The sequence below is a fragment of the Corallococcus sp. CA047B genome (assembly GCF_003612065.1).
Taxonomy (GTDB): Bacteria; Myxococcota; Myxococcia; order Myxococcales; family Myxococcaceae; genus Corallococcus; species Corallococcus praedator.
In genome coordinates, this window is the sequence record NZ_RAWD01000033.1 from 1 (window position 1) to 45,719 (window position 45,719).

General features: G+C 70.6%; 44 protein-coding genes. 13 read left to right on the forward strand and 31 right to left on the reverse strand.

The genetic code is table 11. The features are described from left to right. Window positions 1–56 precede the first annotated feature (56 nt). The 7 genes from D7X74_RS08405 to D7X74_RS08435 are packed head-to-tail and all read right to left on the reverse strand — an operon-like array spanning window position 57 to window position 6,244. Entirely contained in the window at window positions 57–1,190 is a 1,134-nt protein-coding gene (locus D7X74_RS08405) for a sensor histidine kinase (protein WP_120532403.1), read from the reverse strand. Then, on the reverse strand, window positions 1,187–1,888 hold the full coding sequence (locus D7X74_RS08410; protein ID WP_120532404.1) for a response regulator: 702 nt from the start codon (window positions 1,886–1,888) through the stop codon (window positions 1,187–1,189). Before D7X74_RS08410 ends, D7X74_RS08405 begins: the two co-directional genes overlap by 4 nt. Beyond that, complete coding sequence (locus D7X74_RS08415; protein ID WP_370450727.1) at window positions 1,888–3,075, reverse strand: sensor histidine kinase; 1,188 nt, start codon at window positions 3,073–3,075, stop codon at window positions 1,888–1,890. Before D7X74_RS08415 ends, D7X74_RS08410 begins: the two co-directional genes overlap by 1 nt. Before the next feature lie 34 nt (window positions 3,076–3,109). Beyond that, window positions 3,110–4,495, reverse strand: a complete 1,386-nt coding sequence (locus tag D7X74_RS08420) for a sigma-54 dependent transcriptional regulator (protein WP_120532405.1) — start codon at window positions 4,493–4,495, stop codon at window positions 3,110–3,112. 38 nt (window positions 4,496–4,533) lie between these two features. Further along, a complete protein-coding gene (locus D7X74_RS08425) occupies window positions 4,534–4,821 on the reverse strand; it encodes a TraR/DksA C4-type zinc finger protein (protein ID WP_120532406.1) in 288 nt (95 codons plus the stop codon). A 41-nt stretch (window positions 4,822–4,862) separates the two neighbouring features. Then, window positions 4,863–5,909 carry a hypothetical protein gene (locus D7X74_RS08430; protein WP_147446506.1) on the reverse strand — a complete coding sequence of 349 codons (1,047 nt, stop codon included), beginning with the start codon at window positions 5,907–5,909 and terminating at the stop codon, window positions 4,863–4,865. After that, window positions 5,906–6,244, reverse strand: a complete 339-nt coding sequence (locus D7X74_RS08435) for a hypothetical protein (protein ID WP_120532408.1) — start codon at window positions 6,242–6,244, stop codon at window positions 5,906–5,908. The genes D7X74_RS08430 and D7X74_RS08435 overlap by 4 nt, the downstream gene beginning before the upstream one ends. A 247-nt stretch (window positions 6,245–6,491) precedes the next feature. Here D7X74_RS08435 and D7X74_RS08440 point away from each other — a divergent pair, with 247 nt between their 5' ends. Next, entirely contained in the window at window positions 6,492–7,508 is a 1,017-nt protein-coding gene (locus D7X74_RS08440) for a 2-hydroxyacid dehydrogenase (RefSeq protein ID WP_120532409.1), read from the forward strand. 296 nt (window positions 7,509–7,804) lie between these two features. After that, window positions 7,805–9,094: a universal stress protein gene (locus tag D7X74_RS08445; RefSeq protein WP_120532410.1), complete on the forward strand. Its 1,290-nt coding sequence runs from the start codon at window positions 7,805–7,807 to the stop codon at window positions 9,092–9,094. Window positions 9,095–9,111: 17 nt separating this feature from the next. On the opposite strand, the gene D7X74_RS08450 is transcribed toward D7X74_RS08445, so the two are convergent. From D7X74_RS08450 to D7X74_RS08480, 7 genes are all read right to left on the reverse strand, one after another. Continuing rightward, a complete protein-coding gene (locus tag D7X74_RS08450) occupies window positions 9,112–10,023 on the reverse strand; it encodes a DMT family transporter (protein WP_158620322.1) in 912 nt (303 codons plus the stop codon). 17 nt (window positions 10,024–10,040) lie between these two features. Beyond that, window positions 10,041–10,874, reverse strand: coding sequence for a hypothetical protein (locus D7X74_RS08455; protein WP_120532412.1), 834 nt, complete (start codon window positions 10,872–10,874; stop codon window positions 10,041–10,043). 34 nt (window positions 10,875–10,908) lie between these two features. Then, the gene (locus D7X74_RS08460) at window positions 10,909–11,832 is read right to left on the reverse strand and encodes a hypothetical protein (RefSeq protein ID WP_120582990.1); all 924 of its coding nucleotides are present in this window, start codon (window positions 11,830–11,832) and stop codon (window positions 10,909–10,911) included. Between the two features lie 49 nt (window positions 11,833–11,881). Further along, window positions 11,882–12,508, reverse strand: a complete 627-nt coding sequence (locus D7X74_RS08465; RefSeq protein ID WP_120532414.1) for a YceI family protein — start codon at window positions 12,506–12,508, stop codon at window positions 11,882–11,884. Window positions 12,509–12,572: 64 nt separating this feature from the next. Beyond that, entirely contained in the window at window positions 12,573–13,799 is a 1,227-nt protein-coding gene (locus D7X74_RS08470; RefSeq protein WP_233595399.1) for a hydroxymethylglutaryl-CoA synthase, read from the reverse strand. Window positions 13,800–14,005: 206 nt separating this feature from the next. Then, window positions 14,006–14,881, reverse strand: a complete 876-nt coding sequence (locus tag D7X74_RS08475; protein WP_120532416.1) for an NAD-dependent epimerase/dehydratase family protein — start codon at window positions 14,879–14,881, stop codon at window positions 14,006–14,008. A gap of 29 nt (window positions 14,882–14,910) precedes the next feature. Then, the gene (locus D7X74_RS08480) at window positions 14,911–15,531 is read right to left on the reverse strand and encodes a luciferase family protein (protein ID WP_120532417.1); all 621 of its coding nucleotides are present in this window, start codon (window positions 15,529–15,531) and stop codon (window positions 14,911–14,913) included. Window positions 15,532–15,606: 75 nt separating this feature from the next. Here D7X74_RS08480 and D7X74_RS08485 point away from each other — a divergent pair, with 75 nt between their 5' ends. After that, on the forward strand, window positions 15,607–16,533 hold the full coding sequence (locus D7X74_RS08485; protein WP_120532418.1) for a LysR family transcriptional regulator: 927 nt from the start codon (window positions 15,607–15,609) through the stop codon (window positions 16,531–16,533). Window positions 16,534–16,535: 2 nt separating this feature from the next. Here D7X74_RS08485 and D7X74_RS08490 read toward each other — a convergent pair whose 3' ends face one another. The 4 genes from D7X74_RS08490 to asnB are packed head-to-tail and all read right to left on the reverse strand — an operon-like array spanning window position 16,536 to window position 21,174. Then, entirely contained in the window at window positions 16,536–16,997 is a 462-nt protein-coding gene (locus tag D7X74_RS08490) for a PaaI family thioesterase (RefSeq protein ID WP_120532419.1), read from the reverse strand. A gap of 11 nt (window positions 16,998–17,008) precedes the next feature. Continuing rightward, entirely contained in the window at window positions 17,009–18,085 is a 1,077-nt protein-coding gene (locus D7X74_RS08495; protein WP_120532446.1) for an acyl-CoA dehydrogenase family protein, read from the reverse strand. A 15-nt stretch (window positions 18,086–18,100) separates the two neighbouring features. Further along, on the reverse strand, window positions 18,101–19,225 hold the full coding sequence (locus D7X74_RS08500; protein ID WP_120532420.1) for an FAD-dependent monooxygenase: 1,125 nt from the start codon (window positions 19,223–19,225) through the stop codon (window positions 18,101–18,103). Continuing rightward, window positions 19,222–21,174: an asparagine synthase (glutamine-hydrolyzing) gene (gene asnB, locus D7X74_RS08505; RefSeq protein ID WP_120532421.1), complete on the reverse strand. Its 1,953-nt coding sequence runs from the start codon at window positions 21,172–21,174 to the stop codon at window positions 19,222–19,224. Before asnB ends, D7X74_RS08500 begins: the two co-directional genes overlap by 4 nt. Window positions 21,175–21,946: 772 nt before the next feature. Between asnB and D7X74_RS08510 the strand changes: the two genes are divergently transcribed. After that, window positions 21,947–22,459 carry a DUF962 domain-containing protein gene (locus D7X74_RS08510; RefSeq protein ID WP_120532422.1) on the forward strand — a complete coding sequence of 171 codons (513 nt, stop codon included), beginning with the start codon at window positions 21,947–21,949 and terminating at the stop codon, window positions 22,457–22,459. A gap of 16 nt (window positions 22,460–22,475) precedes the next feature. Here D7X74_RS08510 and D7X74_RS08515 read toward each other — a convergent pair whose 3' ends face one another. Then, window positions 22,476–24,572: a WD40 repeat domain-containing protein gene (locus D7X74_RS08515; RefSeq protein ID WP_233602027.1), complete on the reverse strand. Its 2,097-nt coding sequence runs from the start codon at window positions 24,570–24,572 to the stop codon at window positions 22,476–22,478. Between the two features lie 373 nt (window positions 24,573–24,945). Between D7X74_RS08515 and D7X74_RS08525 the strand changes: the two genes are divergently transcribed. From D7X74_RS08525 to D7X74_RS08545, 5 genes are all read left to right on the forward strand, one after another. Beyond that, entirely contained in the window at window positions 24,946–25,317 is a 372-nt protein-coding gene (locus D7X74_RS08525) for a DUF3175 domain-containing protein (RefSeq protein WP_120532425.1), read from the forward strand. Between the two features lie 124 nt (window positions 25,318–25,441). Further along, complete coding sequence (locus D7X74_RS08530) at window positions 25,442–26,266, forward strand: hypothetical protein (protein ID WP_120532426.1); 825 nt, start codon at window positions 25,442–25,444, stop codon at window positions 26,264–26,266. A gap of 28 nt (window positions 26,267–26,294) precedes the next feature. After that, on the forward strand, window positions 26,295–27,233 hold the full coding sequence (locus D7X74_RS08535; RefSeq protein WP_120532427.1) for a RimK family alpha-L-glutamate ligase: 939 nt from the start codon (window positions 26,295–26,297) through the stop codon (window positions 27,231–27,233). Further along, a complete protein-coding gene (locus tag D7X74_RS08540; protein WP_120532428.1) occupies window positions 27,172–27,936 on the forward strand; it encodes a 2OG-Fe(II) oxygenase in 765 nt (254 codons plus the stop codon). The genes D7X74_RS08535 and D7X74_RS08540 overlap by 62 nt, the downstream gene beginning before the upstream one ends. 82 nt (window positions 27,937–28,018) lie before the next feature. Next, a complete protein-coding gene (locus tag D7X74_RS08545) occupies window positions 28,019–29,272 on the forward strand; it encodes a serine hydrolase (protein ID WP_120532429.1) in 1,254 nt (417 codons plus the stop codon). On the opposite strand, the gene D7X74_RS08550 is transcribed toward D7X74_RS08545, so the two are convergent. The 3 genes from D7X74_RS08550 to D7X74_RS08560 all read right to left on the reverse strand — a co-directional run bounded on the left by D7X74_RS08550 (window position 29,269) and on the right by D7X74_RS08560 (window position 32,015). After that, window positions 29,269–29,859 (reverse strand): SRPBCC family protein, encoded by a 591-nt coding sequence (locus D7X74_RS08550; protein WP_120532430.1) that lies wholly within the window; start codon window positions 29,857–29,859, stop codon window positions 29,269–29,271. The two genes, D7X74_RS08545 and D7X74_RS08550, sit on opposite strands and share 4 nt — an antisense overlap. A gap of 165 nt (window positions 29,860–30,024) precedes the next feature. Continuing rightward, entirely contained in the window at window positions 30,025–30,546 is a 522-nt protein-coding gene (locus D7X74_RS08555; protein WP_120532431.1) for a hypothetical protein, read from the reverse strand. A gap of 149 nt (window positions 30,547–30,695) precedes the next feature. Further along, window positions 30,696–32,015 (reverse strand): sensor histidine kinase KdpD, encoded by a 1,320-nt coding sequence (locus D7X74_RS08560; RefSeq protein ID WP_120532432.1) that lies wholly within the window; start codon window positions 32,013–32,015, stop codon window positions 30,696–30,698. Between the two features lie 19 nt (window positions 32,016–32,034). On the opposite strand from D7X74_RS08560, the gene D7X74_RS08565 reads away from it, so the two are divergent. Further along, window positions 32,035–32,589 (forward strand): response regulator, encoded by a 555-nt coding sequence (locus tag D7X74_RS08565; RefSeq protein WP_233595396.1) that lies wholly within the window; start codon window positions 32,035–32,037, stop codon window positions 32,587–32,589. Window positions 32,590–32,649: 60 nt separating this feature from the next. Here D7X74_RS08565 and D7X74_RS08570 read toward each other — a convergent pair whose 3' ends face one another. The 9 genes from D7X74_RS08570 to D7X74_RS08610 all read right to left on the reverse strand — a co-directional run bounded on the left by D7X74_RS08570 (window position 32,650) and on the right by D7X74_RS08610 (window position 43,841). Next, a complete protein-coding gene (locus D7X74_RS08570) occupies window positions 32,650–33,948 on the reverse strand; it encodes an acetamidase/formamidase family protein (RefSeq protein WP_120532434.1) in 1,299 nt (432 codons plus the stop codon). Window positions 33,949–33,973: 25 nt separating this feature from the next. Further along, entirely contained in the window at window positions 33,974–37,045 is a 3,072-nt protein-coding gene (locus D7X74_RS08575) for an aminotransferase class I/II-fold pyridoxal phosphate-dependent enzyme (RefSeq protein ID WP_120532435.1), read from the reverse strand. A 175-nt stretch (window positions 37,046–37,220) separates the two neighbouring features. Beyond that, window positions 37,221–37,673: an Rrf2 family transcriptional regulator gene (locus D7X74_RS08580; protein WP_120532436.1), complete on the reverse strand. Its 453-nt coding sequence runs from the start codon at window positions 37,671–37,673 to the stop codon at window positions 37,221–37,223. A gap of 2 nt (window positions 37,674–37,675) precedes the next feature. Beyond that, a complete protein-coding gene (locus D7X74_RS08585; RefSeq protein ID WP_120532437.1) occupies window positions 37,676–38,671 on the reverse strand; it encodes an FAD-binding oxidoreductase in 996 nt (331 codons plus the stop codon). Between the two features lie 19 nt (window positions 38,672–38,690). Continuing rightward, window positions 38,691–39,056 (reverse strand): group 1 truncated hemoglobin, encoded by a 366-nt coding sequence (locus D7X74_RS08590; RefSeq protein WP_120532438.1) that lies wholly within the window; start codon window positions 39,054–39,056, stop codon window positions 38,691–38,693. Between the two features lie 150 nt (window positions 39,057–39,206). Next, window positions 39,207–40,142, reverse strand: coding sequence for a hypothetical protein (locus D7X74_RS08595; RefSeq protein ID WP_120532439.1), 936 nt, complete (start codon window positions 40,140–40,142; stop codon window positions 39,207–39,209). A 3-nt stretch (window positions 40,143–40,145) separates the two neighbouring features. Continuing rightward, entirely contained in the window at window positions 40,146–41,018 is an 873-nt protein-coding gene (locus tag D7X74_RS08600) for a fatty acid desaturase (protein WP_120532440.1), read from the reverse strand. Further along, the gene (locus D7X74_RS08605; protein WP_120532441.1) at window positions 41,011–42,885 is read right to left on the reverse strand and encodes a StlD/DarB family beta-ketosynthase; all 1,875 of its coding nucleotides are present in this window, start codon (window positions 42,883–42,885) and stop codon (window positions 41,011–41,013) included. Before D7X74_RS08605 ends, D7X74_RS08600 begins: the two co-directional genes overlap by 8 nt. Before the next feature lie 83 nt (window positions 42,886–42,968). Further along, window positions 42,969–43,841 (reverse strand): cupin-like domain-containing protein, encoded by an 873-nt coding sequence (locus tag D7X74_RS08610; RefSeq protein WP_120532442.1) that lies wholly within the window; start codon window positions 43,839–43,841, stop codon window positions 42,969–42,971. A gap of 254 nt (window positions 43,842–44,095) precedes the next feature. Between D7X74_RS08610 and D7X74_RS08615 the strand changes: the two genes are divergently transcribed. From D7X74_RS08615 to D7X74_RS08625, 3 genes are all read left to right on the forward strand, one after another. Beyond that, complete coding sequence (locus D7X74_RS08615) at window positions 44,096–44,365, forward strand: GlsB/YeaQ/YmgE family stress response membrane protein (RefSeq protein ID WP_120532443.1); 270 nt, start codon at window positions 44,096–44,098, stop codon at window positions 44,363–44,365. 248 nt (window positions 44,366–44,613) lie between these two features. Beyond that, window positions 44,614–45,405, forward strand: coding sequence for a DUF2092 domain-containing protein (locus D7X74_RS08620; RefSeq protein ID WP_158622198.1), 792 nt, complete (start codon window positions 44,614–44,616; stop codon window positions 45,403–45,405). A gap of 2 nt (window positions 45,406–45,407) precedes the next feature. After that, window positions 45,408–45,719 (forward strand): hypothetical protein (locus tag D7X74_RS08625; RefSeq protein WP_199741791.1); only part of this gene is annotated, 312 nt, incomplete at its 3' end.

Here is a 45,719-nt window from a genome sequence, read left to right on the forward strand (position 1 = left end):
CCCCCCCGCCGCCCGACCTCCGCTCATGCGCGGATGCACCGGCCTCGTGGCAGGCATTAGACGTCGTGGGCTCCCCCCACCATGGTGGGGAGCCGGACGGTGATGCGCGCGCCGCCCAGCGGCCCATCCCCCACCGTGATGGTGCCCCCGTGCTGCGTGACGATGGCGTGCACGATGGAGAGCCCCAGCCCGCTTCCGCGCGCCTTGGTGGTGAAGAAGGGCTCGAAGAGGCGGGCCTGCACGGCGGCGGCGATGCCCGGGCCGCTGTCGTCCACGCACAGCGCCGCCTCGTCGCCGTGCGGGCTCGCGCTGAAGCGCACCCGACCTCCCGGGGGCGTCGCCTCCAGGGCGTTGAGCGCGAGGTTCAGCAGCACCTGCCGCAACCGCTCCTCGTCGCCCCGCACCGCCACCACCCGCGTGGGCTCCACCTCCAGCGCCACGCCCCGCTGCTCCGCCTGTCCCGACAACAGGCTGCGCACCCGCTCCAGCAGCGGCGCCACCTCCACCGGGCTCGCCAGGAAATCCCGGGGGCGGGCGAACTGCAGGAAGTCCTCCAGGATGTGATCCAACCGGCGGATCTCATCGCGCACGAGCAGCAGCGGCTCCAGCAGCGGCCCCTGGACGCCCTCCTCCAGCCGTCGCACCCGCCGCTCCAGCACGGTGAGCTGCAACGCGGCGGCGTTGAGCGGGTTGCGGATTTCATGGCTCAGGCCCGCCGTGAGCGTGCCCACCGCCGCGAGCTTCTCCGTCACCTGCGCGCGACGGGCCAGCTCCCGCTTCTCGCGGTGCAGCCGCACCTGCCGCAGCGCCTGCTCCAGGGTGAGCAGCAGCTCCGGCGTGGCGCAGGGCTTGAGCAGGTACGCGCATGCGCCCGCGTGCACCGCGGCCACCGCCGCCTCCAACATGCCCAGGCCGGTGAGCAGCACCACCTCGCCGTCCGGCACGCGCTCCTTGAGCCGGGGCGCCAGCCCGGTGCCCTCCCCGTCCGGCAGCCGCACGTCCACCAACGCGACATCGAAGCCGTCCCGCGCCCGCTCCAGCGCTCCCGCGCAGCTGGTCGCGCTCGCGACCTCGTAGCCCTCGTCCCCCAGCAGCTCCACCATGTTGTCCAGCAGGGCCGCGTTGTCGTCCACCACCAGCACGCGGGGGCGGTACGGCGCTCGGGTCTCCGGTGTCAGGGACCTCTTCATCCGCGGCCCCCGTGCACTCGTTCGAGCGCGGCGAGCAGCCCTCCGGTGTCGAAGGGCTTGCGGACCAGCCGGCCGTCGAAGTCACCGGGCAGGGCGTCCGGGTGGGCGGTGACCACGAAGAGGGTCAGTCCCGGGAAGCGCTCGCGCACGCAGCGCAGCGCTTCGCCGTCGGGGCCCCCCGGCACGCGCAGGTCCACGAGCGCGGCGAAGGGGCTCACGTCCCCCAGCCGCGCCACCTCCGGCACCGAGCTGGCGGACACGGACGTGAAGCCCCGGGCGCGCAGCACCTCCGCGAGGTTGTCCAGCAGGTGCGGGTCGTCCTCCACCAGCACGACCAGCCCGTCGCGCCGCGCCCGCGCGAGCAGCTCCACCAGCGTGGGCATGGGCACGGGCTTGGGCAGCACCGCGAGCACCCCCTGGCCGCGCGCCCACTCCAGTTCGGCCTCCCCCGGGTGCGCCGTGATGATGATGGCCGCGAGGCCGGGGTCCACCCGCCGAAGTTGATGCACCACCGCGGCGCCGCTCATCCCGGGCATGCGCATGTCGGTGAGCAGCACGTCGTAGCGCCGCGCGCGCACGGCCGCCAGGGCCTCCTCGCCGGAGACCACCACCGTGGCCACATGGCCCGCATCCTCCAGGATCTCCGCGAGGTTCTCCGCGAAGGCCCGGTTGTCATCCACCACCAGGAAGCGGCCCATCAGGAGGCCTCCGGAGGCAGGGGCAGGCGCAGCACGAAGCGGGCCCCTCCGAGTCCGCCCTCGCGCGGAGCATGTTCGATGCCGCCACCGTGGCGCTCGAGGATGCGCCGCACGAGCGCGAGCCCCAACCCCAGTCCCCGCGCCCGGGTGGTCATCAAGGGTTCGAAGACGCGCGCGCGGATGGCGGGCTCCAGGCCCGGACCGCTGTCCTCCAGGACAAGCCACACCTCGCGCGCGCCGGACTCCGCCAGGGCCGCCTCCAGCCGCACCTCGCCCGCGGCGTCGCCCAGGGCCTGCATGGCGTTGTCCAGCAGGTTGACGAAGACCTGGAGCAGTTGCACCGGATCCCCTCGCAGCGGGGGCAGCGCCTCCAGTCCCCGGGCGCTCACGCGCACGCGCTCGGGGGGGACGACCGCTCCCAGCGCGGAGGTCCAGACCTCCTCCAGACGCACCGGTGCGTGGGTGAGCGGCCGGGCGCGGATCATGTCCAACAGGCTCGTGACGATGTGGTTCGCGACGTCCACCTGTTCGCCAATGCGCTCCAGGTGCTTCGCCACGCGCGGGTCCTCCTGCGCGGCGGGGCGGCCCTTGAGGATGAAGAGCGAGGTTTCGATGACGCCCAGCGGATTGCGCAACTCGTGCCCGATGGAGCCCACCAGCTGCCCGAAGGTCGCGAGCCGTTCGGCACGCGCGGCCTGGGCCAGCAGGTCCTCGCGGTAGGTGTGGAGCATGATGGCCAGCTCCAGGTCCAGGATCTTCCCCAGCGCGCGCCGCAGCCGGGCGGCCTCGTCGGGCTGCTCTCGCAGCGACGACTCCAGCACGTCCGTCAGCGCCTGTCGCAGCAGGTTCATGGCGCCGAACATGTAGTGCTGCGGCAGGCTGATGCGCACGTGCACCCGGCCGATGCGGCAGCGGCGCTCGAAGTACGCCGCGTCCCAGGGCCCCAGCAGGAGCGAATCCATCCAGTCCTGGAGCGTCACCTTGAGGTGGCCCACCTGGCGCTCGCCGCCCTCCAGCGCCTTGCGCGCCTCCGGGTGTTCCAGGATGCGCCGGTAGAACACGTCCGCGATGCGCTCGAAGTGCGCCTGGACCCGAGGATGCAGCGCCCGCAGGGCCTCGCCGTCGTCGGCGCGGAAGTCGACGTAGCGTTGCAGCTCCTCGAAGACGTTCTGGGTCACGGACTCCACGGAAGACATCCCTTCCGCCCGCTCTGCGGGCGACCTAGGAGGCATCGGAGGGGTCCTGCCCGGTGCCGCCGCCAGCATATGCCTTGAGCTTGTATTGGATCTTCCGCACGCTGATGCCCAGCACCTCCGCGGCGCGGCTGGTGGACCCTTCCACCATCTCCAGGGTGCGCAGGATGGCCTCGCGCTCGATGGCGGCGAGGCTTGCGCCGGGGATGAGCCGCTCGCTGGACTCGGCGCTGGGGCGGGGGCCCCGCAGCACGGGCGGCAGGTCGTCCGCCGTGAGCTCCTCCCCCCGGGCGAGCACCACCGCGCGCTCCACCGCGTTCTCCAGTTCGCGGATGTTGCCCGGCCAGTCGTGGCTCATCAGCGCCTGCAGGGTGCCGGGGGCCAACCCCGTCACCTGCTTGCCGTAGGCCGTGTTGCAGCGCTCCAGGAAGTGGCTCACCAGCGCGGGGATGTCCCCCTTGCGCCGGCGCAGCGGGGGCAGCGTCACCGCCACCACGTTGAGCCGGTAGTAGAGGTCCTCGCGGAAGCGGCCCGCCTTCACCTCCGCCTGGAGGTCGCGGTGGGTGGCGGCCACGATGCGCACGTCCACCTTCAGCGTCTGCGTGCCGCCCACGCGCTCGAAGTCGCGGCTCTGCAGCACCCGCAGCAGCTTCACCTGGACGGCCGGGGAGATTTCGCCAATCTCATCCAGGAACAGGGTGCCGCCGTCCGCCAGTTCGAAGCGGCCCTCCTTGCGCGCGACCGCGCCCGTGAAGGCGCCCCGCTCATGGCCGAACAGCTCGCTTTCCAGCAGCCCCTCGCTGAGCGCCGCGCAGTGCACCCTCACGAACGGGCGCTCCTTTCGCGGACTGAGGTTGTGCAGCGCCTGGGCGACCAGCTCCTTGCCCGTGCCGCTCTCCCCGAGGATGAGGATGGTGGCCTTCGTGGGTGCCGCCTGTTGGATGAGGGCGTAGACGCCCTGGAGTTCGGGCGCGTCCCCGACGATGTTGTCCACGCGGAAGCGCTCCGCCACGCGCTCGCGCAGCTGGTGGGCTTCACGCCGCAGCCGGCGCGTCTCCAGGGTCTTGCCCAGGACGACGAGCACCGCGTCGATGTCCAGCGGCTTGGTGAGGTAGTTCTCCGCGCCCGCGCGCATCGCCTCCACCGCCGCCTCCACCGAAGCGAACGCCGTCATCACCACGAAGGTCGCGTCGCTGCCGCCCTCCCGCGCACGCCGCATCAACGTCAGCCCGTCCATGCGCGGCATGCGCATGTCGGTCAGCACCACCGCGGGCGCGAAGTCCGCGAGCAGCCCCAGCGCCTCCTCGCCGTCCGGGGCCTCCCGCACGTCGAAGCCCTCTTCCTTGAGGAGCGTGGCGATGGCGCGCCGTGCGTTCGCCTCGTCGTCCACCACCAGGATGCGTTCGTTGACCATGGCTCCTGCTTAGCAAACCTGTCCGGGCAGCGACGTCTTCAACGGCCAGGCGCCAGGGCCCGCCGCCTGTCCGCGCACCCCAGGCAGTAGCGCGCCTCCGGGACGGCGAGCAGGCGCTGTCGTCCGATGGCGCCACCGCAACACTCACACCCCCCGAAGCACCCCTCGTCGATGCGCACGAGCGCCGCCTCCACCTCCACCAACTCCTGGTGCTCCTGGGGCGCGAAGCGGACTCCGCGCGCGTTGGACAGCCGCTGGGTGCGCAGCGCGTCCTGGCGACAGCGCAGCATCTGCCGCGCCTGGAGGATCATCGGGTCGGTGCTCATGGGTCCTTCCGGTACGAGTTCACGAAGCGTGCCCGGGGCGCTCATGGCGCGGGGGGGACGGCGGGCTCCACGGTGCTCCGCCGCCGCGCGGCCAGCACCCCTGGCATCGCGAGCACCGCCACGGCCACCGACATCAGCGCCGCGCCCGCCAGGTCCGTGGCCTCCAGACCGGGAAGCCCCAGGAAGAGCCCCAGGAAGAGCGTCGCCCCCACGCCCGCGAACACGCTGGACGCGCGGTTCACCGGCACCGTGAAGCTGTTCTCCCGGGCATCCAGGAGCACCCGCGCGCCGAAGATGCCGCTGCCCTGGGAGAAGCCTCCCACCGCCAGTTCGAAGGGCAGCGTGGGGCGCGACACCATCCCGACGAAGCCCTCGCGCAACTGCGCCGCCGCGCCCCCCACGCCCAGCCAGGCCCACGCCGCGAGCAGGACGAGCAGCGCGGGCGTGGCCACCATCTGCTCCTCCACGAAGTAGCGCTCGCGCGCACCGGGCGCGTCATTCTTCGCCCGCTGGCTCATGAAGCGCAGCCGCACGAAGTAGCTGGCGATGTACACCGCCACGTCCAGCGCCGCGACGCGTGAGAGGTGGGGGCTTGCGCCCGGGCCCGTCGCGACGAGCAGCGACAGGAGGCTCAGGCCCAGCGCCACGCGGGAGGGCCACGCCACGCGCCGGCCGCTCAGCGCATCCACCAGCGGGGCCAGCACCAGCACCCCGCCGCGCATCAGCAGCATCATGAAGACGATGGAGGTGCCGTCGAACGTGTAGGCGAGCGTGATGGTCGCGATGATGCCCGTGGTGCACAGGCCCGACAGGAACGTCCAGCGCCCGGGCCACGGCAGCCGCCACCGCCCGAAGCGCCGGTGGCCCGCGTGCTGGAAGCCGCCCGTCGCCTTCAGGTACAGGAACATGCCCGCGAACGTGGCCACCGCCGTGGAGGGCAGCAGCACGAAGCCCGGCAGCCCCGCGCCCATGCCCGGCAGCGCGCCCAGGCTCAGCGCCTTGGTGAGCGCGCTGTAGGGCAGGTAGCAAGCGAAGTAGCCGAAGGCGAGCCACCCGATGGAGGCGGGGGGCTTCCCCGGAGGACTCATCGTGCCCGCGCCGGGCAACCCCGGGGACACCGGGACGCACGAGGCGCCTTCGCGGACACGGGTTCCAGGCACCCGCCGCAGACCTCGCAGCGCGACGCGTCGTCGGGGACGAGCCGCTCCAGGGCCTGTTCCAGCGCGAGGAACTCCTGCAGCTCCCGCGCCTCCAGCCGCTCCAGCAGGTGCTTCGCCTCCGCCGCCACCGCCGGGTCCGGCAGGCCGGGCGACAGGGCCGTCTGGACCAGCACCCACACGTGCTGGTGCTGTTGCCGCAACGCGAGCAGGCGCATCCAGCGGGGCAGCAGCTCCCGCGACACCACATGCTGGGGGACGTCCATCCGGGTTCGCCTTCCACGCACCGGGGCTTCGGCCCGGGGCTCCGGCCTGAGGGATTCATCCGGCGTGCCAGCCCTGTGCGCCCGGCCCCGCCGCCGCGCGCCGCAAGCAATGCGCGCAAGGCGGGCCGCCCGCGCAGCGCTTGCGCCAGCACGGTCCGGGGCTTCCCGTCCCGCCGCGCACGCCGGATGCATGGCCGGACGGGAAGTCCCCGGACGGCCACCGCCGTTGTCGGGAGGAGGACCCGAAATGCGCATCGCCTTTTTCGACACCCACCGTTTCGACCGCGCGGCCTTCGAACAGGCCAATGCCGCGGCGGGCCAGAGCCTCACCTACTTCGAGCCGCGCCTCACCTCGCAGACGGCCGGGCTGGCCGCGGGCTTTCCCGCCGTGTGCTCGTTCGTCAACGATAGACTGGACGGGCCGTGCCTGCGGGCGCTCGCGGACGGCGGCACCCGGCTGGTGGCGCTGCGCTCCGCGGGCTTCAACCACGTGGACCTGCGGGAGGCCGCGCGGCTGGGGCTCGCCGTCACGCGCGTGCCCGAGTATTCGCCGCAAGCGGTGGCCGAGCACACCGCCGCGCTGGTGCTGGCGCTCAACCGCAAGGTGCACCGCGCCTACGCGCGCGTGCGCGACTGGAACTTCTCGCTCGACGGGCTGGTGGGCTTCGACCTGTGCGGCAAGACGGTGGCCCTGGTGGGGTTGGGGCGCATCGGGCGCGCCGCCGCGCGCATCTTCCGGGGCTTCGGCTGCCGGCTGCTCGGCGTGGACCCCCTGCTGTCGGACGCTGACGCACGAGCCCTGGGGCTGGAGCGCATGGCGCTGCCCCAGGCGCTGGAGCAGGCGGACATCGTCTCCCTGCACGTGCCGCTCACGCCCGGCACACGCCACCTCATCGACGCGGCCGCGCTCGCGCGGATGAAGCCCGGGGCCATGTTCATCAACACCAGCCGGGGTGCGCTGGTCGACAGCCACGCGCTGCTGGACGCGCTCAAGGCGGGCCACCTGGGCGCCGCCGGCCTGGACGTGTACGAAGAGGAGGAGGGCATCTTCTTCCAGGACCTCTCCGACCAGGTGCTCCAGGACGACGTGCTCGCGCGCCTGCTCACGTTTCCCAACGTGCTCGTCACCGCGCACCAGGGCTTCCTCACCCAGGAGGCCCTGCGGGCCATCGCGCGGACCACGCTGGAGAGCGTGGGACGCTTCGAGCGAGGGGAGCCGCTGGGGCCCACGCAGGTGCAGGCCGAGCAGGTGCTCAAGCAGTAGTCGGGGGACTGCGCCCGCCGTGCCGGCGCGGGCGGGGGGCCGCCGCGCGGCGCGAGCTTGCGCGGTTACGAAAGGCTCCGGGATTGCGAAGCCCACGCCGCCCCGGGCAACCGGGACGCGGCGGCGCGACGCGCAGGATTTGCGCGGGAGGCCGCAGCCGTTGCGCGACCTGCGCCTTCCCCCCCGCGAAGGCGTCCGGCACGCATCGTGAAGAACCCGGGAGCGGCTGGGGCACGCCCCACCGCAGTCAGGCCGGGCGCCGAGGTGCGACGCGCCCCTTCATCCGGAGTCCGCCCATGACCATCCTGTGCGCAATCGACTTTTCCGAGGGAGCCCGCCAGGCGGCGACGGTGGCCGCGCTGCTCGCGGCCCGCCACGAGCAGCCCCTGCTGCTCGTGCACCAGGTCCATCCGGACGAGCTCATCGGCGCGGCCGAACCCGTGCGCGAGGGCCTGCAGGCCCTGCTCCGAGAAGAGGCCGCGCGCCTGGAGGCGCTGGGAGCGCGGGTCCAGGTGGCGCTGGTGGAGAGTGCCTCCCCGCAGGCCCTGAGCGACCTGCGTGCCCGACATGACGCGCGGCTCCTGGTCGTGGGGCCGCCGCGCGGCGAGCTGCCCTACCCCGGCGCGGGTGGCAGCCTGGATCGCATCGCCCAGGCCACCTCGATACCGCTGCTGAGGGTGCGGGATGCGGCGCCCTTCCAGGCCTGGCTCGCGGGCCAGCGGCCCCTGCGCGTGATGCTGGGGGTGGACCGCTCGCGGGGCACCCTGGCCGCCCGCGGCTGGTTGACGGAGCTGGGCCGGTACGGCCCCCTCGAACTGATGGCCGGCAACGTCTACTACGTCTACGAGCAGTGCCAACGGCTGGGGCTGCCCGTGCCGGCCACGATGGACGACGCGAGTCCGCTGCTGCGGGACATGTTGTCGCGCGAGGTGGCCACGCTCGCGGACGCGGGAGCGGGGCAGCCGGTGCGGGTGCACCTGCGCCAGGGCGTGGGCCGCGCGGCCGACCATCTGGTGGACCTGGCCCAGGAGCAGGAGGCGGATGTGCTCGTGTTGGGCACGCACCACCACACCGCCCTGGGCAACCTCGCGTCGGTGGCGCACCACGCGCTGCGCCTCGCGCCCATGGCGGTGGTCGCGGTGCCGGTGCGCGACGCGGCCTCGCAAGGCGAGGCCCCCCTGCCCCAGGTGCGGCGGCTGCTGGTGGCCACGGACCTGTCCCCGCTCGCCGACGAAGCCATTCCCCTGGCCTTCGCCCTGGCACCGCAGGGCGCCGAGGTGCATCTGGTGACGGTGGTGCAGGAGCCCCTCACCCCGGAAGAGCAGCGCGACCTCGAGCGGCAGCTCCTGGAGCGCGTGCCGCGAGGACTGGAGCAGCGGCACGTGCGCGTGCAGGCGGAAGTCTTTGTCGCGGGGGAGGTGGCGGCCATGCTCACCCAGGCCGCCGAGCGGCTGGACGCGGACCTGCTCTGCATGGGCTCGCGCGGACACGGAGGACTGAAGGAGGCCCTGCTCGGCTCGGTGACGCGCCAGGTGCTCGCCCAGAGTCGTCGTCCCGTGCTGGTGCTGCGCCCCCCCGCGCGCTGAATGCCTCCGGGTGAGGCTCAGGCCGCCCGAGGCCGGGCGTTCACCATGGCGATGCCCGCCAGGATGACGCCCATGGACAGCAGCATCGGCAGCGTCAGGTGCTCGTTGAAGAAGACGAGCCCGGACAGCACGCCGGTGGCGGACACGACGTAGCCGAACTGGCTGAAGTACACCGGGTCCGCGACCTTCTGGAAATGGAAGTACACGCGGTAGCCCAGGCTGGTGAAGAAGCACTGGGCCAGGATGACGCCCCACCCCGCCATGCCGGGGCGCGGCAGCCCCCCGTTCATCACCAGGAGCGGCAGGAGCGCCAGCGCCCCCCCCAGGAGCATCCCGCCGGCCAGCAGGCTCGCGGGCACGCCCTTGGGCATGCGCAGCTTCCGGTACACGTTGCCGGCCGCGATGCTGATGGGCGTGCACAGCGCCAGCGCCAGCCACCAGGACGACCCGGTGCCCGGCGCGCTGCTCCGGCCCAGCACCAGGAGGGCCGCGCCCACCAGCCCCACCACGATGCCCGCGAGCCGCAGCGGCCGGTAGCGCTCGATGCCCAGGCCCCAGGCAAAGGCATACGTGAACAGCGGCGGCAGCGTGTACACCAGGGACGTCACGCTGGTGCCCACGAACTGCATGACGATGAACGTGACGCTGTTGGGCACGGCCACGCTCAGCACGCCGGCGATCAGGCTGTAGAGCAGCACGGGCCGCGCCTCCGGGGTGCCGCTCAGGCTCCGGCCGCCGGCGAACGCCAGCACCAGCCCGCTGCCCAGCGCGGGCCAGAAGGCGAAGGCCAGGGGCGACCAGCCCTCCGCGCGCGCCACGCGGGACATGGGCAGCATGCTGCCCAGCAACATCCCGGTGGCGATGAGCAGCAAGAGGGGCGCATCGCCCCACTGCCGCAGCCGCGAGCCGACCAGGGAGGGGGAACTCATCGGGACGGGGTCGCTCATCAGAAGGTGGTGCCCAGCGCCAGCGCCGCCGCCCAGAGCCCGTTGTCGGAGAAGGCGAAGCCCAGCGGGGCATCCAGGTTCATCACCAGCCGGGCCTCCACGAAGCCCGCCGAGCCGTAGAAGCGCGCATGGGGGATGAGCGCGAGGAAGGTGGGGTCCGCCCCCTCCACCGCCGTCGCGAGGTAGATGGCCTGGAAGGTGGACCCCACGAGGACGTGCGAGGTGACGTCCATGGCGGCGGAGCCGGAGAACTGGAAGACCGCGTCCACGCGCTGCCCGCGCTTCTCGGAGAGCTGGGCGGACATGGGGATGCGCCCGTCCACGCCGAAGCGGAAGCGCCCCGTCTTCAGCGTCGCGTCCACCCACGGCGTCAGGCCGACGAGCCCCGGGTTCACCAGGCTGAAGCCGCTGTTGCCCCGCAGCGTGGCCGCGCGCCGCAGCAGCGCCGAACCGAAGTCGTCCGGGTCCGTGATGAGGGTGAAGGGCAGCACCAGGTTGCCACCCGTGCGGACCTTCAACGCGCCGTCGTCGCTCAGCACGCCGCCCAGCCCCACGGAGGGATTGCCCGCCTGGAACGCGGTGGGCCCTCCCGCGCGGGAAGGGGCATAGGCGAAGAGCCAGGCCGCGTTGAGGCTCAGCCTGTCCGACAGCGCGACGGACGCGGAGAGCGCCGGGGCGAACACCGTGGTGGGCTGCCCGTTGAGCGACCCGGAATAGGCATACGTCTCATACAGCAGGGCATTGGGCGGCCGGGGCGCGGGCCCCTGGGCGAGGGCCGTTGGGGCGGCGAGGAGGAACGCGGCGGCGCCAAGGGCGCGAAGGAATGAAGTCATGAAGGGGGACCGCTGGAAAAAGGAAGAAAAGGGTTCAGAGCGCCAGGGGCGCGTACGCGGCGCCGAACTGGAACAGCTCCGGCAGCAGCTCCCGGCCCAGCAGGGCGGCCGCGCACAGCGTGGCGAAGGCCTCGCGCCCCGCCGGAGGGGACGGCACCGCGTGCGGCTCGCACGCGGGCACCGCTAATACCTTCACGGACACGGGCTCCGTCTCCGGAAGGGGCCGCGCCGCGTCGAAGCGTTCGTGCGACTGGCGCAGCTGGTGCGGAACGCCCGGCAGCGCCTCCGTCACGGCGCGCACCACGGGCCCCTGCCCGTCGGAGACGACCCCGACGACCGGCACGTCCAGCGACCGCGACATCTCCTGGAAGCGCGGCACCAGTTCCTCCTCGCGGTGTTCGGGCAGGCTCCAGGCCCCCAGCACCTCGGAGGACAGACACTCCCGCGCCACCCACAGCACCTGGTTGCCCACCTCCGGACGCAGGGCGCTCATGGACAGCACCACCCGGCCCAGCTTCTGCGTCACCGCCTTGAGCCGCAGGCAGTCCGAAAGCCGCAGCGCCAGCAGTTCGTCGTACCGGTCCAACAGGTTGGTGACGCTGCGCTCGGAGATGGGGACATCCCGCGCGCGCAGGGCCGCGTGGATGGAGGGGACGCTGCGCTGCTCCTGGTAGCGCAGCGCCCCGATGAGCGCGATGACGTCCAGGCCGAACTCGTGCTCCGGCAGGACCCACAGCCCCTCTTCCTCCGCGCGGATGGCCTTCAGGCGCAGGGGACACCCCTCGCGGTGACACACGCGCACCTGCACCTTGAGCGCGACGACGCCGTTGAGCGTCACCACGTTGCGGCGCGCCCGATAGTCCGCGGGCGCCGGCCCGCCACAGGCGGCGCACTGCCGCCGCCGATTCTCAAGTCCGACCTGACGGCTGGCCGGGGGATGCGCGCTGGTCCGAGCCATGACACCAACTCCCTTGGGGAAGAGGGGAAGACCGCCGTTGACGGCGGCGCTACGGGGTGGTGCTGGCGGCGGACTTCACCGGCTGCTTCGGCTGCTTCTTCACCAGCTCGATTTCGAGCGTGATGGAGACCTGCTCACCCACCGCCACGCCGCCCGTCTCCAGGGCCGTGTTCCACGTCAGGCCGAAGTCCTTGCGGTTGACCTTCGTGGTGGCGCTGCCGCCCCGCTTGAGGTTGCCGTACGGGTCCTTGGACTCCACGGTGAAGCCCTCGGCCTCCAGCACCACGGGCTTCGTCACGCCGTGGATGGTGAGGTTGCCCGTCAGCTTCAGGCCGTCACCGGACTTCTCCACCTTGGTGGACTTGAAGGTGAGGGTCGGGAACTTCGCGACGTCGAAGAACTCGGGCCCGCGCAGGTGTTCGTCACGACCGGTGTCGTTCGTGGTGACGGTCGTCGCGTCGATGACCGCCTCCACCGTCGACTTCGTGATGTCCTTCTCGTCGATGTTCGCCGTGCCGGTCACCTTCGAGAAGGAGCCCCGCACGTTGGACACCATCATGTGCTTGACGGAGAAGAGCGCGGACGAGTTCGTCGGGTGGATCTCGTACTCGGTGGCGGCGGCGAGCGAGGGAACGGCGAGGGCGACGATGGCGAGGGACTTGAGGAACGACGTCATGGTGTTGCTCTCCAATGGGAAACAATCACGGCAGGCCCCCCGCGCCGCGGAGGGCCGCCAGGAATCAGGTCGCGTAGATGCGCTTGTGGTCGCGCGTGCCCTGGTAGCGGAAGCCGGAGCCGGCGGCGTCCGCGGCGGGCCGCTCGTCCAGGTGCTCGCGAGCGCGCATCACGTCCTCGTATTCAGGGATGGACAGCGCGCGGCGGCGCGCGAGCTTCGCCTCCAGGCCCAGCGCCTTCACGCGCGCCTGGGCGCCGTCCTGCACCACGCCGCTGAAGAACTCCGCGCAGGAACCGCTGCCGTAGGAGAACAGGCCCACGCGCTTGCCCGTCAGGTCCTCCGGGGCGGACGACAGGAGGCTCGCCAGCGCCAGGTACATGGAGCCCGTGTAGATGTTGCCCACCTGCGAGGGCATCACCAGGCTGTGGCCCACCAGCCGATCAAAGCTGGCATCCGGCGCGGCGTCCCCGTCCAGCGTGCGCAGGTGCCGGTGCGCCTTGCGGGACATCTTCCCGTAGGGCACGTGGTAGACGAGCGCGGCGAAGCGGTCGCTATAGGCGCCCTCCCCGCCCGCGTCCCCCGCGGCCTCCTGGTAGGCGCGGTAGGCCCCCTCCAGCGCGTCCAGGTAGCACTGGACGGAGTAGTGCCCGTCCACCAGCGCGTCCTTCGAGTACAGCGGACGCCAGAAATCCATCACGTCCTTGGAGTAGACGCCCGTCTTGCCGGCCTCCAGGACGACGAGGCTGGGGTGGTCCGACACCAGCATCGCCACCGCGCCCGCGCCCTGGGTGGGCTCGCCCGGCGTGCCCACGCCGTAGCGGGCGATGTCCGAGCACACGATGAGCGCCTTGCGGCCCTTCGCGCTGCCGGAGCGCACCCAGTCCAGCGCCATCTGCAGCGCCGCGGTGCCGCCGTAGCAGGCGTGCTTCGTCTCGAAGATGCGGCAGCGCGTGGACAGGCCCAGCAGGCCCTGGACGTAGGAGGCCACCGGCTTCGAGTGGTCCACCGCCGTCTCCGTGCCCACCACCAGCAGGCCGATGTCGTCGGGAGAGCAGCGCGCGGACTCCAGCGCCATCCGCGCCGCGCGCGCCGCCAGCGTCACCGTGTCCTCGTCCACCAGCGGCACGCCCATGCGCGTCACGCCCAGGCCGTCCACGTACTTGCCGGGCGCGACCCCGCGCGCCATCGCCAGGTCCGCCAACTCCACATACGTGTCAGGAACCGCGACACCGATTGCTTCCAGGCCCACCTGCATGACTTCCCCCTCGGGTTCTTCGGTTGATTGCTTCAAGCACACGCCTCCCGTGCACCGCGGACGCGGTGGATGGGATTGCGGGTGTGTCATTGCTTCAAGGCGGGCCGGCACTCGCGGGGGCCCCACCCCCGCCCCTGGACGCCGCCTTCACATCCGGACCGGAAGCCCTCGCTTTCCGGTGGAGGCGCTTTGCGCGCGCGTCGGTGTTGGAGGCACCGGCGCGCGAGCGAAAGCCGCCTGCTTCAGCGTCGCGCGTAGGAACCGGTGCGCAGCTCGTCGATGATGCCGGGGCCCTTGGGCGCCCAGCCCAGCAGCGTCTGCGCCTTCTGCGCGGAGAACTTCTGGTCCAGGGCCAGCGCGTCGGCGAAGGCGCCAAACTGCTTGCGCGCCTCCTCCAGGGGCCACGCGACCGTCTTGCCACCCGCGCCAGCGCCCTCGCTCGCCGCGGCGGCGATCTCCTTCACCTTCAGGGGCGGGCCCTGCACGGCGACCAGCACGGTGCCAGCGGGGGCCTGCTCGACGGCGCGCACATAGAGGTCCGCCAGGTCCTCCACGAACACCACCGGCCAGTGGTTCTCACCCGTGCCCATGAAGCGGGCGGCGCCGCCGTCCTTCACGGACGCGCTGAGCATGGAGGGGATGCCGGCGCCGCGCCCGTAGACGATGCCCGGACGGATGACGATGCCGCGCACGCCCGCCGTGTTCAGCGTGCGCTGCTCCACGGCCGGGCGCCAGGCGACCAGCGCCGCCGCGCTCAGCGGGGTGTCCTCGTTCACGATGTTGCCGCGCGTGTCGCCGTGCACCCAGACGCCGCTGGTGTAGACGAAGGTCTTGTTCGTGCCCTTGAGCGCGTCCAGCACCGCCGCGACGGCGGGCGCGTCCACGGCCTCGCTGTTGGTCGTCGCCGTCCAGACAACCGCGTCCAGGTTCTTCACCAGGGCGGCCAGCCCCGCGGTGTCCGCGAGGTCGCCCGCCACGGCCTGGACGCCCCGGCCGGTGAGCTTGTTGCGCGCATCCTCGGAACGCGCGAGGCCCAGGACCTGGTGGCCCGCCTTCTTGAGCGCATCCACCACCGCCCCGCCGATGTAGCCCGTCGCGCCCGTGACAAGGATCTTCATGTTCCGCCTCTTCTCAAGTTCAGGTTGAGTCATTCGACAGTCACTCCCACCACCTGGCCGTCATGGGCCCAGGCGTAGGAGCGCAACAGCAGTTGCCACACGACCTCAAGCTCGTCCGCGTCGCGAGGTCCGAAAAGCATCGGCGTTCCCGAGCGCGGATGCGGCATGCCCCAGCCCTGCTGGAACACCTGCCGCGCCAGCTCCGGCGGGAACTTCAGGTGCAGGCTGCCGTCCTCCGCCGGGTGGATGTGCGCGAACTCCGTCCCCACCTGGAACGCCGCCCGGGGGCCTCGCACGGACTCCGGCCGCAGCCAGAACGCACGCGCCCCCGGCACGGAGATGCCGCTGGGCGCCACCGTCACGTCCGGCAGCGCCGCCGCGCGGGTGAAGAGGCGCTCCTGGATGTCCGTGGGGGACTGCTGGCTCAACTGCCGGTGCGCCAGCGGCGTGCCCGGAGGCGCGTCGCTCGTCTCCGGACGTGGGCCCTTGCGCGCGGCCAGCCGGAAGGACGGCTCCGGCGCCGTGGACGTCAGCACCCGCGACACGCCCGCCGCCTCGGCGCGAGGCACTTCATTCGCTGGGGGGGTGCAGGCCGTCGCGGCCAGGAACAGCGCCACGTGCACCCGGAGGACCGGACCTCGGGAAACCATGACTTCCCTATAGAGCGGGTTGACGACTGGACACTACGCGCAGGAGGGAAAAGGATTGTTTCCTGGAGGTGACCAATGGAGCACGTCGCGCCCTATTTCACGTTCGCCGAGGTGGTGCGGACCGGCAGCTTCACGGTGGCGGCCAAATCGCTGGGGCTGTCGAAGGCGACCGTGAGCAAGCAGGTGATGCTGCTGGAGAGCACGCTGGGCGTCCGGCTCCTGCACCGCACCACGCGCAAGCTGTCGCCGACGGCGGAGGGGCGGGCCCTGGCGGCGCGGTGCCAGCGGATGACGGACGAGTTGGAGGCGGCGAAGGCGGAGGTGCTGCTCTTGCGGAGCAAGCCGCGCGGACGCCTGCGCGTGAGCCTGCCGATGACCTTCGGGCTCATGCAGGTGGTGCCCGCGATGCCGGAGTTCCTGGAGCGCTACCCGGAGATCGACCTGGACATCCAACTGGATGACCGCGTGGTGGACCTGGTGGAGCACGGCTTCGACGTCTGCATCCGCATCGCGACGCTGCCGGACTCCTCCCTCGTGGCGAGGAAGCTCGCGTCCAGCCGCCGCGTCATCTGCGCGACGCCCGCGTACCTGAACCGCCACGGTACGCCGCACCGCCCGGAGGACCTGAAGCAGCACCGGTGCGTGCAGTACACCTACCTGGCCTCCGGCACGGCCTGGAAGCTGCGCGGGCCCGGGGGCGAGGAGTCCCTGGTGGAGACGACCGGGCCCCTGCAGGCCAACAGCAGCCTGGCCCTCAAGATGGCCGTGCTGGGGCACACCGGCATCGGGCAGTTCCCGCTGTTCGCGGTGGCGGAGGAGCTGCGGGGCGGACAGCTGGTGGAGGTGCTGGACGACTACGCGCTGCCCGACCTGTCCATCTGGGCCGTGCACGCGCCGGGGCGCACCATCACCCCGAAGATCCGCGCGTGGGTGGACTTCCTGGCCCGGCGCTTCGCGAGCGACACGGGCTGGAGTCACGCCGCCGGGGGGAAGCGCGGCTGAAATCAGCCCTTGCGGGCCGCGCCGTCCTGCCAGTCGACGCGCATGCGGAACTTGCTCAGCTGCGCGGAGGCGATCTGCGTGCGCTGGCCGTCGTCCGCGATCTTCCAGGCCTGGCTCTGGGTGAAGATGAGGTTGCGGCCGCTGCGCAGCACGTGGGCCTCGAAGAGCACCTCCGCGCCCAGGGGGGTGGCCGACATCATCATGCTGTTGAAGCTGTTGGTGAGCGCGTACTCGTCGGGCCCCAGCATGGGCAGGGTGGCCAGCATGCTGACCACGTCCAGCATGGAGTAGATGACCCCGCCGTGCAGGGTGTGGCTCAGGTTGTCGATGGCCTCCGTGACGCGCAGCCGGCACTGGCAGAAGCCGGCGCGCTGCTCGATCAGGCGCAGGCCGCAATAGCGCTGGTACGCATGCTCCAGGAGCGCCTGCGAGTGCGCCCGGGCGTGTTCACTCAGGTCCTTCATCGTGTCTCCCGTCACAAGGCCCGTCCGATGACTTCCAGCATGACTTCCCGCGCGCCCCCGCCAATGCCGAGCAGCCGCGCGTCGCGGTAGATGCGCTCCACCCGGGCCGGCTCGACGCAGCCGTGCGCCCCATGCAACTGGACCGCGTCGTGCGCGATGCGCTCCAGCACGTCCACCGCGGAGTTCTTGGCGATGGCGGCCTGCGCCGGGGACAGCTGTCCCTCCGCCTGCCAGCGCACCGCCTGCTCCACGTACACCCGCACCACGCTCAATTCAGAGTGCCGCTCCGCCAGGCGCTGGCGCAGGACGGACTTGTCCAGCAGCGCCTCGCCGCCCACCCGGCGCGCGCGGCAGTGCGCCACCGTGTCCCGCAGCGCCAGCTCCGCGGACGCCACCGCCATCACCGCCAGGTTCAGCCGCTCCTGCTGCAGGCACGTCTGGAGCAGGCGCCCCGCCTCGCGTCCGGCGATGAGGAGCCGCGCGGGCGCCGCCTCGAAGCGCAGCGAGGCGAGCGGCAGGCACCGCCAGCCCAGGCACGCCAGCCGCGTGCTGCTCACCCCGGGCGCCTTTGCCTCGACCAGGAACAGCGCCAGGGCGCCCTCGTGGACCGCGCCCACCAGCAGCAGGTCCGCGCGGCCGCCGTTGCAGATGAAGCTCTTCTCCCCGGTGAGCCGGTATTCGCCCCCGCGCGACTCCGCCCGGCATTCAAAGGCGCGCAGGTCGGAGCCCGCCTGGGGTTCGGTCAGCGCCAGGACGATGCCCTGGTCGCCCTTGAGCACCGCCGGCACCACCCGCGCCGCCACCTGGGCGTCGCTGCCCTGCACCGCCTTGAGGCTGACGAAGTGCGACGCCAGCCCCATGGTGATGCCCTGGGCGCCGCCCAGGGTCAGCTCCTCCACCAGCACCGCCAGCGCCCGGGGGTCGTCGGGGAGCTGCTCCGGGGATTTCCCCAGGGCCAGCAGGCCCGCCCGGCCCGCCTGCCGGTAGAGCTCCAGCGGGTACGCACCCTCGCGCTCCCAGGCGTCCACATGGGGCCGCACATGGTCGTTGACGAAGGCGCGCACCTGCTCCCGGAAGGCTTGTGTCATGGCGTCCGTGCCCACCTAGAAGACCGTGGTCTGCGCCAGGTGCTGGAAGCGCTGGACGATGGGGGACAGCCGCGCCGGGGACACCTCGCCCTCCGGTTCGAAGTAGTAGAGCTGGGTGAAGTCGTTCATCACCTGGAGCATCTCCCGCGAGCGCCGCGCCGCGCGGATTTCATAGCGCTTGAGCGCCGTCTCCAGGTCCGCGTCGCAGTGGCCCACCAGCGCCTGGGCCAGCATGAAGCCGTTCTCCAGCCCCAGCGTCAGCCCGTAGCCCAGGGTGGGCAGCATCGCGTGGATGCTGTCGCCCAGCATCACCACGCGGCCCCGGAACCACTGGCCCTCGCCCGTCAGCGCCTTGAGCTTGTGGGTGAGGATGTCCTCCTCCGGCGTCCGCGCCATCATCCGCAGCAGGTCCTCCGGCAGCGGCGCGAACAGCTCCAACAGGCCCTGCCTGTCCAGCAGGGGCTGGTTCTTGTGCTGGTAGGCGGCGAACCAGTAGCGCAGCGAGCTGGCCTTGCTGAGCGGATAGGTCACCACGCGCGAGTGGTGGGACGTGAAGATCTGACAGCGGTCGGAGTGCAAGAGGGGCGAGTCGAACGTCACCACGCCCCGGCTGGCCACGAGCCCCGTGTCATGCGGCTGGAGCCCCGGGTTGACGAACCCTCGCGTCGTGGAGGAGACGCCGTCCGCGCCCACGACCAGGTCGAAGTCGAAGCGGTGGCCGTTGGTGAAGGTGAGGCGCACCTGGTCGCCCAGGTTCTCCAGCTTCTCGCAACCCATGTCGTAGTGGATGTCGTCCTCCTCCAGGCTGTCCGCCAGCAGGCGGAACAGCTCCGTGCGAAGGAACATCATCGCGGGCGCGGGCAGGCCCAGCCCGTCCGGACGCACCGGCTGACTGTGGATGAGCCGGCCGTGCTTGTCGTGCGTGTCCAGGAACTCGATGGGCTGGCCCCGGGAGAGGAACTTCCGGTCCTTGAGCACGAAGCGCAGCACCTGCATGGCCTGCGGCCACACGTAGATGCCCGTGCCCGAGTCCCGGGGTCCCTTGCCACGCTCGAAGACGACGCAGTCCACGCCCAGGCGCTTGAGCATGACGGCGCAGGCCAGGCCGTTGAGGCCCGCGCCGATGATGGCGACCCTCATGCCGCCTCCTCGCGGGCGCTCCACAGGGGCTGGGTGTTGGAGGAGCGCAGCGAGTAGCGGTTCTGCAACAGGCAGAGGCTGGTCAGCTCCATCAGCATCGGGTCCAACAGGCCCTGCTCATGGGCGCTCAACTGCGGCAGGCGGTTGAGCAGGTCGCGCACGCGGGCCGGGTCGAAGAAGGGCAGCGAGTCCAGCTCCGAGCCGTTCAGCACGTCGCGCACCAGCTGGTACAGCCGGCCCTTCTGCTGGAGCGTGGCCGGGGGCGCGCGGAAGTAATGCTTCTTGCGCTTGTAGAGGGCGTCCGGCAGGTAGGACTTCATCGCCTCGCGGAACACGTACTTCTCCGTGGAGCCGCGCACCTTCATCCAGACGGGCATCTGGCAGGCCAGCTCCACGACGTGGTGGTCCAACAGGGGGACGCGGCCCTCGATGCTGTTGGCCATCTCCATGCGGTCGCCCAGCGTGGTGAGCACGAAGTTGGGCAGGTAGGACTTGGCCCACAGGTACATGGACTTGTGGACCGGGTCGCGGCCTTCCAGGTTGCGGTGGTCCAGGCGGTCGTAGAACTGGCGGTAGGGGTCCGTGCCCTCGAAGCGGTCGCGGAAGTCCTTGCGGTACAGGGCCTCCAGGGCCTTGAACCAGCCGGCCTGGTTGTCCAGCCAGGACACGCCGTGGCTGAGCTGCTCCACCATCCAGTGGATGTCCTGGGGCATGTCCGGCCGCTGGTAGCCGTTCTCGCTCTCCTGGATGCGCTGGCGCAGCTGGGTGACCACCTTCGGGTCCTGGCGCTCCGGGTTGTACAGGAGCATGTCGCGGCGGAAGTGCGGGTAGCCGGCGAACACTTCGTCGGCGCCCTCGCCGGTGAGGACGACCTTCATCCCGGCGTCGCGCACCGTCCGGCTCAGGATGTACTTGGCCACGCCGTGCGCGTTGAAGAACGGCGTCTCGTTGTGCCAGAGCGCCTGCTCGAAGTGATCCGCCAGGTCGTCCTGGGACACGGCCACCGTGTGGAAGCGCGCCCCGTTGTGCTCCGCGGCCAGCCGGGCGAAGCGGTTCTCGTCGTAGTCATCCATGTCCGTGAAGGACAGGTTGAACGCGTCCAGCGGCTGCCCGGACAGCTGCGTCGCCACGCCCAGCATGGCGGAGGAATCAATGCCGCCGCTCAGGTAGACGCCCATGGGCACGTCGGCGCGCAGGCGCAGGCTCACGGACTTCTCCACCGCGGCGCGCACGGCTTCGATCATGCCCTGCTCGTCGGACGGATCCGGCGCGTCCTGGCGGGCGAACTCCATGTCCCAGTAGCGGCCGTGGTGCAGCCCGCCGCTGTCCGCCATCACCCAGCAGCCCGGCTGCACGCTGCGCACGCCCTTGAAGAGGGTGTGGTCGCGCAGATAGAAGGCGCGGCTCGCGTAGGCGTCCTCGTCCCACTCCGCGGGGACCCCGGCGGCCAGCAGGGCCTTGATCTCCGACGCGAAGTACCAGGCGCCCCGGTGCTGGGCGTAGAACATCGGCTTGATGCCCATGCGGTCGCGCACGGCCAGCATCAGGCGGCGCTGGCGGTCGAACAGCAGGATGGCGAACTCGCCGCGCAGCTGCTTGAGGCCCGCGAGGCCCGAGCGGCGGTACAGGTGCAGGGCGATCTCACTGTCGGAGTCCGTCTTGAACTCACACCCGAGCGCCTGGAGCTCCCGGCGGATCCGCTCGTGGTCGTAGAGCTCGCCGTTGACCACCAGGGCCAGGTCACCCTGGTCCGCGACGATGGGCTGCTTGCCGTTGTCCAGACCGATGATGCTCAGGCGGACGTGCCCCAGCACCGCGCGGCCGGCCGGGTCATGCCACAGGCTGCGCTCGTCGGGTCCACGGTGGTGGAGGGTGGTCAGCGCGGTGATGAGGGCCCGCTCGTCAAAGGACGAGGGAGTACGCTGGTAGACGCCAATGAATCCGCACATAGCAGGCTGCTTCCTTCGAGATAAAACGGGTCCGTCAGCGCCAGCGACGTGAGGGCCCCCAAGGCACCCACGACACGGCGAAGCACGTGGCGGTCCGTCCTGGAGACGCGTCCAGACCGGCCACGGTTTTCTGGCAATGGATTGGAGCCCGCTGGAAGGAAGAACGCGTGCGCTACCGAACGCCCCTCCAGAGGCGGCTCGTCAGGCGGTCGTCGAATGCATCCCCATACCGCTACAGTGTCTTCCCATCACTCCCCCTCTGAAACCACGACCCATGACGGGTCACGCCGGCGAACTGTTTCATCGCAACCGGCGGCGCGGGACATAGCATCAGAATAGCCAGAGCGATAGCTGAAATCTCGTATCAAGCAACTTAATCCGGTTAATTCAATGTAACTGGACTTGTTCCCCGCTCCTCTGGCGGACGCCCTGGGAAGAGCAGATTACGCCTGCCTTTGGGGCTCCACCGACAGCAGAGTTCGCCTGCCTTCGATGACGGGGGACCGCTGTATGCATTTACGGCAATAGCTGCCTGCCCCAGGCAAGGATTGCCGGCAGAGTTCGCCTGTCTTTCAGTGGCCCCTGGCGGGGCCGAGCGCCACCTTGGAGCAATGACAAACACCCGTCCTGAGCACGCCAATGACTGGCGATGTCGCGGGCGGCGGCTCCGGGAGAGACGCGGGGAGGCTGTCGACACGGAACCGTCACCCCGGCCGGGCAGGGGCGCATTCGCCCAGGAAACGTGGCCGGAAGTGGCCTACATTCACCCCTCATGAGCTTCGCCGACAAGCTGCGCCCCTGGCTGCCCCTGCACGAGAACGGCGTCAGCCGCGCCGTGCACTTCGTGGGGGCCTACCTGTTCACCTTCTCCCTGCTCGTGCCCCTGTCCTGGGTGCACCTGCCGGTGCCCGGGCTGTCCCTCACGGCCGCGCACCTGCTGGTGCTCGCGGTGGTCCTCTACGCCGTGACGCTGGAGTGGACCGCGGGCCTGCTCATGGCCATCCCCCTGCTGCCCACGCTCGCGGCCGCCGAGGCGGTGTCGCGCCTTCCCACCGGGACCGCCGTGGGCATCGCGGTGGGTGTGATGGTGGTGCGCTTCGCGCTGGTGGTGGGCGCGCACATCCTCTTCGAGAAGAAGACCCACGGGCTGTCCCTGGGCGGCCCGCTGCTCTTCTTCATCGAGCCCGTGTACCTCATCACCCTCGTGCTCTTCTCGATGGGCTTCAAGCGCGACCTGCGCGCCCGGGCGACCTCCGGAAGCGCCGGGGCCGCCGCCGCTCGCTGAGCATCCCCGCGCCGTCTCAGCGGTGCTGGAGGAGGAAGTGGGCCTCATCCCAGAGCAGCCCATGGCGTCGCAGGAGGTCTTCAATCCCCGTCCCCGCCGGGGGCGGATGGGCCAGGGCCTGGAACCCGAGCAGGTGCACGGTCCGGTCGGAGGCCGCTGACGCCATGACCGTCCCGTCGGGCGAGAAGGCCAGGGCCGACAGGAAACCCTGCTGGCCCCCAACGCGGCCCATCAGCTCTCCGGATGGCAGGCCCCAGACCTTCACCTCCGCATCCAGGCCCCCCGAGGCCAGGAACCGCCCATCCGGTGACAGGGCCAGGGACAGGATGCCCGCCGTGCCCTCATCCAGCGTCTGCAACAACCGGCCCTGCACCGCGTCCCAGACCCGAAGGGGCTGCCGCATGCCCGCCGTCACCAGCCGGTCGCCGGACGGCGTGAACGCCACCGCCCGGACCCGCTCCCCCGCTTCGAGTCGCAGCAGCGGCTGACGCGTGGCCACATCCCAGGTGCGCACGGTCTTGTCCGCTCCGCCCGAGGCGAGCCGATGCCCGGTGGCATCGAAGGCCAGGGCCCAGAGCTTCCCCATGTGCCCCTGGAGCCGTCCCACGGGCGTGCCCTCGGGCAGGGACCAGAGGTGGATGTCCGGGTCTCCCGCCGCGGCGAGCGTCTTCCCATCCGGGCTGAACGCCACCGCGCGCACGGAGCCGTTCACACCCGACAGGTCCAGCAGGGGTCGGCCCGAGCCGGCCTCCAACACCCGCACCCGTCCCTTCAACGTGCCCGCCGCGACCAGCCTCCGGTCCGGACTCACGGCCAGGGACCCCACGGCCTCCGTCCCTTCCGCGCTCGACGCGACGCTGCTCCAGTCCGCGAGGCGCCACCGTCGCAACCCATCCTCCGCGCCGGAGAGCAGCTCCTGCTCCTGGGAGAACGCCAGCGCCTCCACCCACGCCTCATGTCCGCGCAGGAGCACGTCCAGCGGAGCGCGCGGCCTGGACCAGACCTTCAAGACGCCCTCCATCCCGCCGGAAACAAAGGTGTACCCGTCAGGAGACAACGCCACGCACATCACGAACCCACGGTGCGCATCCAGCCGCTCCAACAGGGCTCCGCCGCGCGCATCGACAAGTTGGACGCGCCCATCCCATCCCGCCTGGACGACGAGCGTGAACGCGGGGTCGATGGCCGCGGCCGACACATCCCCACTGTTTCGCAGGACGTTCACGAGCTGCCCCGACCGCGCATCCCAGAAGCGCAGGGCGTGGTCGGCCGCCGCGGTCATGATCCGCTGCCCGTCCAGGGAGAAAGCCCCCGACTCCACCTTCTCCTCGTGACCGATGAGGCGATGCGCTTCCTTGCGCGCCTCCAGGTCCCAGACCCGCGCGCTCCGGTCCATGCTCGTGGAGAGCAGGCGCTGGCCATCCGTGGAGAAGGCCACGGCAATCACATGCTCGTCATGTTCGAAGCGCAGGTGTTCGGCTCCGGTGGCCACGCTCCAGATGCGCACCGTCTTGTCCAGGCCTCCGGAGGCCAACCGCTCTCCCCCGGGTGAGAACGCCAGCCCCCGCACGACGTCCGTATGGCCTTGATACAGGGCCACCTGACGCCCCTGCCGCCAATCCCAGACGCGAATCTCCCCGGGCCTGCCGGCGGACGCCAGCCACCGGCCGTCCGGCGCGAAGGCCACGGCGTGCACCTCCGCCGTGTGGCCCTTGAGCTCCGCCAGCAATCCACCGTGATCCACGTCCCAGAGCCGCACGACGGAGTCGTAGCCCGCGGAGGCCAGCACCCGCCCATCCGGCGAGAACGCCACGGCGAGGACGGAGCCTTCGAACGACTGTGTCCAGCGCAGCGTGGAGGCCCGGCCCGACGCCTGCCCTTGTCCCCACCGGGCCGCCAGCGAGTCCTGGGAGGCGCGGGCGATCGCGAAGGAGGCCGCCGCCACGCCCCATTGCCGGGACTCGGCGGCCGCTTCGCCCTTCGCCAGGTAGATGCGCGCGCGCAGGTCCCGCGCCACCGCGTCGTCCCGTTCCCCCGCGCGGGTGGGTTCGTGCGCCGCGCACGAAGCGAGCAGCAACGCCAGGACACCCCACCGCGGCTTCAGGCACTTCAAGGACTGCTCCCCTCCGGAAGACATGGACGCGGAGCCTACGCGGACGGGCCCTTCCCATGAACGGTGGGCGACCAGACGAGCAGCCAGGGGAGGCGGTGCGATAGCTGGCGCGACACCCCACCTTGTCCCTCCGCGCCGCGGCCACAGGTTTGGATCAATGGCGCGCTCAGCCCGTCAGGAGGAATCCATGCCCGACAAGCAGCCCCCCGACAAAGCCAGGAAGGGCCCACGCGAGGACAAGCGTCCCTTGACCGTCCAGGGGGAGTTCATCCGCGAGGAGCCAGGCCCCACACGCGCTTCCAAGCAGACCCCGCCGGCCCAGGAGAAGAGCGCGGCGCAGCGGGGCAAGCCCCGGACGGGGAGGTAGAACGCGATGGCAGCCGCCACCCGGAAGACGCGGGGCCACAACGCGCCCCGCAAGCGCGCCCCCACCCGGAAGAAGACCACCGCGTCCCATGCACCGAAGCAGGGACGCTGGTCCCAGGCGGTGACGGAGCACAGCGACGCGATGACGCTGGAGGATCGGGTCTTCACCCTCTCCCCGAAGGAGATCGCACGCTCGGTGAAACGCTCCGCCGAACGCAGCACCCGGCGGAAGGCTTCACCGTTCCAGTCCGCCATGTCGATGCTCACGTTCTACGGAAACCGCGCGGGGCGGAATCTCCCGGCTTCCCGGAAGCGCGCGCTCCAGGAGGCCAAGGAGGAGCTGCGCAAGCTGTACCACCGGCCCTCCAAGTCCCCGTAGTCACAGGGACTTTCGCGGCGCGGACGGCAGGGCGGAAGCAAGCGGGCGAGCAGGACTCTCATCCTCGGAGAATCAAGCAACTCCCGGGGCATCCGGCGCGATAACCCATCGCAAAGGACCCCCTATGACCAAGATCAAGTCTCCGCCGGGATTCGTTTCAACGCCCAAGACCGCGCCGAAGAGCGCCACCACCGAGGGCAAGCCCGCTGGCGCGCCCGAGCTGAAGAAGGCCCCCAAGCGCGCGGGCGACAGCTTCGAGCAGACGAAGCCTGCCCCGAAGTCCGGCAAGGAGGGCTTCAAGGTCAATGACCGCGTCATCGTGAAGGTCATCGCGGACGAGCCCACCACCCCCGTCAAGGGCGAGAACACGGGCCTCAAGGTCAATGACCGCATCATCGTGAAGATCGTCGCGGACGAGCCCACCAACCCCGTCACGGGCGGCGGTGACATCGGCTTCAAGGGCAACATCGGCGGCAAGGGCGACTTCAAGGACATCGGCTTCCCGCACGGGCCCATCAAGGTCATCGCGGACGAGCCCACCACCCCCGTCACGGGCGGTGGGACGCCGGGCCTCATCGACGATCACATCGTGAAGATCGTCGCGGACGAGCCCACCAACCCCGTCACGGGCGGCGGGACGTCGGGTCTCATCGATGATCACATCGTGAAGATCGTCGCGGACGAGCCCACCAACCCCATCAAGGGTGGCACGGACTCCGGCCTGAAGATCGGTGACCACATCGTCAAGGTCATCGCGGACGAGCCCACCAACCCCATCAAGGGCGGCGGTGACGGCAGCATCAAGGACATCGATGACGGCGTCATCGTGAAGATCATCTCCGACGACCCCATCCGTGGCCCGTCCGAGCCTTCGTTCAAGCCGCCGAAGCTCGACATCAAGCCGCTGGACACCCAGGTGCTGAAGGTCCGCATGGACAGCCCGGTCTGAGCAGCCTCCTGGCGGAGTCACGGTCCCCATGGCGTCCATGAAGAAGGTCGTGATCATCGGCTCGCGGACGGATGACGCCACCCGCTTCGTCGCTGAAGCGGTGGAGCGCCGACGCGCGCGAGCCATCGTCGTGGAAACCGACAAGGTGCCCGACTCCGCCACGCTGAGCTGGGAGGACGGCGACGTGCTCTGGGACGGTGAATGTCTCAGCGACCTGCGCTCGTTCTACATCAAGGCCATCCGGCTCTCGCTCCCGGTCCCCGAGGCCGAAGCCCTGTCCGCGCGGAACTTCCCGCGCTGGCAGGAGCAGTACCTCGCGGAACGGGAGCGTCAGTCGCTGCTGCACTCCGTCCTGCGCTCGCTCAACAAGCGCGGGTGTTCCTTCATTAACCCGATGGAGGCGGTGGAGCTGCACTACCTGAAGCTCCACCAGCTGGCCCTGCTGCGGCGGCACAAGATCCCCGTGCCCGCGAGCCTGGGCACCGCCTCCGCGGACGCGGTGCGGGAGTTCGTCGCCCGCCACAAGGCCGTCATCTACAAGCCGCTGGGCGGCGGCGCGCTCGTGCAGAAGATTGGCGAAGCGGACCTCACCGAGGAGCGGATGGCGCTGCTCGCCAACTGCCCGGTCCTCTTCCAGCAGCAGATCCAGGGCGACGAGTTCCGCGCCTACGTGCTCGACGGTGAGCCCGTGGCGGCGTTCCGCATCCCCACCGAGGGTGTGGTGGACGCGCGGCAGAACCTGGACAAGGTGAAGCCCGGCCGCCTGCCCAAGGAGGCCTGGGAGCTGTGCATCCGCGGCGCGAAGGCGCTGGGCATGGTCTTCACGGCGGTGGACCTGCGCCGGACCCCCGAGGGCGAGTTCGTGGCCCTTGAATTCAACCCCACTCCCGCCATCTCCTTCTTCGATGATCCGCGCGACGGAAAAGTCATCACCCGACTCGCCAGCTACCTGGTCGCCAAGGCCTGAGCGCCCCAGCGGCTTCTTCGTCGCGCACTTCGCCGACAGCGTCTTCGGCCACGTCCGCGCGAAGCCGCCGAGCGCGTTCCCTGCGTCCGCGGCCGGGTGGTCCCCGCTCGCGGACGCATCCCCGAAGCTGCACGACGCCATCCGCCACGAGTTCATCTCCGGTGGACGCGTGCCGCACGTCTGCCTCCAGCGCATGCTCCTGCCCGAGCGCGCCGAGGCCATGCACCAGGCGCTCCGCGACGCCCGCTTCCAGCGCCACCACCACGGGCCCTATCCGCTGCACATCGCGCCGCTGGCGCAGCAGGCGCCCGGCGTCCTGTCGGACTTCTGCGCGTGGCTCGCGAGCGAGGACGGCGCGGACTTCCACGCGGCGCTCGTGGGCTGGCCCCAGAAGCTGGAGACCCGGCAGGTCCAGGTGTCGCGCATGGACGTGGGCGAGCAGTTCCCGGAGCACCGGGACACGGACGAGGAAGGGCTCGCGGTCGTCTACAACTTCACCCGCCCCTGGGAACAGGGCTTCGGCGGGGTCCTCGCCTTCCCGCACCCGGACGGCGACCGGGACCTGATGCGCGTCCCGCCCATCTTCAACTCGGTGTTCATCTTCCGCGCCGTGAACGCCCCGCACCGCGTGACGGAGTGGATGCCCGCGGCGCAGGGCCATCAGCGCTACTCCATCACCGCCTTCATGCTCGCGAAGCGGTGAGCCCTCGCCTGGCCGCCCGCCCGCGCGCGAAGTCCCGGAGGCCGGCGCGCGTTGACGGTCTTGAACCTGGAGGAGACGCGCCATGGCACCGACAGGCCGGACGGAATCGCCCCCCTCGCCCAGACGGGCTTCAGGAGGACTGACCCGCGAAGGGCTCGCCGCGGTGTCCTCCGTGCTGCGCGGCCCTGTCGAACAGGGCGGGCTGCCCGGCCTCGTCTCGCTGGTGGCGCGAGGGGCTCAGGTCCACGTGGATGCGCTGGGCGTGCAGGACCTCCAGTCCGGCGTGCCCATGCGGCGCGACACCCTCTTCCGCATCGCGTCCATGGGCAAGCCCGTCACGGCCGTGGCCACGCTGATGCTCGTGGAGGACGGAAGGCTCCAACTCGATGGCCCCGTCGACCGGTGGCTGCCGGAGCTGGCGAACCGCCGCGTCCTGCGCGCGCTCGACAGCCCGCTGGAGGACACCGTTCCGGCGCGCCGCCCCATCACGGTGCGGGACTTGCTCACGCTGCGGCTGGGAACGGGCGCGGTGATGGCGCCTCCGAACACCTACCCCATCCAGAAGGCGATGCAGGCGGAGCGGGTGGCGCCCGGCTTCGAGCCCATTCCCCACACGCCCGACGAATTCATGCGGCGCCTGGGAGCGCTGCCGCTCATCCATCACCCGGGAGAACGGTGGATGTATCACACCGGTTTCGAGGTCCTGGGCGTGCTGGTCGCACGCGCCTCCGGGATGGGCTTTGATGACTTCCTCTCCGAGCGCCTCTTCAAGCCCCTGGGCATGAACGACACCGCGTTCAGCGTGCCGCAGGAGAAGCTGGACCGGGTGTCGACCGCCTACCAGCGAGCCCCCGGCACCGGAGCGCTCACGGCCTGGGACAGCCCCCGGTCGGGCCTGTTGTCACATCCACCCGCCTTCCTCGCGGGCGGCGGGCAGGGCGGCGGGCTGGTGTCGAGCGCCGACGACTTCCTCACCTTCTGCCGGATGCTGCTGAACCAGGGCCGCCACGGTGCGACGCGCCTGCTGTCCCCCGAGAGCCTCCAGCAGATGCTGACGGATCAGATCCCCCCCGAGCAGAAGGCCGCCTCGCCCTTCTTCCCGGGCTTCTGGGACACCTCCGGCTGGGGCTTCGGCGGAAGCGTCACGACGCGGCCGGATGGCATCTCCCCCACGGCCGGTCGCTATGGCTGGGCCGGCGGCTTCGGCACCACGTTCTTCATCGACCCCGACCAGGACCTGGTCGCGCTGCTGCTCACCCAGCGGATCATGTCGGGCCCCGACGATGAGGCCTTCGCCGTGGCGTTCTCGAAGGCGGCGTACGCGGCGCTCGGTTAGAGCGCGGACGTGGGCGTCGCCGTGCCGGCCTGGGCGCTCTGGGAGGCCGCCTGCGTTCCGCTTCGCGCGGCGGCATCCAGGTTCACAAGCCCCTTCTCGAAGTCCTTGCCCAGCATCGTGTCCATGTTCACGACGAGCGAGAACGCCTTGCCCATCAGGGTGTTCTCCCCCTCCATGCGCCAGCTCACCCGGGTGCCGCCCTCGACGGGCGCGAGCGTGAAGACGGTCTGGTTCGTGGCGGCGAACGGCTTGAAGAACTCCAGCTTGAGCACGACGCGCTCCGAGGGCCGGCTCTCCACGAGGGTCATGCGCCCCGCGCCGGCCTTGCTTCCCCCTTCCCAGGTGTAGCTGGCGCCCTGCCCCGTGGCCGGCCCGTCGAAGGACTTGCTCAGGCCCGGCGCGAGTTCGAAGCGGTACGGCGACCACCCGTCGAACTGGCGCAGGTCGTTGATCATCGCGAAGACGACCTCCGGGGAGGCGTGGACCTGGGCGTGGCGCTCGACGCTGAAGCGGTCCGGGCGGGTGGCGATGAAGGTCCCCAGCGCGGCGAGGAGGATGAGGGCGGCGACGGCGAGCTTGATGGCCATGGGGGACGGCTCCTGTTCCAGACGAAGGTGCCTCCCGGGTGCATCCCAGGAGGCTTCAGCTCCACGTCGAACGAGGGGCCGCGAATTCGACACGGCATTTCTGGTCCGGGAGGCCCACCCCGGCCTACCTCACCGTTGCGCCCGGTCCACCGGAAGCTTCGTCGCTCAGAACGTGACGGCCCAGCGGGTGAAGTTGTCGCTCTGGAAGCGGTGCAGGGGGTTGCCGGCCATGGTCAGCAGGATGGTCTCCGTCGAGTTCGACAGGACCGCGGTCACGGTGATGCTGTTCATGTTCCAGTTGTCCCCCGTGGAGAAGATGTTGGGCTGGCCGGAGGTGAACTGGACGGCGAACTCCAGCAGGCGGTCCACGTAGACGTCGCCCGGCACCGCGTAGGTCACGGTGTTCTCCGTGTAGTTGCCCCAGCCGACGTAGTTGTTCAGGTTGCCGCTGGCGGTCTGCTGGCTGCCCGTCAGGGACAGGTACTTGAGCTGGGCGACGGCGAGGCTCGCGGTGCGCAGGTCATCCCCGCCGGTGGTGATCTTCACGCGGATATAGGAGACACGCAGGGACTCGTCGTAGGCGTGCGCGTCGCCCGGCGCCAGGGTGATGAAGGCCAGGGCGAAGGCGGCGACCAACGTGGCGAAGGCGCGGCGGGACAGGGCACCCAGGGAATGGATTCCAGACATGGTGTGGCTTCTCTTTCGTGGGGTTCGGGGAATGGACAGACACCACACCCGCGCCTCCCGGAAGCGCGGGCTCACGAAGCACCCTGCCGGGAAGCCCTCGATGCGAACACTGCCAAACTTCTTGCACGGCCCCTGACGGGGGCGGCGACTCACGCATCGGTGAGCAGCAGCACCTCCACGCACGCGCCTCCTTCCGGCGGATTGGTGGCGCGCAGGGAGCCCCCGCTCGCCTCCACCAGACCGCCCACCAGGAGCATGCCCAGCCCCGACCCGTCCCGCTTGGTCGTTCCCCCCAGGAGGCGCGCGCCCTCCAGCAGCCCCGCGTGGAAGCCCGGCCCGTCGTCGCTCACGCTCAGCAGCAGGTGCGCGGGGCTCGAGCCCGGCCGCACCCGCACCCGGACCGTCCGGGCTCCCTGCTGGCCGTCGCCCTCGCAGGCATTCACGAGCAGGTTGGTCACCACGTGGGCCAGGCCCCGCTCGCCTCCGACGATGCGGGCGCGCAGGGGCGAGGCCTGGGCCTCTGCTTCCACGAGGATGTGGACATGGGAGAAGCGCGCACGGACGACCTGCGCCGCGTGGTGCAGCGCGGCCCCCACGTCCACGCCTTCCGCCTCGTCGATCATCGCGAGTTCCCCCTGCGCACGGGACTTCACGCTGGACACGAAGTCCCCCAGTTCGCGCAGGTCCTGCACGATGGCCTGGGCGTAGCGCGAGGACGTGGGGCCGCCCGGGTCGCGGACGAGGAGCTCCGCGCGCAGCCGCGCCGAGGACAGCAACGTCCTCACGTCGTGGTGCTCGCGCAGCAGCAGGTCCAGGTTGCGGCGCGTCCTCTCCACGCGGGCGCTCTCGCGGCCCGCCCGCAGCACGATCCTCCGGGCGACGTCGCACGTCACGATGGACACCACCCCCGCGCTGCCAATGACGATGACGAGCAGCGCCACTTCCGACAGGCCGTAGGTGACGAAGCGGGCGTTGAGGTGGAGGTCCAGCGCGACCAGCCCCCCCAGCAGGAGCAACGTGGCGAGCGTGCCCGCCCACGCGGCCCGGGGCGACAGGCGCAGGGCGGTGATGAAGACGACCGCGACGGAGGCGGCCGGGTCGGGCATGCGCAGCAGGCCCGTGTACTGGGGGCCATGCCACGCCATCGTGGACAGCAGCGAGGCATGGGCGAACACCGCGTCCAGCACCGCGGAGGCGACCAGCAGCCAGGGGCCGAACAGGCGCCGCCGCGCCGCCCACCCCGAGCCCGCCGACACCGCCATGCAGATGCCCAGCACGGGCAACTCCACCAGCGCCGCCGGCACGCCGCCTTCCGCGTGGATGCCGCCCAGCAACAGGTAACGCACCAGGATGAGCCCGCAGAACACGATGCGGGCCACGCTCAACAACGCCTCACCATCATTGGAGGCGTCCAACAGCACACGGTAGGCAATCTGTTCGGGAGAGGAAGGCTCGGAGCGTTCAGGCATACAGGGTAGGCTTCCCGGAGTGGGGCGGGCGCGACATCTGTTGCTGGTGGAGGACTCGAAACGTCTGGCTTCGGTGCTGGAGGACGCGCTGCGCTCCCGCGCCGAGCGCATCACCCACGTGACGACGCTCGCGGCGGCCCGTCAGGTGTTGCGAGAACAGCCCCCGGATGCCGTGCTGCTGGATGTCAGTCTTCCGGATGGCACCAGCGACTCCCTGCTCGCGGATCTGCAAGCGGTTGAGCCCCTGCCGCACGTCATCGCCATCAGTGGCAACGCCACCGCCGAGCAGGCGTTCCGTCTGGCCTCCGGCGGCGTGCGGGCCTTCATTCCCAAACCCCTGGACCTGGCGCGACTGGAGGCGGTGTGGACGCAAACCCTGGCGCGGCCTCCGGACCTGGTGCATGCGCTGCGGGCGAGCGCCGGGCAGGTGCCGCTGCACCAGTTGGAGGGCGTCGTCCGGAACACGCTGGTGGATGAAGCCCTGGCGAAATCCCAGGGCAGCGTGCGCGGCGCGGCGAAGCTGCTGCGCATCTCGCGGCAGTTGCTTCAGCACATCCTCAATGGAAGGAAATGAGTCCACGGGCCTCGGGCGACGCGACGGGTGCACAGGCATTGAGGCACACCGGGGTGACGGTCACTTCGTGGCGGGGCGCAGGGGCGCGAGCCGCGCCTTCTCCAGCTTCGCGACGACCCCCACGCTGCGCCCCGCGAGGTTCGCGACGACGTACTGCACGGAGCTGCCCAGCACCTGCGCGCTCTCCGACAGGGTGAGGCCGTACTCCTGCTCCAGCCACTGCGTGAGGCCCTGCGTCGCGGAGCGCAGCGCGTCGTCCAGCGAGCCGCCCTGCCCCAGCGCCATCAGGTGCGTGGGGGACTCCACGCGAGGTGTCGAGGGAGGCGCCTTGCCGTGCACCACGTCCACGGTGAATTCGACCTCCATGGAGGTCTCCAGCGCGTACTGCGACGTTTCACCGTCGCCCTGCGCGGCGTGCGCGTCCCCCAGGTAGAGCAGCGCGCCGGGCTGGGACACGGGCAGGTAGACGGTGTTGCCCTCCACCACCTCGTTGAAGTCCATGTTGCCGCCGGAGCGGCCCGTGTCGCCGGTGGACGGGGACGCGGACCCGAACCCCGGCGCCACCGCCAGTCCTCCCAGCATGGGGCGCAGCGGGACGGTGAAGTGCTTCAAGCGCTCCGTTGGAGCCTCCGGGGTCGCGACGCCGCGCTCCAGGTCCAGCTTCCAGCGCACGGGCTTGCCCAGCTCCGTCGCCTTCGCGGCGAGCCCCGGCGTGAGGGCCCGGCCCACGATGCCGTCCAGGCTGTCGGCGAACGTCCGGTTCAATCGCAGACGTTTGAGCCGGATGACCAGCGTGTCGCCCGGGTTCGCGGTGGCGACGAAGAAGGGGCCCGTCTGAGGATTGCCGAAGAGCGCGCGCGTGACGCCGTGTTCGTCCATGCCGCCGGAGTCGAGCGTCGTCGTGCGCACGGTGTCCCCCGGCCACACCGTGAGGACCGGCTTGCGGTGGGCGGAGAACTCGTTGGACCAGGTGGTCGGCTTGAAGTCGTGCACGCGCGGCGGACCGGCGGGACGCGTGGGCAGCAGCCGGGCCGTGAAGGCATGCATCACGCGCGTCTTCGGGTTGTTGCTGTCCGGGTAGTCCGCGGTACCACGCAGCGTTTCCCCGCCCACCTTGCCGCTGAAGACATACGTCTGTTTGCCAGCATCGGTGACGACGAAGCGGATGTCGTTGCCCACGCGCTCGCCCTCCAGCGCGTCACCGTCCAGCTCCCCGGTGAGGCGCTTGCCGGCGCGCTCCAGCGTGAGCGTCTGGTACGCGGGGTTGCCCCACAGGTCGGTCGTCACCCACCAGGACTCGGAGGCCGCGAGCACGGCCGTCGGCAGGCAGCAGAGGAGCAGGACGAAGAGTCGGAGCATGCGCGGAGTGTAGTCCGCGCCACGCTCAGCGCAGCCGCTGTCCGAAGGCGCGCAGCCGGTCGCGGGCCTTGAGCAGCTTCTCCCTGGGGATGGAGAACACCGCGCGCACGCGCTCGGGGTCCCCGCACCACGCCCCGCCGTTGAGCACCACGTGGGTGTGCTCGTAGACGATGCGGGGCAGGTTCTCCGGCGTGAGCTTCACCCCGTCCACGGTGCGGCCCAGCCAGGCCGTCATCCGGGGTGCGAGGAAGAGGCCGCCCGCCTCGGTGGCCTCAGCGCGGCCGTCCTCGGGCAGCGCTTCGGACAGCAGCTCGCGCTTCTCCGCCAGGTCGCGCCGCATCCTTGCCAGGAAGGCCCGGAGCGCCTTGTGCCGCGCCGGATAGAGCAGCTGTCCGTCCGGGCCCCTGGCATGGGCCGCGTACAGGTACGCCGCCGCGCGCGCGGTGGGCGCGTGCAGCACGCCCGGGGCGCTGTCGCGCAGCGCCGCCACCAGTGCCCGGTCCTTCGTCGCGAGCCAGCCCACGCGCAGGCCTCCCGCCGCGAACTCCTTGGACAGTCCGCCCAGGAGCACCGTGTGCGCGCCGATGCCGGGCACCGCGCCCTCCAGCGTCACCGGGCTGTGCACCGTCTCCGCCGTGGGGTTGGAGAGGTTCACCAGCCCGAAGATTTCGTCCGACACCCACAGGCAGCGCTGCTCCACCACGTACGTCGCCAGCGCCATCAGGTCCTCGTGGGAGAGGTAGTGGCCCGTGGGGTTCGCCGGCTGGGACACCACCACCGCGTCCGGTGCCCCGCCCCGCGCGCGGCGCGCCAGCAGCGTGGCGAGCGGCCCCGACTCCACCTCACAGCCCGCCGCGAGGAACGTGGGCGCCAGCACGCCGTAGCAGGGCGTGACGAGGAACACGCGCGGCCCCCGGCCCAGCCGCTTGCGCAGCGCCACGCCCAGGTGGTGCATGAGGGGCCAGACGCCGGGGGCCACGACGACGTCCTCGGCGGTGTAGCGGGCGCCTCGCGTCTCCAGGAGGAAGGCCGCCACGGACTCGGCCAGGCCCGTCTGCGTGGCATCCGCGCGCGGGGCGACGCCCGCCGCGATGAGCCCTTCAATCAGGGGCAGCGGCAGCGGGCCTTCGTTCTCGCCGTAGTCCAGGCGCACGAGCTCCGGGTCGTCCTCGCGGAAGAAGCGGGGGGCGAACGCGGGCAGGGTGGAGAGCCGGGCGATGCGCTGGGCGCGGGGCAGCGGCACCTCGGGCGCGCGGGGCGGCGTGGGCGGCTTAGGCTCCGCGAAGGCCATGCGGAAGGCGAGCAGTTCGGAGAAGGTGCGCTCGTAGAACCACTCCGCGAAGACGCTGATGCGCGAGTACGTCACCTCCGCGGCCACCTCCAGGTCGGCGCGCAGCGGTTCGGGCACGGGCAACAGCAGCGTCAATTCCAGGTCCGGCCACACCGCGTTCTTGATGAACCCGTACAGGATGACCAGGTTGGGCGCCTGCGGGGCCCGCGCGAGGAACTCGAAGAGCGTGCGCGGCTCCACCTCGCCGGTGATGTTGAAGAAGGCGCTCTCATCCAGCACCACCCAGATGCCGCGCCGCGCGGCCTCCGCCACGATGTCGCGCAGCACCGCGAGGTTCGTGCGCTCGCCCGGCTCCACCGTCAGCAGCACGGCCTTCACGTCGAAGGCGGTGAGCAGGCGGCGGATCTCCCCCAGCGCGTTGTGCGTCACCACCGCGCGCACGCCCGCCTTGTCCAGCGCGCGGGCGTAGAGCGGGTGCAGGCTGCGCGACACCAGCACCGTGTCGCCCGGGTCGCAGGTGGCGAGCAGCAGCGAATAGACGGCCTGCTCGCGCTCGGGCGCGACGAACAGGGAGTCCTCCGACAGGCGCAGGCCGAAGTGACGGTCCAGGTAGCGGGCCACCAGCCGGCGGAAGGACGCGTCTCCCGCTTCGTGCGCATAGGGAAGGCGTGGCGACTGCGACATCCGCTCCGCGAGCGCCGTGACGAAGCCGAGCTGTTCCGCGGACGCGGTGCCCAGGTCCAGCTCCTCCTGGAGCGCCGCGATGCCCAGGGTGCGCAACGCCGAGCGCAGGGCCAGCGTTTCACGGGGCAGCGACAGGTGCGCTTCCCACACGGCCACTTCGTGCCAGATGGGATGGCCCGACTGGAGCCAGCCGAGCGCGGTCGCCGCGCGCAGGGGCTCCGGGCTGTGGGCCTCCATGAAGAACTCGAACTCCCGTCCGGTGCGCTGCTCCAGCGACACCAGGGGACGGATGTCCGTGTCCGCCGCCTGCATCACGCGGCGGGCCACGCGCACCCGGGTGGTGAAGCCGCGCCGGGTGAACATGCGCGCGATGATGGCGCGGCCCGGACGGCCCGCGAGGTTCAGCAACAGCCGTCCGCCGGCGTGGAGTCGCTCCGGAGCTTCGTCCAGGAGCCGTGCGATGAGGCCCAGGCCGAAGTGGTCCTCGTAGACGTTCTGGAGCGAGGTGTAGTTGGACAGGTCCAGCAGGGCCTGCTCATCCGCCTGCGCCAGCTCCGCCGGCAGCTCGTCACCGCGCAGCACCTGGGGGATGCAGCCGACGATGAAGTCCCAGTCGGGCTTCTGGGGCAGGCCGCGCAGCAGGTCGCTCTCCCCGAAGGACAGCCGCGACACGAGCTGTTCGTCGCCGTTGAGCCACGCGTTGCAGAGGCCCACGGCGGGAGCCTGGGGATTGAGGTCCAGGCCCCGGATGCGCGACAGGCCGGTGAACTTCGCAAGCGCGATGCAGATCCACCCGGAGCCCGCGCCCACCTCCACCAGGTGCTTGCCGGCGTACTCGTCCAGCGGGACCTTGAGCAGGCCCTCCAGGAAGGTGAAGGCCCAGGCCTCGGGCGCGAAGATGGACGGCGGGATGAGCAGCTCCAGCCGCTCCTGGGACGCACCCACGGCGACGACCACCGACGCGAGGCGCAGCGGTGCGCCCTCGGGTTTGTCGCGCGACAGCTCCGCCAGCTCGCGCAGCTCCACCAGCGCGCGGGCCCGCGTCTCCGTTTGGCTCAGCGCTTCGGCGAGCGAGCGAAGCTGGAGGAAGGCTTCACGGGGAGACGCGGGATAGGTGGCCATGGCGCGCGCGACTGTCCGGGCCCGGGTGTCCCCTGTCAACGACGGTCGCGCGACGCGCCTCGTCATCGCGAGGCCGCCGCACGCGGCCACACACTTTCAGTCCTCGTCGCCCGCGGCATTCATCACCGGGCCATCCCTCCACATTGCGACGGTCGGCGCACGGGTGCGCGCGACTTCAGCCTTCCGAGGCGGCCGTCGGAAAGAAGAGGTCCGCCAGGCCCGGCTTGGAGCGGCGCAGCAGGTCCTCCAGCGTGTACTTGTCCAGCGTGGCCAGGAACGCGTCCCGGGCCTCCGCCAGCACGCCCTTGAGGCCGCAGGCCGGCGCGATGGGACAGGTGTTCTGCTCGCGGTCGAAGCACTCCACCAGGTGGAAGTCCGGTTCGGCCGCGCGCACCACCTTGCCCAGGCGGATGTCCCCCGTGGGCTTCGCCAGCAGCACGCCGCCGGAGCGCCCCGGCTTCACCTCCACCCAGCCCTGCTGTCCCAGGGTCTGCACCACGCGCACCAGGTGGTGCTTGGAGATGCCGTAGGCGTCCGCCATCTCCTGCGTGGACGAGGGCCTGTCTGGACGCGCGGCCAGGTACATGAGGACGCGCAGCGCGTAGTCGGCGTGAAGGGTCAGGTGCAAGGTCAGGCGGCTCCGGCGACACGCCCTGCTGGCGGTGTGCTCGGCAGGAAGGCATCCGCGTGGATGTCCTTCAGCGAGAACCCCGCCAGGAAGAGCTTCTTGCGCAGGGATAGCACCCCTTCGGCATTCCCGCAGAGGTAGGCCCGCCAGCCCGTGGGCCGCTTCGGCACGCGGGCGAGCACGAGCGCCTCCAGCGTCCCTTCCCGCACATCCCCTCCTCCGCCGGTCAGCACGGTGGGCCCGTAGTGGAGGTTCGGGTGCCACGTCGCCCATTGCCGCAGCCGCTCCACCAGGTACAGGCCGCCCGGCTCCCGCGCGCCGTGGAACAGGTGGATGGGCCCGGTGTGCCCGGCCTCCAGCGCGTCCCGCACAATCCCATACAGCGGCGCGAGCCCCGTGCCCGTGCCCGCCAGCAACAACGGCGCTTCCGGCTGTCCGGGCACGTAGAAGCAATCTCCCGCCGGGCCCTGCACCTCCACGCGCTCGCCGGGCCGCGCGTCGCGGGCCAGCCACTCACTCATGGCGCCCCCGGGGATGATCCGCACGTGGAGTTCCAGGGTGCTTTCGCGGGGCAGGCTCGCCAGCGAGTAGCTGCGTGCGAGCCCGTCCCCTCGCACCACCGTGATGTACTGCCCCGCCCGGTAGGACAGCGGGGACTCCGTCTCCAACCGCACCGACAGCACGTCCGGGGAAAGCGACTCCAACGCGACGATGCGCGCGGGGATCCGCAGCTCCCCGGCCCCCGCCACCTCCAGCGCCGCGCCGTCCGGCAGCCGGCACGCGCACGCGAGGAAGTAGTTGCGCGCCTGGAGCGTGTCCTTGAGCCCGACCTGCGCGGCCGCGGGCACGCTGCCTTCCACCGCGCGCATCAGACAGGACTGGCACGCGCCCGCCCTGCACGCGTGGGGCACGCTCACGCCCTGCCGCAGGAGGCCGTCCAGCACCGTCTCGCCGGACTCCAGCGGGTACCACGCGGCTTCGTGTTTCACCTTCGCCATGACGTGCCCCTTTCGCGCTTCAGCGGTTCAGCACATCCGCCCGAGCCCCCTCCGCGACCGCCATCACCTTCCCCACCAGCTCCGCGGACACGCCCAGCTCCTCCAGCGTCTCCTTCAGGTGTCCCGCCACGGCGTTGAAGTGCGTCTCGTTCAGGCCGCGCTGGACCAGCGGCCGGTGCCCCTCCCGCATGTCCTTGCCCGAGTAGTTCGCGGGGCCCCCGCACACCATCGTCAGGAACGCCTTCTGCTTCGCGGCCTGGCGCTCCATGTCCACGGTCTCGAAGAAGTGGCTGATGCGCTCATCGCCCAGCACCTTCCGGTAGAAGAGCTCCACCGCCGCCGCCATCGCCGGTTCCCCGCCAATCTGCTCGTACACGCTCGACATGTCGCCGCTCCCTGCCCGCGGACCCGGGCTCTTAAAGATGCATTCAGGATGCATCTTTAAGAGCCGACCCGTCAATGTCCCTGAAGCAGCAGGGCTGTTCGCACCGATTCGGTGGGACGACGCTCGGTTCCGACGTGGTGGGGGGAAGGCCTACGCCGCCCCGCTCACCGGCTGGGGCGGCAGCTGGAGCGTGGGCGCCACGATGCGCGCCAACTGCGGCATCCGCCCGTGCTTGCACTCCACCAGGAAGCCATGGAGCAGCTCCGCGGACAGGCCGTGCAACATCAGCCGGAAGCCCGCGCGCATCGTCGTCAGAGGCACCAGCGGGTGGCGGTTGTTCACCAGCGCCACCAGCCCCGGCGCCTGGAGCAGCGTCGCGACGTAGATGGCGATGGTCTCATCCAACTGCAACGAATTGCTCGCGCGCCAGAAGTCCCGGTCCGTCAGGAACAACTGATACATCGGCGTGAAGATCTCGATGGCCGACTGCAGGTCCAGGAAGTTCGTCCACCGGTTCGGCATCTCCTGGATGGGGAACTCGTCCGACACCCCACTGAAGTCCAGCTTCGCCGGCGGTGACAGCGTGCGCCCCTGGTCCCTCAACGCCCGGCTCAGCCGGATGACGAAGTTGTAGAGGTTCAGGTCGTGGTTCAGGAAGATCTCATCCTTGACGTGCACCAGCTCCGTCGGACGGATGGGATTCGTGGGCACGTTCAGCTCCGACGCGTTCCGGGCGATGAAGTCGAGGATCTCCGAGCCCACGTGGAAGTGCCGCAGGATGAGGTAGTTGGCCTCCGGGCTCACCCACGTCTTCAGCCCCCACGCCAGCAGCCGGTGCAGCAGCTTCGAGGACGTGAAGCGCCGGGGCACGAAGATCTTCAGGCACTGGAACAGGATGATGCACAGCCGCGCGAGGGGCCGGACCACCGGCAGCATGTACTGCCGCGCGCTCGAGCGCTGATCCACCAGCATCGCCGCCTTGGTGCGCTCGTGCATCGGCAGGCTGCGGTCCAGGAACAGCGCGACCCAGGGGTCCGGATCCTTCGGGTCGTGCGGTTCGCTGTTCAGCAGTTCGACGGGATCCATGGCTCACCGGGACAGGGGGACGGAAATGGGCCCCGACGGCGACGGTCGGTGCATGCGCGCTTCGATGTCCGCCGGAGCCGGAACGCGCAGGTCGCTGGCAAGCCCCAGCCGCTCGAACAATCGCAGCACGTGCCAGATGAAGTCGAACTGTCCCGGCAACAATCCGTGGCGCGCGCTCGACGGGAAGCTGTGGTGGTTCGCATGCCACCCCTCGCCCAGCGTGAACCACCCCATGAACACGCCATTGCGAGCCTGATGCGCCTCCGCGTACGGCCGCTCACCCCAGAGGTGCGCCACGCTGTCGATGGCGTCCCCCAGGTTGAAGATGACCACCAGCATGCCCCAGGCCGCCGCCACCCCCACCGGCCCGAAGAGCGCCCAGCCGCCTCCCACCAAGGCCAGCACGTGGAGCAGACACAGGAGCCCATACGGCCCGGGCCGGCTCACGAAGGCGTACCAGGGGTCCGCCGCCACGTCCTTCGCCAGGTGGTTGTATTGCAGGTTGCTGCGCGGCCGGTGCCACCCGTCATAGAGCACCCGCAGCGGGCCCGCGACGGAGTACAGGAAGCACACGCCCGGGTTGCGTGAGCCGATGTACCAGCCCACGTGCGCCCACCAGAACCCGTCCAGCACGGGCGAGTGCGGATCCCCCGCCACGTCCGTGTGCGCGTGGTGCCAGCGGTGGTTGCCCGCCCACTGGATGGGCGTCCCCGCCGGCAGGCCCACCGTGACGAACAGCCGCTCCAGCCACCGGTTGAGCTTCAGCGAGCGGTGCGACAACACGCGGTGGTAGGCGACGTTGATGGCCAGCCCCGCGAGCAGGAAGTAGCCCGCGCAGAACGGAATCAGCCACAGCGGATGCAGGGGCTCAGACACGGTCCAGTTCCTCCAACTGCAACCGGTACAGCCGCGCCGTCACCTTCGCCGTCTTCACGATGCGCTCCGCCAGCTCCGGCGTGAGGATGCCGGAGGCCAGCGCGCCGTCCAGCCGGTCCAGGTGCGTGGCGTCGTTGTCGCCGTGGTACAGGAAGAAGCGCACCTGGTCGTCCGTCAGGCCCAGCTGGTCCTTGATGGCCGTGCCCCAGCGGCGCGCCACCCGGTTGCCCAGGCCCTCGATGATGAACATCGCGCCCAGCAGGTCGAACGGGTTCTCCTGGCTGGCCCGCTGGAACATCCACGCGGACAGCGCTTCGCTGCCAATGTTCTTCGGCGCGCGGGTGATGGCCTCCTTCGACCCGCCCACCGACACGTAGTGCCGCTCCAGCATCTCGTAGTCCCGGTGCTCGTCCCGGGCGTGGTGGATGAACGACGAGCGCAGCGCCAGGTGGTCCGCCGTGATGCTGGATGCCGCGCGGGCGATCCACCGCGAGCCCTCCACCACCTGCTGGCGCAGGTTGATGAGCAGCGACTGGTAGTCCTCCACGGTGAAGACGCCCCGGTTCAGCTTCGACAGCAGGGGCACCTGGTTCAGGCTGGACTCGAAGTCCACCCAGACGTGCGTCAGCTCGCGCACCAGCTTCTCGCGCAGCGGATCCCCGCCCACCTTCGGGGTGAGCGGCAGCGGGCCTGCATCCGGAAGCGCGGCCTCGCGACCGACCTCGGGTGCCGCGCGCTCCGGCCCCACGACGGTGAGCATCGCGTAGCAGGCGATGAAGCCGCCGCTCTCCGGCACCATGCAGAAGATGCGCTGGCCCGGGCGGGCCTTCCCCTCGTTCACCAGCTCCTCCAGCATGAGGAAGATGGACGCGCAGCCGGTGTTGCCGCGCGTGGAGAGGTTGGTGAACCAGCGCTCCTCCGGGATGCGCACGCCGCCCTTCTCCAGGAGCTTCACGATGGGCTGCTTGAAGTAGTGCGACGAGTAGTGGATGCAGAACCAGTCCAGCTCCTCCGGCTTGATGCGCCCCTGGTCCATCAGCGCGAAGAAGCCGTCCACGCCCAGCGCCACCAGCGACTCCAGCCGGCGGATGTCCTGCTTGATGTTGAAGAAGCCCTGGGCCGCGGCCTGCGTGACGTCGGGCGCGTCCAGCCAGCTGGGACCGAAGCCCCCGTCCGGCGCGCGGTTGGCGCCCACGGACATGCCCAGCTCGTGCCGGTTCGCGTGCGAGCGGATGTCCATCCACTCCACCTTGAGGGACAGGCGCGTCGGATGCGGCCGGTCCTGCACCACCGCCGCGCCCGCGCCGTCGGACAGCATCCAGCGCAGGAACTCCGCGTCGAAGGGCACCGGCCCGTCGCCCGCGACCTCCTCGTAGTGGCTGGCCTTGAGCAGGCGGCTGACCAGTTCGCTGGCGCAGACCACCGCGCGCTTCGACTCGCCGGTGGCCACCTGGAGCGACGCCATGCGCAGCGCCTGCATGCCGCTGGAACAGATGCCGTGCAGCGACGCGATCTCACATGCGGGGCCGCCAAGCGCCCGGTGCACCTGGCTGGCGAAGCCGGGCAGCACCAGGTCCCCCTGCGTGCTGCCGGTGACGAGCAGGTCCATCTCCTGCAGCGTGATGGGCGAGCGCGACAGCGCATCATGGATGGCGTTGACCGCCAGGTCCCAGTTGCGAAAGAGCGTCTTCTGCTCCCGGTCGATGGCGTAGTGCCGCCAGGTGATGCCGTTCTGGGAGAGCACCCGGCTGCGCGCGCGGGAGGGACTGCCCCGCACCCGGCCGAGGTAGTCCTCCATCGCGTCATTGGAGATGGGTTCGCCGGGGAGGAACTTCCCAAGGCTGGTGATGAACACGTCGTGGGCCATGGCTCACACCATAAGCGGAGCCCTGGGACGACGCAGGCGGGGGCGCACAGACAGTGTCCGTGCGCTTCGCGGACCCGGGGGAATCAGGCGGGCATCAGGCGGCGCGCCCGGCGGACCACGCGCTCCACGCCGCTCTTCACGTGGTCCAGCGGCAGGAAGCGGTTCACCGGCACGGGCCGGTATCCCACGCGTCCCAGGCGCGTGCGCAGCGCGTGGTTGGCTCGCAGCGCGCGCAGGTGGCGGGCCGTCTCCCGCGTGTTGAAGATGATGGAGAGCGACACGGAGACATCCTCCATGCCGTTCTTCACGTAGTGCGGCGCAACGAACGGGATGTGCAGCGCGTCGCCGGGGCCGAACTCGTAGCGCGTCGCCGTCGCGTCGAAGGTCTCCCGGTAGTTCACCTTCGAGCCGGAGCGCGCGACGAAGGCCTCCAGGTCCGACGCGGGCACCACCTGCTCATCCCACGCCGGGGAGATGTGCACCGCCTTGCGTCCCCGGAACTGCATCAGCAGCGTGGAGTAGCGGTCCAGGTGGAAGGGCGTGACGCTGCCGGGGGAGGCGATGAACAGGTAGAGCATCGGATCCACGGCGGTGTGGCCCACGCCCTGCGCCTGCATCAGCGACTCCACCTCCGCGAGCAGCGAGCGGAACAGGTCCTTGAAGCTGGGGTCCTGCTCCGGCGCGCGAAGCATGATGTACGAATTGCTCGTCATCATGTTCTCCACCGTGTCCTTCAGCGACAGCCCGGTGCGGTAGTCCACGTGCGCGCGGTCGAAGTCCGCGTCCTTGGGCACGAGGCCGGAGCTGAAGAACACGTTGTCCGCGGGCAGGCGCTGCACCACGCCCGCCAGGTTCTCCAGTTCCAAGGCGGGATGCCCCAGGAGCGTGTGATGACACCGGTAGGATTCACGGTCGAAGCACAACGGCGCTCCAGTGGATTCAAAGATGCGCTTCATGGACACGGCGAACTCCTTACCGCCTCGGCGGCATGGTGTTCACCCGATGCCAACAGAGCGCATCGACAACGTCAAAATGGGGCGTTTTGCCCCGCGTTGTTTCACCTGAAACCAACGTGCGTCCGCTGCTGAACGGTGCAGGGCCCTGGAATGCAGGTCCTCCGCTCGGAGAGGCATCGTCCTTGAGGGTGGGGCAAGCATCCTGGATGCATCGTGCCCATGTTGTTCCCGTCCATTTGCGAAGGGGGAAGGACATGGGCTTGGAAGCAATCCTGTTGTGGGCGGTCATCGGCCTCATCGCCGGGTGGCTCGCGTCCGCGGTGGTCGGTGGTGGGTACGGCGTGGTGGGCGACATCGTGGTGGGCGTGGTGGGCGCGTTCCTGGGCGGCTTCATCTTCCGCGCCCTGGGCACGAGCGCTCCGTTCGGCGGCCTGGCGGGCACCATCTTCGTGGCGTTCATTGGCGCGGTGGTGCTGCTGTTGGTCCTCCGGGCCATTCGATCGGCCACCGTCCGAAGGGCCTGACCGTAGGGCCCCTGAAGTCTTCCGGCCTCTCTCCCATGTGGAGGGGGGCCGTTTTCCTTGGGGCGCCGCACCGGCGGGCTCGGAGCCATCCGGTCGCCCGGATGCAATGCCACCCACGCCTGTCTGTCCTTGCACGTGAAGCCAACGTCTCCATGTTGCGAGTGTCGGATGAGGTGTTGGATTCCGAAAGGAACAGGGGGACGGCCGTGCGACCGAACATCAAAGACAGGCGTCACTGGAAGCGGTTGGTGGCCTGGGGGGTCTGTGCCGGCTGCATGCTGGGCTGGGGCTCCCCTGCTTTCGCCGCGACAGCCACCCGGGAGAAGACCTCCAAGGCGGCCGCCTCGGTGGAGCCCCAGGCCGTCGCCGCGCTGGAGCGGATGGGGGACTTCCTTCGCTGCCAGCGGACCTTCGAGGTCACGGCGAAGACGACCACGGATGCGATCCTCGACAATGGGCAGAAGGTCCAGTTCGCCGGGACCACCGACCTCCGCGCGCGGCGTCCGGACCGCCTCCGCGTCGACAGCGCGTCCGACCTGAAACAACGCCAGTATTTCTATGACGGCAAGCACTTCACGGTGAACGGGCCGGGCACGGGCTTCTACGCGTCGTTCGACGCCCCTCCGACCCTGGAGAAGACCCTGGAGGCCGCCGAGCAGCGCTACGATATCGAGCTGCCGCTGGTCGACCTCTTCTACTGGGGCACCGACAAGGGCCGCGCCAAACAGCTCAAGTCCGCCGTCTACGTGGGGCCCGCCACGGTCGAGGGCGTGGCCACGGACCAATACGCCTTCCGGCAGGGCGACGTGGACTGGCAGGTGTGGATTGAGAAGGGGGAGCGGCCCGTGCCGAGGAAGTTCGTGGTCACGAGCGTCCAGGAGCCGTCGCAACCGCAGCACGTCGCGACGCTCGACTGGAACCTGAAGCCCCGATTCGATGATGCGTCGTTCAACTTCGTCCCGCCCAGGGACGCCCACCGGATCGCCTTCGAGGACACCCGGCAACGGGCCGGTCGGAACACCCCCAACAGGAGCCGTTAGCCATGCGCCCCCTCAAGAGCCTCCAGGCCCTCGCACTCGTCGCCGCGTTCGGGATGTTCACCGGAAGCGCGTCGGCCTACAGGGCGCGCACCGCCACCCGGACCAACGTGAACGGGAGCGCCCACCGGGACGTGGATGTGAACCGGAACGTGGGTGTGAACCAGGACGTGGATGTGAACCGGAACGTGGGTGTGGACCGGGACGTGGATGTGAACCGGAACGTGGGTGTGGACCGGGACGTGGATGTGCACGTCGACGACGACCACTACAACCATGACAACGACCACTACCACCATCCCGTCGCGGCGGCGGCC

Coding starts and splice junctions, on each gene's coding strand:
- D7X74_RS08445 (WP_120532410.1), top strand. CDS start 7,805: ATGACCATCCTGTGCGCAATCGACTTTTCCGAGGGAGCCCGCCAGGCG.
- D7X74_RS08460 (WP_120582990.1), bottom strand. CDS start 11,832: ATGGCTCGGACCAGCGCGCATCCCCCGGCCAGCCGTCAGGTCGGACTT.
- D7X74_RS08465 (WP_120532414.1), bottom strand. CDS start 12,508: ATGACGTCGTTCCTCAAGTCCCTCGCCATCGTCGCCCTCGCCGTTCCC.
- D7X74_RS08410 (WP_120532404.1), bottom strand. CDS start 1,888: ATGGGCCGCTTCCTGGTGGTGGATGACAACCGGGCCTTCGCGGAGAAC.
- D7X74_RS08555 (WP_120532431.1), bottom strand. CDS start 30,546: ATGTCTGGAATCCATTCCCTGGGTGCCCTGTCCCGCCGCGCCTTCGCC.
- D7X74_RS08535 (WP_120532427.1), top strand. CDS start 26,295: ATGGCGTCCATGAAGAAGGTCGTGATCATCGGCTCGCGGACGGATGAC.
- asnB (WP_120532421.1), bottom strand. CDS start 21,174: ATGTGCGGATTCATTGGCGTCTACCAGCGTACTCCCTCGTCCTTTGAC.
- D7X74_RS08590 (WP_120532438.1), bottom strand. CDS start 39,056: ATGTCGAGCGTGTACGAGCAGATTGGCGGGGAACCGGCGATGGCGGCG.
- D7X74_RS08615 (WP_120532443.1), top strand. CDS start 44,096: ATGGGCTTGGAAGCAATCCTGTTGTGGGCGGTCATCGGCCTCATCGCC.
- D7X74_RS08560 (WP_120532432.1), bottom strand. CDS start 32,015: ATGCCTGAACGCTCCGAGCCTTCCTCTCCCGAACAGATTGCCTACCGT.
- D7X74_RS08425 (WP_120532406.1), bottom strand. CDS start 4,821: ATGAGCACCGACCCGATGATCCTCCAGGCGCGGCAGATGCTGCGCTGT.
- D7X74_RS08540 (WP_120532428.1), top strand. CDS start 27,172: ATGATCCGCGCGACGGAAAAGTCATCACCCGACTCGCCAGCTACCTGG.
- D7X74_RS08435 (WP_120532408.1), bottom strand. CDS start 6,244: ATGGACGTCCCCCAGCATGTGGTGTCGCGGGAGCTGCTGCCCCGCTGG.
- D7X74_RS08585 (WP_120532437.1), bottom strand. CDS start 38,671: ATGGCGAAGGTGAAACACGAAGCCGCGTGGTACCCGCTGGAGTCCGGC.
- D7X74_RS08605 (WP_120532441.1), bottom strand. CDS start 42,885: ATGGCCCACGACGTGTTCATCACCAGCCTTGGGAAGTTCCTCCCCGGC.
- D7X74_RS08455 (WP_120532412.1), bottom strand. CDS start 10,874: ATGACTTCATTCCTTCGCGCCCTTGGCGCCGCCGCGTTCCTCCTCGCC.
- D7X74_RS08595 (WP_120532439.1), bottom strand. CDS start 40,142: ATGGATCCCGTCGAACTGCTGAACAGCGAACCGCACGACCCGAAGGAT.
- D7X74_RS08610 (WP_120532442.1), bottom strand. CDS start 43,841: ATGAAGCGCATCTTTGAATCCACTGGAGCGCCGTTGTGCTTCGACCGT.
- D7X74_RS08500 (WP_120532420.1), bottom strand. CDS start 19,225: ATGAGGGTCGCCATCATCGGCGCGGGCCTCAACGGCCTGGCCTGCGCC.
- D7X74_RS08550 (WP_120532430.1), bottom strand. CDS start 29,859: ATGGCCATCAAGCTCGCCGTCGCCGCCCTCATCCTCCTCGCCGCGCTG.
- D7X74_RS08570 (WP_120532434.1), bottom strand. CDS start 33,948: ATGCTCCGACTCTTCGTCCTGCTCCTCTGCTGCCTGCCGACGGCCGTG.
- D7X74_RS08420 (WP_120532405.1), bottom strand. CDS start 4,495: ATGGTCAACGAACGCATCCTGGTGGTGGACGACGAGGCGAACGCACGG.
- D7X74_RS08480 (WP_120532417.1), bottom strand. CDS start 15,531: ATGGTTTCCCGAGGTCCGGTCCTCCGGGTGCACGTGGCGCTGTTCCTG.
- D7X74_RS08450 (WP_158620322.1), bottom strand. CDS start 10,023: ATGAGTTCCCCCTCCCTGGTCGGCTCGCGGCTGCGGCAGTGGGGCGAT.
- D7X74_RS08495 (WP_120532446.1), bottom strand. CDS start 18,085: ATGACACAAGCCTTCCGGGAGCAGGTGCGCGCCTTCGTCAACGACCAT.
- D7X74_RS08575 (WP_120532435.1), bottom strand. CDS start 37,045: ATGGCCACCTATCCCGCGTCTCCCCGTGAAGCCTTCCTCCAGCTTCGC.
- D7X74_RS08475 (WP_120532416.1), bottom strand. CDS start 14,881: ATGAAGATCCTTGTCACGGGCGCGACGGGCTACATCGGCGGGGCGGTG.
- D7X74_RS08430 (WP_147446506.1), bottom strand. CDS start 5,909: ATGAGTCCTCCGGGGAAGCCCCCCGCCTCCATCGGGTGGCTCGCCTTC.
- D7X74_RS08490 (WP_120532419.1), bottom strand. CDS start 16,997: ATGAAGGACCTGAGTGAACACGCCCGGGCGCACTCGCAGGCGCTCCTG.
- D7X74_RS08525 (WP_120532425.1), top strand. CDS start 24,946: ATGGCAGCCGCCACCCGGAAGACGCGGGGCCACAACGCGCCCCGCAAG.
- D7X74_RS08405 (WP_120532403.1), bottom strand. CDS start 1,190: ATGAAGAGGTCCCTGACACCGGAGACCCGAGCGCCGTACCGCCCCCGC.
- D7X74_RS08440 (WP_120532409.1), top strand. CDS start 6,492: ATGCGCATCGCCTTTTTCGACACCCACCGTTTCGACCGCGCGGCCTTC.
- D7X74_RS08545 (WP_120532429.1), top strand. CDS start 28,019: ATGGCACCGACAGGCCGGACGGAATCGCCCCCCTCGCCCAGACGGGCT.
- D7X74_RS08530 (WP_120532426.1), top strand. CDS start 25,442: ATGACCAAGATCAAGTCTCCGCCGGGATTCGTTTCAACGCCCAAGACC.
- D7X74_RS08485 (WP_120532418.1), top strand. CDS start 15,607: ATGGAGCACGTCGCGCCCTATTTCACGTTCGCCGAGGTGGTGCGGACC.
- D7X74_RS08510 (WP_120532422.1), top strand. CDS start 21,947: ATGAGCTTCGCCGACAAGCTGCGCCCCTGGCTGCCCCTGCACGAGAAC.